We start from the raw sequence: 52,787 nt of genomic DNA on the forward strand, positions 1-52,787 counted from the left end.
GTACATATCATCCCCGGGAGGCCCGGGATCAGACTTTGTCTGGTCCCGGGCCTTCCGGCATTTCCGGGGTCTGTCTGTCGCCGGCACCCGACCTCCGCCACCCGTGTATCGGTGGCGGAGGTCGGGCACTGCGCGGATACTGACGAAACGGGCATGCGGAGGGGGCAGGCAGATGACATTGACGTCGGCATCCGGGATCGCGTCGCGGACTCCTGGTCCCCCGAGCGAGTTCTTGATGTGCCCACCCACGTACTTCGACGTCGCCTACCGGATCAACGACTGGATGGACCCCGGTACGCCGGTCGATCACGAGCTCGCCGGCCGCCAGTGGCAGTCGCTGGTCGACGCGTTCCGCGGGCTGGGTCACCGGGTGCACCTGATCGACCCGGTCGCCGGGCTGCCCGACATGGTGTTCGTGACCGACAGCGGGACCGTCGTCGACGGCGTCGCGCTCGGGGCCCGTTACCGCAGCGAGCACCGGGCTCCGGAAGCCGATCACGTGCTGCGGTGGTTCGAGGCGAACGGTCTGCGCCGTGCCGTCAGGCCCCGCTACATCAACGAGGGCGGTGGCGACTTCCTCGTCGTCGGAGAGATGATCTTCGCGGGCACCGGATTCCGGACCGACGAGCGGGCGCACGCCGAGGCGGAGTGGGCCTTCGGCAAGCGGGTCGTGACGCTGCGGCTCGTCGATCCGCACTACTACCACCTCAACACCGCGATGGGCGTGCTCGACGACCGCACCGTCGCGTACCTGCCGTCGGCGTTCGACGAGCGCAGCGTCACCGTGCTGCGCTCGCTGTTCCCGGATGCCGTGATCGCCACCGAAGCTGACACTCGATGGCTTGCCCTGAACCTGGTCAGCGACGGCCACAATGTGGTCATGGCGGCCCAGGCCACCGCACTCGCGGCGCAGCTGCGGGCACGCGGATACAACCCGGTCCCGGTCGACATGTCGGAGTTCCTCAAGTCGGGCGGCGGGATCAGGTGCTGCACACTCGAACTGCGCGGCTGGCGCCCCCCGGGATCGCAGCCGTGAGCAGCGACCCGGCGCCGACACCGACCGATGCCGAACTGGCGCGGGCGGACGCGCACAGTGCGCGCAACTACCATCCACTTCCGGTGGTGCTGGAGACCGCGAGCGGTGCCTGGGCGCGTGGGGTCGACGGAATCGACTATCTGGACATGCTCGCCGGCTACTCGGCACTGAACTTCGGGCATCGCCATCCGCGCCTGGTCGGCGCGGTCGAGCGGCAGCTCGGCCGGCTGACCTTGACGAGTCGTGCCTTTCAGCACTCGGTGTTCGCGGACTTCTGTGAGGCGGTCAGCGGCCTGTGCGGCAAAGATGCGGTGCTGCCGATGAACACGGGCGCCGAGGCGGTCGAGACGGCCCTCAAACTCGCGCGCCGCTGGGGGTACGACGTGAAGGGCGTCGAGCCGGATCGCGCCGAGATCATCACCTTCGACGGCAACTTCCACGGCCGGACCATCGCGATCGTCGGGTTCTCGACGGACCCGGACGCGCACGACGGCTTCGGTCCGTACCCGCCGGGATTCCGCACGGTCCCGTACGGTGACATCGCGGCGGTGGCGGCGGCGGTCACCGCGAACACCGTTGCGATTCTGCTCGAACCGATCCAGGGCGAGGCCGGTGTTCTGGTACCGCCCGACGGATTCCTGGCGGCGGTGCGAGCGCTGTGCGACGAGCACGGGATCCTGATGCTGGCCGACGAGATCCAGAGCGGTCTGGGTCGGACCGGAGAGACGTTCGCCTGCGATCACGAGCAGGTCGTGCCCGACGTCTACATTCTCGGAAAGGCGTTGGGGGGCGGGATTCTTCCGGTATCGGTCGTCGCCGCCGACTGGTCGGTGATGGGTGTCATCGGACCCGGCCAACACGGCAGCACCTTCGGTGGAAACCCGCTCGCCTGCGTGGTCGGCACCGAGGTGGTGCGCATGCTCGAGAGCGGGGAGTTCCAGAGGCGCAGTAGGGAACTGGGGGAGTACATGCACTCGTTGCTCGCCGCACTCCCCGTGGCAGCCGTGGCGCAGGTCCGCGGCCGCGGTCTGTGGGCCGGAGTGGAACTGGCGGCCGGTCAACCGTCGGCCCGGATCATCTGTGAACGTTTGCTGGCCCGCCGGGTGCTGGCCAAGGATGCGCACGAGGGAACCATTCGGCTGGCGCCGCCGCTGGTGATCGAACGGGGCGAGATCGCCTGGGCCGTAGAGCAGTTGGCGGACTCCCTGCGAGAGGAGCGGTAGCAAGGAGGCCCGCACCCTGAGAGTAGGGTGCGGGCCTCGTGTGCCGGTGTCCGGCTACTTGCCGCGCGGGTGGTGCCCGTCACTTGCCACGCGGGCGGCGCCCGTCACTTGCCACGCGGGCGGCGCCCGTCACTTGCCACGCGGGCGGCGCCCGTCACTTGCCACGCGGGCGGCGCCCGTCACTTGCCACGCGGGCGGCGCCCGTCACTTGCCACGGATGGCGTCGAACACCTTCGGGTCGACCAAAGTCGAGGTGTCACCCAGATCCCGCCCCTCCGCGATGTCCCGCAACAACCGCCGCATGATCTTCCCGGACCGAGTCTTCGGCAACTCCGGAACGACGGTGATCTGCCGGGGCTTGGCGATCGGGGAGATCTCCGTCGACACCTGCGCCCGCAACTCCGCGATCAAGGTGTCACCGGTGTTCTCCGCGCCCTCCCGCAGGATCACGAACGCCACGATCCCCTGACCGGTGGTCTCGTCCGCGGCACCCACGACCGCCGCCTCCGCAACCGCCTGATGCCCGACCAACGCCGACTCCACCTCCGAGGTGGAGATCCGGTGCCCGGACACGTTCATCACGTCGTCGACCCGACCGAGGACCCACAGCGCCCCGTCCTCGTCGTACTTCGCGCCGTCCCCGGCGAAATACCAACCCTCCTCCGCATACCGGGACCAGTAGGTGTCGCGGTAGCGGTCCATGTCACCCCAGATGCCGCGCAGCATCGACGGCCACGGCTCGTCGAGCACCAGGTAACCGCTGCCCCCCGCACCGAGCGGGCGGGCCTCGTCGTCGACGATCCTCGCCGAGATCCCCGGCAACGGCGCCATCGCCGAGCCGGGCTTCGTCGCCGTGATCCCCGGCAGCGGCGAGATCATGATCGCCCCGGTCTCGGTCTGCCACCAGGTGTCGACGATCGGTGCGGTGCCGGCGCCGATGACGTCGCGGAACCACCGCCACGCCTCCGGGTTGATCGGCTCACCCACACTGCCGAGGAGCCGGATCGAGGACAGGTCGTGCGCGTCGGGGATCTCCCGACCCCACTTCATGAACGTCCGCACCAACGTCGGCGCCGTGTAATAGATGGACACACCGTACTTTTCGATGATCTCGAAGTGCCGGTGCTCGGTCGGCGAGTTCGGTGTGCCCTCGTACACGACCTGCGTCACACCGTTGCTCAGCGGCCCGTACACGATGTACGAGTGCCCGGTCACCCACCCGATGTCGGCGGTGCACCAGTACACGTCCTCACCCGGCTTGTGGTCGAAGACGTTGTGGTGCGTGTACGACGCCTGCGTCAAATACCCGCCGGAGGTGTGGATGATGCCCTTCGGCTTCCCGGTGGTGCCGGAGGTGTACAGGATGAACAGCGGATGCTCGGCGTCGAACGCCTGCGCGGTGTGCTCGGGCGAGGCCTTGTCCACCGTCTCGTGCCACCACAGGTCCCGGCCGCCGGTCCAGTCGACGTCGATGCCGGTCCGCTTGACCACCAGCACGTGCTCGACCGATTCCGCTCCGTCGACGGCCTCGTCGACGGCCGCCTTGAGCGGGGCCGCCTGCCCGCGCCGCCACTGACCGTCCGTCGTGACCACCAGCTTCGCGGCGGCGTCGTCGATCCGCGAACGCAACGCGGACGCGGAGAACCCACCGAACACCACCGAATGCGTCAACCCCAACCGCGCGCACGCGAGCATCGCGACGATCGCCTCCGGGATCATCGGCATGTAGATCGCGACCCGGTCCCCGGCCACCAGACCGAGGTCGGTGAAGGTGTTCGCCGCCCTGGACACTTCGGCGAGCAGGTCGTTGTAGGTGATCGCCCGCGAGTCACCCGGTTCGCCCTCGAACGCGATCGCGACGCGGTCGCCGTTGCCGGCGAGCACGTGCCGGTCGACACAGTTGTAGGCGACGTTCAGGGTGCCGCCGACGAACCACTTCGCGACCGGGGCGTCGGACCAGTCCAGCACCTGCGTCCACTCGGTGGCCCAGTCCAGACGGCGGGCCTGGGTGTCCCAGAACGCGAGCCGATCCGTGTCCGCGGCCGCCTGCAGTTCCGGACCCGCGTTCGCGGCCGCCGCGAACGCGGGGCTCGGCGGATAGATCTCGGACCCGGTGGCGTTGGTGTCGGCCGTGCTCGTCATATCGCCCTTACCCTCTTCTCGGTGTGGTGAAGCATTCTTCGGCGCAGTTGTGAGGGTAGTCACATGACGTTTCGGGCGCATCGTTGCACCCCCTTGCAACGCTTCGTACTGCGACGATCGGTCGTTCTCGAGCGACGGACGGTCACTCGATGGGACGAGTGGCCGAAACCGACAAGACGTACGCGGAATCGGGATGGTTTCGTGAGCCCATGCATCAGCATCTGAACGTGGTCACCCTTGGTGTCGCCGACGTCACGCGGGCGCACGGCTTCTACGTTGACGGCCTGGGCTGGCGGCCGACGCTCCACGTCCCCGGCGAGGTCCTGTTCCTCCAGGTCGGCGGTGGCGTGGTGCTCGCGCTGTGGTCGCTCGACGAGATGGTCCGCGAGGCCGGGCCGACCGCACCGCCGGCCGGCGAGTTGGGCCGGGCACCGATCACCCTCGGGCACAACGTGGCCAGCGAGTCGGAGGTGGACGCGGTGCTGGCGGCCGCCGAGCGTGCGGGTGGGCAGGTGCTGGTCGCCGGCGCGCGCCGGGCCTGGGGCGGGTACAGCGGCTACTTCGTCGACCCCGACGGCTACCGGTGGGAGATCGCGCACAATCCCGGTCTCGTCGTGCATGCCGACGGCACGGTCACGTTCGGGGACGCGGACACCACCGGCCCGGGGGCCGGTTAGTACCGGCTCCTCCGTGCCTGCCCGGGAACCGTCACCGGGTAGCGTTGACCGACGTGACCGACCCCCTTCAGCCACTGGTGGACCTGCCCGGCGTGCGGGATGCCGCGGATCGGGCCCGTGACGCGCTCGGAGAGGTGCATCGGCACAAGACCAACCGCCGCGGGTGGCCGACCACCGCGGCCGAGGCCGCCGTGCGGGCGGCGCGGGCATCGGCGTCGATCGACGGCGGTAGCACCGAACTGCCCGGCGTCGGCGAGGTCGGCGACCCGGTGCTGACCGGCGCCCTCCGGGTCGCCCAGGCCCTCGACGGTGACGCGCTCCAGATCACGGTCTCGACTTGGCAACGAGCCCCGCTGCAGGCGTTGGCGCGCCTGCATCTGCTGGCCGCCGCCGGTCTGGTCGAGGACGAGACCGGTCTGGGTCGGCCGCGAACCGCGCCCGGTGTCGCCGAGCGCCTGGACCTGCTCGCTCAGCTGGTCACCGGGGGAACCGCGGTGCCGGCGCCGGTGCTGGCCGCGGTGGTGCACGGGGAGCTGCTCGCTCTCGAACCGTTCGGTACGGCCGACGGTGTCGTCGCGCGCGCGGCGTCCCGTCTCGTCGCCGTCTCTACGGGACTCGACCCGCACAATCTCGGGGTGCCGGAGGTGAGTTGGCTGCGTCGGCAGCAGGCTTACCGATCCGCGGCGGCCGGCTTCGCGTCCGGCACGGTCGAGGGCGTCGGTGGCTGGGTGATCCTGTGCTGCGGTGCCCTCGAGGCGGGTGCCCGCGAGGCCCTGTCCATCGCGGAGGCCGCCGCGAGCTGACCGCGAGTCCGTGGCTCGAGTGGAATCTCCTGCGGTGCAACGACTCAACGCTACGCAGGAACCAGGCCCGAACACGTGAAACGGGCGGTGCCGCCGACTGCTGTCGACTTCACCGCCCGCTAGCACGGACTACCCGGTTACCAAGCGTGCAAAATGGTCTGTGATCCGGCCTCGGCGTGGGCTCGTGTACCGCCGGTTCGCCTCTGCAACTCGTGCAAGGTTCTCGCCGACGTGTGCTCGAGTCACGCAGGCCCACAACGACTCTGCCCTTATAGTGGCTTGCGCTCCGCGTGGGTGCCTGGTGTCCGTGCTGGGACTTGCGGGTGGGGAGACCGCCTCTTCTCTTCCGATTCGATCCTGGCCTGCCGTTCGTCCGTAACTCCTTTGTACCCTGTGACCGGGCGCACATCAAGGGATATCGGTGCTGGATCGATCCCAGTCTTTCGGGGCGCGTCAGCGCTTCCGTCGTAATACGGCGTAGGTCAGCGCGCCCGCCAGAACGGCCGCGAGACCGACCGCGGCCGACGTCGCGCCCGCGGTCCTCGAGGTCGAGGGAAGCCGCGCGCGCAGCGGGACGGGGTTCGAGAAAGTCAATATGGCCCAACCTTTTTCGGCCGCCTCCTTGCGGAGCGTCCGGTCCGGGTTGACGGCGGTCGGGTGTCCGACCTCCGCGAGCATCGGCAGATCGGTGGACGAGTCGGAGTAGGCGAAGCACCGGTCGAGGTCGTAGTCGTACGTCGCGGCGAGTTCACGGACGACGCCGGCTTTCTGTTCGCCGTAACAGTAGAAGTCGAGTCCGCCGGTGAACTTCCCGTCCACCACCGTCATCCGGGTGGCGGCCGAGTGGTCGGCTCCGAGCAGGCGGGCGATCGGTGTCACGACCTCCTCGCCGGAGGCCGACACGACGACGACGTCGTGTCCGCGCGCCTTGTGGTCGGCGATCAGATCGGCGGCCTCCGCGAACACCAGTGGGTCGACGATGTCGTGGAGTGTTTCGGCAACGATGGCCCGGACCTGGTCGACGTCCCAGCCGGCGCACATGTTCGTCAGGTGCGTGCGCATCCGCTCCATCTGGTCGTGGTCGGCGCCGGAGAAGAGGAAGAGGAACTGTGCGTAGCTGCTCTTGAGCACCGACCGCCGGTTGATCAGGCCCTGGTCGAAGAAGGGCTTGCTGAACGCCAGGGTGCTGGACTTTGCGATGATGGTCTTGTCGAGGTCGAAGAAGGCGGCCACCCGCCGATCCTCCGAAGCGCCGTGCGCGTTCGCCGTCACGGATACAGACTAGTGGGCCCGGATGTGAGGCGGGCATTTGCGGACCGCGCATCCCGAGCGGGGCGAGCCACGAGGCGGACATGCGGCCCCTGAACTTGCGGTTTTGCCGGACTCGGGGTGTAGTATCAAAGTCACCTGGACGTGATCTAGGTGTGTTCAGTCCGACCCCCCGGGACTGAACTCCGAAGACCCCCGCCTCCTCCCCCCCTGGCGGGGGTCTTCTTCTGTGCCGGACACGGAACTGGCTGTCCGTCCGAGACTTTCGGTGTCCGGTTCCTCCGCGTTCGGGTGATGTGTACCGATATCTGTCCACAGGGTTCGGAGTTGTCCACAGAACGTGGAGCACCCCTTTCGTCCGGCCCGACCTCCCCGCACGCTCGGTGGATGGACACGATCACGAACGGCTCACCGTCATCTGTGCTCGTTCTGACGAGCAGTACGGACCTGGCGGTCGGGATCCGGCGGGCGGCCGCCGCCGCCGACCGTCCCGTTCTCGAACTCGCGACCCCGGGGCCCCGGAGACAGTGGACCGGCGCGGCCCACATCGTCCTCGACGCGGACTTCGCCCGCGACTGCGTGGCCGCGAACCTGCCGCGCCGCGACCGGGTCCACCTGGTGTGTGCGGCCGCGCCGGGCCTGCCGGAGTGGCGCGCGGCGGCCGCGGTCGGAGCCGAGTCGGTGCTCACCCTCCCGGCCGGCGAGGCGGACCTGGTCGCCGCGCTGGCCCGCCGCGCGGGCGAGGCGTCCGGGGGCGGGCCCGTGATCGCCGTCGTGGGAGGTCACGGCGGCGCCGGGGCGTCGACACTGGCCGCCGCACTTGCGCTGACCGGGCCGGCCCGTCACCCCGGCCGACGCTCACTGCTCGTCGACTGTGACCGCCGCGGCGGCGGACTGGACCTCCTGGTCGGTGCCGAGCGTCGACCCGGCCTGCGCTGGAGCTCGCTCGTCATCGAGGGCGGGACGGTCTCGGCCGACGCCCTGCACGACGCACTGCCGCCGATCGGCGACGCGGGTGCCGTCCTCTCGTGTGGTCGCGGCACCGACGCGGCCGCGCCGTCGCCGGCGGCGCTGACGGCGGTCGTCGAGTCCGGCCGCGCGGCGGGGGATGCCGTTATCTGCGACCTGCCGCGGCGGTCCGGGGACCTCACCGCGGCCGCCCTCGGGCTCGCCGAGCTGGTGGTTGTGGTGGTTCGCGCCCAGGTTCGTGCCGTCGCCGCCGCCGAGACCCTGATCGCCGCCGTGCGGGACGATCACCCCAATGTCGTTGCGGTGGTGCGTGGCCCGGCGCCGGGAGGTCTGCGCGGATCGGACGTCACCGACCTGACCGGGCTGCCGGTGCTGGCGACCCTGCGCCCGGAACCGGGGCTGGACGTCGCGCTCGAGCGGGGCGGATTGCGGCTCGGCCGGCGGTCGCCCCTGCGCCGCGCCGCGACCGCGGTCCTCGACGTCGTCCAGTCCGGTGGGGTGGCGTCGTGAGTGCCCTGGTCTCCGACGAGCTGCTGGACCGGGTGCGGGGACGGCTCGCGCAGACGTCCGAGACACCGACGCCCGCGGCGGTGGCGGCGGCGATCCGGGCGGAGTCGTCCGGTGTGCTCGGCGACACGGACCTGCTCGCCGCGCTGCGCACCCTCCAGACCGAGCTGACGGGCGCCGGAGTCCTCGAACCGCTTCTCGGACAACCGGATGTCTCGGACGTCCTCGTCACCGCGCCCGATGCGGTGTGGGTGGATCGCGGTCACGGACTCGAACGCGCCGACGTCGAGTTCCCGGACGAGGCTGCCGTGCGGCGTCTCGCCCAGCGGCTCGCGCTGGCCGCCGGACGGCGCCTCGACGATGCCCAGCCGTGGGTGGACGGGAAGCTTCCCGGCACTCCCGGCACGGACTTCGGGGTGCGCCTGCACGCGGTCCTCGCCCCGGTCGCGCAGGCCGGAACGTGCCTGTCGTTGCGGGTGCTGCGCCCCGCCACGCAGGGGCTGGACGCGTTGCTGGCCTCGGGCACGCTCACCGAGGAGTCGCACGGGCTGCTCCGGCGAATCGTCGACCGCAGGCTGGCGTTCCTGGTGGTCGGCGGCACCGGCGCCGGGAAGACCACCTTGCTCGCCGCCCTGCTCGCGACGGTGCCGGCGCGGGAACGGATCGTGTGCGTCGAGGATGCCGCCGAACTCGCCCCGCCCCATCCCCACGTGGTCCGGCTCGTGTCGAGGTCCGCGAATGTCGAAGGCGTGGGGGAGATCTCGGTTCGGCACCTGGTCCGGCAGGCGCTCCGGATGCGACCGGACCGGATCGTCGTCGGCGAGGTCCGGGGCGCGGAGGTCGTCGACCTGCTCACCGCGCTGAACACGGGGCACGACGGCGGCGCCGGAACGGTGCACGCCAATTCACCCGAGGAGGTCCCCGCGCGATTGGAGGCGCTCGCCGCGCTCGGCGGAATGGATCGCGCCGCCCTGCACAGTCAGCTCGCCGCCGCGGTCCAGGTGGTGCTGCACTGCCACCGCGCGTCCGACGGCAGCCGCGCGCTCGCCGAGATCGCCGTGCTCGAACGGAATCCGGCCGGCGAGGTCGTGGTGGTGCCCGCGTGGACGCCGCACGAAGGGTGGGGACCGGGCGCGGACCGGCTCCGCTTCTGGCTGAAAGGCTCGCGGCGGTGAGCGCCGCGGTGCTCGCCGCGGCGCTGGCACTGCTGGTCGCGCCCACGACGTCTGCGCGCGGGCGTTTGCGCCGCCGGCCCGCCCCCGGCCGGTCTCGGCCCGGGGCCGCGGTGGTGCGCCGCGGATCCCTGCCCGCCGCGGTCGCCGGGGCGATCGTGGTCGCCGCGGTGGCCGGGCCCGCGGCGGGGATCGCGACGGCGCTGGTCGCACTCACCACCCGGCTCCGGCTGCGACACGCACGCCGGTCGCGCCGTCGTGACCGCGAGCAGCGTGCCCTGCTGGCCGGACTCGAGATCGCGGTGGCCGAACTGCGTGTCGGAACCCACCCCGCCGCGGCCTGCGCCGCCGCCGCTGAGGAGTCGAAAGGCGCTGCTGCTGAGGCATTCCGGGGGGCCGCGGCGACGGCTCGACTCGGCGGCAGTGCGGCGCGGGGACTGGTCGCGGGCCGGGGCGGCGGTGGTGCGGACACTGCGGCCGTCCTGCCGGACCTCGAGCGGGTGGCCGGGCCCTGGCGGATCGCGGAGGAACACGGAATCGCGCTCGCCGAGTTGCTCGACGCCGCGCGATCGGATCTGCTGGGCCGCATCCGTTTCCGCGGCCGGGTCGAGGCCGGGATGGCGGGTGCGCGGGCCACCGCTGCGGTGCTCGCCGGACTGCCGCTGCTCGGTGTCGCGCTCGGTCAGATGATGGGCGCGGCGCCGGTGGCCGTCCTGCTGTCCGGAGGGCTCGGCGGGGTGCTCCTCGTGATCGGAACCGCGTTCGGGTGCGCCGGGCTGCTGTGGACGGACCGGATCACCGGGAAGGTGACCGCGTGAGCGCGGCGGCCGCGGCCGCGCTCGCCGTCGCGCTGCTCGTCGCACCCGGTGCCTCGTCGGCGGGGGCGCGGTTGACGACCTCGTCCGCGCCGGCCGCGCCCGAGCACCGGCGGCCGGTGGCAGCGCCGGACCCGTTGGCGGGAGCGGGAAGCTACGACCTGTTCGCCGCGTGCCTGCGGGCGGGCCTGTCGGTGCCTGCGACGGCAGGCGCGGTCGCGGAACGGGCGCCGCAACCGCTCGCCGGTGCGTTGAGGCGGGCGGCGAATCTCCTCGCGCTCGGGGCGGAACCCGATGCGGCCTGGCGGGAGGCGGATGTGCACCCGGACACGGAGATCCTGGGGCGGGCGGCGCGACGATCCGCGCGGTCGGGCACCGCGATGGCAGACGCGATGGCCGCACTCGCGGCCGGGCAGCGCGCCGAGGTCGAGGACCGCGGAGCCGCGGCGGCCGAGCGTGCCGGTGTGCTGATCAGCGGCCCCCTCGGGTTGTGCTTCCTGCCCGCGTTCCTGTGCCTGGGCATCGCGCCGGTCGTGATCGGACTCGCGACCCGGGTGCTCGGGCAGGGCCTGCTGTGATCGCACCAGAATGTCGCCGCGGAACGTCCGCGGCGCGGAGAGAGGGGGAACATGATGTCGGACAGGGGAATACGATCGGCGCTGCGCTCGGGTGTCCGGGAGGTGCGGCGCCGCCTGGTCGTCGCGGCGGTCACGGACGACGGCATGTCGACGGCCGAGTACGCGATCGGCACGATCGCCGCGGCGGCGTTCGGAGCGGTGCTGTACTCGATCGTCACCGGCGACAGCATCGTCTCGGCGCTCACCGGGATCATCGAGAAGGCGCTGAACACGTCGGTGTAGGACGGCAGCCGGGGCCCGGCCGCGCTCCGGTCGGGGACGACCGGGGTGCGGTCACCGTCGAAGCCGCGATCGCGTTGGCGTCGCTGGCGATCGTCGTGATGCTCTGTGTCGCAGCGGTACTCGCGGTGACCGCACAGGTGCGGTGTGTCGACGCGGCCCGCGAGGCCGCGCGACTGGTGGCCCGCGGCGACCGGGAGGACGCGGTGGCGGCCGCCCGCCGGGTGGCCCCGTCTGGTGCCCGGATCGACCTGCGTGAGGACGGTGGGCACGTCACCGCCCGGGTCACCGTCGGTGCCGCCCTGCTGCCGGCGCTCGAGGTGTCGGCGGAGGCGATCGCGGCGGTGGAGGACGCCGGATCGGACGAGGAGGAGTGATGATGCGCACCGGACCCGCCGCGGCGACCGGGGACGATCGGGGATCCGCGACCGTGACGGCGTGCTTCGCGATGCTGGCGTTGATCACGCTGGTGCTGACGGTCGGTCATCTCGGCGCGGCGGTCGTCGCCCGGCATCGCGCCCAGGCGGCCGCGGATCTGGGCGCGTTGGCGGCCGCCTCGTCCGCGGACCGCGGGGCCGACGGCGCGTGCGCGGCGGCCGGCGAGATCACCGGGCGCATGGGGGCACGGGTGAGCGAGTGCCGATTCGACGGCTGGGACGTACTCCTGACCGTGACCGTGCCGGTCGCCGTGGGCTCGGGCGCGGCCGTCGCGGCCGCCCGTGCCGGTCCGGCCGAGGGCTGATCCGTCGCCTCGTTCACCTGTGGTCACATGCGCAACACGCAGCGAACGCCGCGCAGGGTCGTGTGAGCGCAATGGCAGGATTCCCTGATGTGACCATCATGGATCGATCCGCGCCGCGAGTGCGTTCGTGGCTGCTCGCGGACATCACGGAGGAGCCCGCCGGGCACCAGGGACCGTTCCGGTCACCGCCGCAGAAGGAGGAGCACAAGCACGCCTGGTGGAAGGTGATGTGCCTGACCGGTGTGGACTACTTCTCCACCCTCGGCTACCAGCCGGGCATCGCCGCGCTCGCGGCGGGCGTGCTGTCGCCGCTGGCCACGCTGGTGCTGGTCGCACTGACCCTCTGCGGCGCCCTGCCGGTGTACCGCCGGGTCGCGGCGGAGAGCCCCCGCGGTGAGGGCTCGATCGCGATGCTCGCGAAGTTGCTGCCGAAGTGGGGCGGCAAGATCTTCGTCCTGGTGCTGCTCGGCTTCGCCGCCACCGACTTCATCATCACGATGACCCTCTCCGCCGCCGACGGCGCCGCCCACGTCGTGGAGAACCCCTTCGCGCCGAGCTTCCTGGCCGGGCAGAACATGCTGGTGACCCTCGTCCTGCTGGCGCTGCTCGCGGCGGTGTTCCTCAAGGGGTTCTCCGAGGCCATCGGCATCGCGGTCATGCTGGTCGCGGTGTTCCTGGCCCTCAACCTGGTGGTCGTCGTCGCCGGGTTCTGGCACATCGCGACGGCCCCGTCGGTGGTCACCGACTGGACCCAGGCCCTGACCGCCCAGCACGGCAGTCCGTGGGCAATGATCGCGATCTCGCTGCTCGTCTTCCCGAAACTCGCGCTCGGCCTCTCCGGATTCGAGACCGGCGTCGCGGTGATGCCCCAGATCACCGGAGACCCGACGGACACCGCGTCGTCGCCGCGGGGACGGATCCGCGGCGCCCGGAAACTGCTGACCACGTCGGCGTTGATCATGAGCGGTTTCCTGATCGTCACGAGTTTCCTGACCATCGTGCTGATCCCCGAACCGGAGTTCGAGGCGGGCGGCCAGGCGAACGGGCGGGCGCTGGCGTACCTCGCGCACGAGTACCTCGGCAACGGCTTCGGCACCGTCTACGACGTCAGCACCATCGCGATCCTCTGGTTCGCGGGCGCCTCCGCGATGGCGGGGCTGTTGAACCTGGTGCCGCGGTACCTGCCCCGGTTCGGGATGGCGCCGGACTGGGCGCGTGCGGTGCGACCTCTGGTCCTGGTGTTCGCGACGATCGCGGTCGGCATCACCTGGTATTTCGACGCCAGCGTCGACGCCCAGGGCGCCGCCTACGCGACCGGTGTCCTGGTGCTGATCACCTCCGCGGCCGTCGCCGTGACGATCTCGGCCCGCCGGCGGCGACAGCACCGCAAGTCCGTCGCGTTCGCGGTGGTGTCGGCGATCTTCCTCTACACGACCGTGGTCAACGTCTTCGAACGCCCCGAGGGCGTGCAGGTCGCGGCACTGTTCATCATCGCGATCCTGGTGGTGTCGTTCGCGTCCCGGATCAGTCGGGCGTTCGAGTTGCGGGCCGACTCGGTCACCTACGACGAGACCGCGCAGCGGTTCATCGAGGACGCCGCGCGCGGCACGATCCGGATCGTCACCCACGACGTCGAGCGGCGCGGCACCGCCGACTACCGGATCAAGGCCGCCGAGCAGCGGGCCGAGAGCCACATCCCCGACCCGGACCCGATCCTGTTCCTCGAGGTGAACATCAAGGACTCGTCGGAGTTCGCGACCAAACTGCGCGTCCACGGACGACAGCGCGACGAGCACCGGATCCTGTGGGTCAACAGTGCCGCGATCCCCAACACGATCGCCGCGATCCTGCTCGACATCCGGGACCGGACCGGGGCGATCCCGCACGTGTACTTCGAATGGACGGAGGGCAACCCGGTCACGAACCTGCTGCGGTTCCTGTTCATCGGCCAGGGCGAGGTGGCGCCGGTCACCCGCGAGGTGCTGCGCCGCGCCGAACCGGACGTCGCACGCCGACCGCACGTCCACGTCGGGTAGGCGGCATGCGCGTAGACGGCCGCGAGATCCCGGTCCACGGTAGCCTGCTCCAACCTCTGCGGCGCCGCACCAGCGACCAGCTGCGGGTGGCGTTGTCGGGCCTGTCCGTGGTCGCCGTGGTCGTGGTCTCGTACGTGACGCGGGGGCGCTGGGAGTCGCTGGAGACGTCGATCTCGAACCTGATCGGGGTGGCGTCGCCGGAACTCTCGAACCTCGTCTACTCGCTGTACGGGGTCGCGATCCTGGCCCTGCCGTTCGCGATCCTCGTCGGCATCGTGTTCGGTCGCCGCTGGAAGCTGTTCGCCGGGTACGCGGTCGCCGCGTTGGGCGCCGGGGTGGCGCTGTCGATCACCGGCAACGGAATCGCCGCCCCGCAATGGCACCTGGACCTCAGTGCCCACCTCGACACCTTTCTCTCCCAGTTCCTCGACGACTCGCGATGGATCGCGATGCTCGCCGCGGTGCTGACGGTGTGCGGGCCGTGGCTGCCGCCCCGCTGGCGCCGGCTCTGGTGGGTCCTGCTGCTGGCGTTCGTGCCGATCCATCTGTTCGTCAGCGCGGTCGTGCCGGCCCGCGCGATGCTCGGACTCACCGCCGGCTGGTTCGTCGGGGCCCTCGTGGTGTTGTTCGTGGGCACCCCGGCACTGGAGGTGCCGGTCGATCTCGCCGTGCGGGTGTTGGGCCGGCGCGGACGTGACGTGCGCGAGCTGACGGTCCTCAGCCCGGCCGGACCGGGACCCCTGGTGCTCGCCGCGCGGTGCCGGCTCGACCCGGGCGCCAGTCGGGTCGGCCCGTTCCCCGCCAGGTCCGCGGACGATCCCCGTGCGGAACCGTCCGAGCCCGAATCGGATTCGCCCGCCGAGGAGGTCCTCGTCCTCGACCTGTTCGGACAGCACCAGCGCACCGAGGGCGTCGTGCGGCAGGCCGGGCGGTGGCTGACCCTCCGTAGCTCCGAGACGCCGGCGCCGTTCGCGTCGCTGCGCCGCGCCGTCGAGCACCGGGCCCTGATGGCGACGGCGTTCGCCGGGCTGGGGCTGGCCGCCACCGTACCGGTCGCGGTGTCCGCGCTGGACCGCGGGTGGATGATGTACGCGCACACCGACTCCCGCGGCGGCACCCTCGACCGGCACGACCCCACCCAGCTCGCAGCGGCGTGGGAGGGGCTGCGGCGCCTGCACGCCCACCAGATGTCCCACGGAGACCTGCGGCCCGAGAACATCCGCACCCGCGACGGTGCGGTGCTGTTCGACGGATTCGCGCGTTCCGAGGTCGGGGCGTCGGACACGTTGCTGCTCTCGGATGTCGCGCAGCTGCTGCTGGTGACCGCGGACGTGTACGGAGTGGAGGAGGCGGTGGCCGCCGCCGTCCACGCGGTCGGCGCCGACCGCGTGATCGAGGCGTCCGGCCGGCTGACCCGCACCGCGACGTCCAGCCGGATCCGGAAGGCGGTCGACGACCCGGCCGCCCTGATGGCGGCGACCCGCGCCGAGGTCCGCACCCAGACGGACACCGAGGTGATCCGCGACGAACAGGTCACCCGGTTCTCGCGGAACCAGTTCATCCAGCTGGTCCTGCTGATCGGTCTCGTCTACGTCGCCTACCCGTTCGTCAGTCAGGTCCCGACGTTCGTGACCGAGATGGCGTCGGTGAACTGGTTGTGGGTGCTGCTCGGGCTGGCGGTGTCGGGACTGACGTACCTCGGGGCCGCCGCGGCGCTGTGGGCGTGCGCGACGGAGTCGGTGAACTTCCGGCACCTGACGATCATGCAGTTCGCGAACACCTTCGCCGCGACCACGACGCCGGCCGGTGTGGGGGGACTGGCCCTGAGCACGCGGTTCCTGCAGCACAACGGGCTCGGCGGGGTCCGGGCCACCGCCGCGGTCGCGCTGCAGCAGACGGTGCAGGTCGTCACGCACGTCGGACTGCTGATCGTGTTCAGCGTCGCGGCGGGCAAGAGTGCGGATCTGTCCCACTTCATCCCCAGTGCGACGGTCATCTACCTGGTCGTCGGGCTGCTGCTCGGGGGGATCGGCGCGTTCATGGTCGTGCCGACGCTGCGCCGCTGGCTCCGCGACGACCTGCGACCCCAGATCGCCGACGTCAGCGTCGAACTCTTCGACCTGGCCCGCGATCCCGGCCGCTTCCTGATCATCGTCGGGGGCTGTGCGGGAACGACACTCGGCGCGGCGCTGGCCCTGTGGGCGAGCGTCGAGGCGTTCGGCGGCGACGTCGCGTTCGTGACCGTCACGATCGTGACGATGATCGGCGGCACCCTCGCGTCGGCCGCCCCGACCCCCGGCGGTGTCGGCGCCGTCGAGGCCGCCCTGATCGGTGGTCTCGCCGCGTTCGGTGTCCCCACCGGGGTCGCGGTGCCCGCCGTCCTGCTGTACCGGGTGCTGACCTGCTGGCTGCCGGTGTTCATCGGCTGGCCCACCCTGCGCTGGCTGCAGCGCAACGACCTCGTCTGACCGTGCCCGCACCCGCAGAGGGGTGTCAGCGGGGGAGGGCGTCGAGGACGGCGGTGAGCAGCAGCACCGCGGCGTCCTTGTCGAGGGGGTTGTTTCCGTTGCCGCACTTGGGCGACTGCACGCAGGAGGGGCACCCGGAGACGCACTCGCAGGCGCCGATCGCGTCGCGGGTCGCGGTCAGCCAGGGCTGCAGCTGTGCGTGCCCGCGGTCGGCGAATCCGGCGCCGCCGGGGTGTCCGTCGTAGACGAACACGGTCGGCAGGCCGGTGTCGGCGTGCAGTGCGGTCGACACCCCGCCGATGTCGCCGCGGTCGCACGTCGCGACGAGGGGCAGCAGGCCGATCGCGGCGTGCTCGGCGGCGTGCAGCGCACCGGGGAACCGGTCGGCGGGGATGCCCACCGACTCGAGGAGTTCGGGTGTCGCGGTGTACATCACGGCCCGGGTCGGCAGCGTCTGCTCGGGCATGTCGAGCTCGACGGCGTCGAGGACCTCGCCCGACGGCAGCCGCCTCAGGTACCCGACGACCTGGTGCGTGACCTCGACCTCGACGAGAGCGACGGTCACCGGTCCGTGGTCGCGCCGGTCGATCACGGCGGTGACCGCGATGTCGGTGGTCTCGCGGGCGGAGGTGGTCCATTCGGGGGTCTCGGCGTGCACGAGGGCCAACCCCTCGTCGAGGTCGAGGGTGTCGACGACGAACGACTCGCCCTGGTGCAGGTAGACCGCGCCCGGGTGGGTGGTGGCCGGTGCGCGTCCGCCGTCGACGGTGCCGAGGAGTCGGCCCGATTCGGCATCGACGATCGCCACCTGTAGTCCGATGCCGCCCCGGATGTCCACCGACGCATGGGGATTGGAGCCGGCAGTGACGAACCATCCGTGGGCCCGGCGGCGGATCAGGCCCTGCGCCGAGAGGTCGGTGAGCAGGTCCAGGGCGCCGAACTCCGCGACCTCCGCGTCGCTGAGTGGCAGTTCCATTGCCGCGCACAACAGTTGAGGTCCCAACACGTGCGGGTTCGACGGGTCGGTGACGGTGGCCTCGACCGGTTTGTCGAGGAGGGCCCCCGGGTGGTGCACGAGGTACGTGTCGAGCGGGTCGTCGCGGGCGACGAGGACGACGAGCGACCCCTGACCACGGCGTCCCGACCGGCCGGCCTGCTGCCAGAACGAGGCGACCGTGCCTGGGAATCCGGCGACCACGACCGCGTCGAGTCCGGCGATGTCGACACCGAGTTCGAGGGCGTTGGTCGTGGCGGCGCCGAGCAGCGTCCCGTCGGCGAGCGACTGTTCGAGGTCGCGGCGGTCCTCGGCGAGGTAGCCGGCGCGGTAGGCGGCGACCCGGTCGGCGAGGTCGACGTCGACCTCGGCGAGCAGACGTTTGGCGCCCATCGCGGTCAGTTCGGCGCCGCGGCGGGAACGCACGAACGTCAGGGTGCGGGCGCCCTCGACGACGAGGTCGGCCATGATCCGCGCGGACTCGCTGCCGGCGGCGCGCCGCACCGGGGCGCCGTTCTCCCCGGTGACGTCGGCCAGCAACGGCGGCTCCCACAGCGCGACGGTCCGCGGGCCGTGCGGGGAGCCGTCGTCGACGACCTCCTCGCACGGCGCCCCGATCAGCCGGGACGCCGCGGCGCCGGGGTCGGACGTGGTGGCGCTGGCCAGCACGAACACCGGGTCGGCGGCGTAGCGACGGGCGATGCGGCGCAGCCGCCGCAGCACCAGCGCCACGTTCGATCCGAAGACGCCGCGGTAGGAGTGGCACTCGTCGATCACCACGTACCGCAGCCGACGGAAGAAGTGGGCCCAGCGTTGATGTGACCGGAGCATGCCGACGTGCAGCATGTCGGGGTTGGTGAACACCCACCGCGAATTGGCCCGTACCCACTGCCGGACCTCGTTCGGCGTGTCGCCGTCGAAGGCGTTCGGGTAGACGTCCGCGAGTTCCTCGGCGGCATCGCAGAGCGCGACCGCGGCGCGGATCTGGTCGGCGCCGAGGGCCTTGGTCGGAGCCAGGTACAACGCCGTGGCCTGCGGGTCCTCGGCGAGCGTGGTCAGCACCGGCAGCTGGTAGGCGAGCGACTTGCCGGACGCGGTCCCGGTCGCCACGACGACGTGCCTGCCGTGCGCGGCGTGGGTCGCGGCACGCGCCTGGTGGGTCCACGGCATCGGAATGCCGTTCTCGCGCAACCCCTCGACCACCGCGGGGTGCGCCCATTCGGGCCAGCGGTCGTATCGGGATTCGCGCGCGGGCAACTCGGTGACGTGGGTCAGTGGTTTCTCGTCGGCCGGCGTGCCGGCGAGGACGCGACCGAGGAGTTGACGTCCGTAGCTCGCCGGCTGGGTCACGGGCTGGTCTCCGACTTCGTGTGTTGGCCAGGTCACAGTCTCCGACCTGGGCTTTTGATGCTACTCGAGGGCCCGATTCGGCCGTGAACCGAGGCTCGCCGAGGGGTGTGCACCGGCTCTGAACTGGGGTTACCGATCGGTAGAAGGCAACAAGATCATTTCTTTATGGATTTTCGACTGTTGCACTCGGAGGAAGCGTGGTTGACTAACACGCGGTCGCAGCTTCTGTGTTCGTGTACGCGCTCGCAGGACTATGTTGCGAGCGCGGTGCTCGATGCTTTTCCTGAGGGGGAAATCAGCGGTACAGCGGTCGGAACCGGCCCGGTGGGCTGTGAGCGCCGTCCGCCGCATCCGGTGTTAGAAAGAGAAGGAAAAGCATGGCACAGGGCACTGTGAAGTGGTTCAACGCGGAGAAGGGCTTCGGCTTCATCGCTCCCGAGGATGGCTCCGCTGACGTCTTCGTCCACTACTCCGAGATCCAGGGCAGCGGCTTCCGCACCCTCGAGGAGAACCAGCGCGTCGAGTTCGAGGTCGGCCAGGGCACCAAGGGCCCCCAGGCCACCGGCGTTCGCGCCATCTGATTCCACCAGCCACGCTGGTACGAATCTCTCGTCCCCCGTCACCGTAGGTGGCGGGGGACGAGCCGTGTCGGCGCCCGGCGCGACCGCGCCGCGCCGATCCGTTCGCTGCAACACTCCGCCGGACGGGGTTACTGTCCGAGATGTGAACCAGTTGTCCTTCTTCTCCGCGGAGACGGCGTCGCCGGAGGTGTCCGACCTCGACGGGCTGCTGGCAGGACCCGGGCAGATCGTCGCGACCGCGGACCGCGCCCGGGTGTCCGTCGTCGTCGACGCCCGGTGGCGCGCCGACGCGATCGCCGAGATGATCGAGGACATCGGCCTGGTCGCCGAGGTGACGACCTCCGACGAGGGCAGCCCGCTCGTGCGGACCGCGTCGGTGCCGGAGCTGGCGGTGGTCGCGGTGCGGTGGACCCGCGGGGCGGTCAAGTCCGTACCGCACGGCTGGGTGCCCGGGCCGCGCGCGTTGCGGGCCTGGGCACTGGCCTCGGGCCGCGCCGACCACGACGGCGACCGGTTCGTGTTCGGCCTCGACCCGCACGCCCCCGACACCCACCCGGTGCTCGCGCAGTCGCTGATGCGCGCGGGGATCGCGCCTACGCTGTTCGGTACCCGCGGCGGGTCGCCCGGCTTGCGGATCGTCGGGCATCGACGGCTGTTGCACCTGGTCGAGAGCATCGGCGAACCCCCCGCCGGGGTGGAGGCCGCCGCGGCGTGGCCCCGGGTGTAGAACGGTCGACGTGGAACTGATCTGCGAGGATTGGTCCGCGGTGTGTCACCCTAGTAGCCGGGTGATCGCCGAATACGAGTCGAGGAAGGTGCAGTCGGGACGTGGCAGCTCGAGATAAGGACACGGCGGGGGACACCACCACCGCTGCCGGCCAGACACGCCGGCTCGTGATCGTCGAGTCGCCGACGAAGGCGCGCAAGATCGCCCCCTACCTGGGCAAGAACTACGTGGTCGAGGCGTCCGTCGGGCACATCCGGGACCTGCCGCGCGGCGCGGCGGACGTGCCCGCCAAGTACAAGGGTGAGCCGTGGGCGCGCCTCGGGGTGAACGTCGACCACGACTTCGAGCCGCTGTACGTCGTCAGCCCCGACAAGAAGTCGAAGGTCACCGAGCTCAAGGGACTGCTCAAGGACGCCGACGAACTGTTCCTCGCCACCGACCCGGACCGTGAGGGCGAGGCCATCGCCTGGCACCTGCTCGAGACGCTGAAGCCGAAGATCCCGGTCCGCCGGATGGTCTTCCACGAGATCACCAAGCCGGCGATCCTCGCCGCGGCCGAGGACACCCGCGACCTGGACCAGGACCTGGTCGACGCGCAGGAGACCCGCCGCATCCTCGACCGCCTCTACGGCTACGAGGTCAGCCCGGTGCTGTGGAAGAAGGTCATGCCGAGGCTGTCGGCAGGCCGCGTCCAGTCGGTGGCCACGCGCGTCATCGTGCAGCGCGAACGGGAGCGGATGGCGTTCCGCTCCGCCGAGTACTGGGACATCTCGGCGACCCTCGACGCCGGCGCCGCCGCCAGCCCGCGCACCTTCGGGGCCCGGCTCGTCGCCGTCGACGGCAACCGGGTCGCGACCGGCCGCGACTTCGGGGCGGACGGCGCGCTCAAGTCGACCGGTGTGACCGTGCTCGACGAAGCGGCCGCGCGGCGGCTCGTCGACGCGCTGCACGGCGTCGACCTGACCGTCGCGTCCGCGGAGGACAAGCCGTACACCCGCAAGCCGTACGCGCCGTTCATGACCTCCACGCTGCAGCAGGAGGCCGCGCGCAAGCTGCGTTTCTCGTCCGAGCGGACCATGCGGACCGCGCAGCGGCTGTACGAGAACGGCCACATCACCTACATGCGTACCGACTCGACGACGCTGTCCGAGTCGGCGATCTCCGCCGCCCGCGCGCAGGCCACCGAGCTGTACGGCGCCGAGTACGTCAGCCCGACCCCGCGCCAGTACACCCGCAAGGTCAAGAACGCGCAGGAGGCGCACGAGGCGATCCGCCCCGCCGGGGACGTCTTCGCGACCCCCGGTCAGCTGCACAACCAGCTCGGCACCGACGAGTTCAAGCTGTACGAGCTGATCTGGCAGCGCACCGTCGCCTCGCAGATGCAGGACGCCCGCGGCACCACGCTCACGCTGCGGATCACCGGTACGGCCCGCTCCGGTGAGGAGGCGACCTTCTCGGCGTCCGGCCGGACCATCACGTTCCCCGGCTTCCTCAAGGCGTACGTCGAGTCCGTCGACGAGGAGGCAGGCGGCCAGTCCGACGACGCCGAGTCGCGGCTGCCGGTTCTCACCCAGGGGCAGGGGGTCACGGCGACCAAGCTGGACCCGGACGGGCACACCACCAACCCGCCCGCCCGGTTCACCGAGGCCAGCCTGATCAAGACGCTCGAGGACCTCGGCATCGGCCGGCCGTCGACGTACGCGTCGATCATCAAGACCATCCTCGACCGCGGCTACGTGTACAAGCGCGGCAGTGCGCTGGTGCCCTCGTGGGTGGCGTTCGCGGTCATCGGCCTGCTCGAGACGCACTTCGGCCGGCTCGTCGACTTCGACTTCACCGCCGCGATGGAGGACGACCTCGACGAGATCGCCGGGGGACGCGAGCAACGCGGAAACTGGTTGTCCACCTTCTACTTCGGTGGCGGGGAGGGTCCCGAGGGCTCGGTCGCGCGGGCCGGCGGCCTGAAGAAGATGGTCGGCGAGAACCTCGAAGACATCGACGCCCGCGAGGTCAACTCGATCCGCCTGTTCGACGACGCCGAGGGCCGCGAGGTGCACGTGCGGGTGGGGCGGTTCGGGCCCTACCTCGAGCGGATGGTCGTCAACCCCGACGACCCGGACGGGGACCCGGTCTCGCAGCGCGCGAACCTGCCCGACGACCTGCCGCCGGACGAGCTCACCCCGGACTACGCGGAGAAGCTGTTCGCCACCCCGCAGGACGGCCGCAGGCTCGGTGTCGATCCGCTGACCGGCCACGAGATCGTCGCCAAGGAAGGACGATTCGGCCCGTACGTCACCGAACTCCTGCCCGAACCGGAGCAGCCCGAGCCCACGCCGGAACCGGACATCGTGCCGGTGCCGCAGGACGGTGCCGTCGCGACGAAGGCCCCGGCGAAGAAGGCCCCCGCGAAGAAGGCGGCCAAGAAGGTCGCCGGACCGAAGCCGCGGACCGGGTCGCTGCTCAAGTCGATGGACATCGCGACGGTGACGCTCGAGGACGCGCTGCGGCTGCTGTCGCTGCCGCGCGTGGTCGGCGTCGACCCGGAGTCCAAGGAAGAGATCACCGCGCAGAACGGCCGCTACGGCCCGTACCTGAAGAAGGGCACCGACTCCCGGTCGCTGGCGACCGAGGAGCAGATGTTCACCGTCACCCTCGAGGAGGCGCTGAAGATCTACGCCGAACCCAAGCGCCGTGGGCGGCAGGGTGCCGCGCAGCCGCCGCTGCGGGAGCTCGGCAACGATCCGGTGACCGAGAAGCCGATGGTGATCAAGGACGGCCGGTTCGGGCCGTACGTCACCGACGGCGAGACCAACGCCAGCCTGCGCAAGGGCGACGAGGTCGCGACGATCACCGACGAGCGGGCCGCGGAACTGTTGGCGGACAGGCGTGCTCGTGGCCCGGTGAAGAAGAAGGCGGCCGCGAAGAAGGCGCCGGCCAAGAAGGCACCGGCGAAGAAGGCGGCCGCCAAGAAGGCGCCGGCGAAGAAGGCCGCCGCCAAGAAGGCGCCCGCGACGAAGCCGGCCGCCGAGGACTGAGGGACGCCGGGGGCACCGTGTATCGGGAACTGCCGGTCGCGCTGCCGGGCACCGTCGCGTGGGCGGTGGACCGGGTCGGCGCGGACGGTGCGTTCGTGCTGCCGGACGGGTGCATGGACCTGATCTGGCACGACGGGGGATTTCTCGTCGCGGGCCCGGACACCCGGGCGCACCGCACCACCGCCGCCGGGCCGCGGGCGATCGGTCTGCGGTTCGCGCCGGGGCTCGGTCCGCGGATCCTGGGTGTCGCGGCGAACGAGGTGCGCGACACCAGGATTCCGTTGGGGGACGTGTGGCCGGCCGCGGACGTGCGCCGATTGTCGGGCGCCGCGGCTCGCGATCCGCTCGGCGCGCTGGCCGCCGCCGTTCGGCGCCGTCTCGACTCGGCCGAACTGCCTGCCGAGACGGCGATCGCGGTCCGGCTCGCAGCCGGGGCGACGGTCGCCGACGCCGCTGCCGACGTCGGCTGGAGCCCACGGACGCTCCACCGGAAGTCGTTGGCCGCGTTCGGATACGGACCCAAGACGCTGGCTCGGGTGCTGCGCTTCGACCGGGCGGTGTCGGCGGCGCGGGCCGGGGTCGCGTTCGCGCGGGTAGCCGTCGACGCCGGGTATGCGGACCAGGCCCACCTCGCCCGTGAGGTGCGGGCGCTGGCCGGAATCCGGTTGAGCGACCTGGTCTCTCAGCCGGGTAGCGCCGCGAAGAGGTCGACGTTGTTGCCGTCCGGGTCGGCCACCGTCGCATAACGCTGGCCCCAGAACGCGTCGAACGGCGCGAGTGTCGACGTCCCGCCGACGGTGAGCAGTTCGGCGTAGGTCTCGTCCACACCGTCCGGGGTCCCGCAGTCGAAGGCCAGCGACGGCCCACCGCCGCTGGTGTCGTGCACGTAGTCGGGGTCGAACGACCGGATCGTGTCGACGGTGTCGAGCGCGAGGCGCAGGCCGCCGGGCAACGCCACCTCCACGTGCGGCTGCCCCGCGGCTTCGGCGGGCAGGTCCAGTCCGAGGCGGCGGTAGAAGTCGAAGGTGCGGGTCAGGTCCGCGGAGACGAGACCGATCAGGTCGAGGCGTGGCGTCATGGTGGCGACGGTACGGGCCCGCAGGGCCCTCGTCTTGTACGTTTCGGACGCCGGCGAGCGCCGACACGACCGCGTCGACCCGGTCGATCACCCCTCCGGCCACAGCGCGCCGGGTGCCGACACCGCGGTACGTCCCCGCTGCCGGCCGCGCGCGGCTCGGTCGGACGCCCGATCGGGGCGTGATTGACAGACCGCCCTTGCCTGGCCGACAGTGGTGCCGGTCACAGTCGTTCCCGCCCGTGCCCGTCGGCCGAACTCCCGGTCGAGAGGAGCGTTTGCGATGGTCGAGTCGTCAGCCGTGCCCGGTGTCCGAGAGTTGCCGCCGATCCGGCCCGGTGACACCGGGCTGCCGCTCCTCGGCCGGGCACTGGACTACGCCCGCGATCCGATGGCGCTGTTCCGGCGCCAGTGGGAGCACTACGGTCCGGTCGCCCCGATCCGGATTCTCGGCAGCACCCGCGTGATGCTCCTGGGCCCCGACGCGTGCGAGGCGGCGCTGCGCAACCGGGGCAAGGCGTTCGTCAGCGGTCCCGCCTGGACCCGGGTGGTGGGGCCGTTCTTCCGGCGCGGCCTGATGTTCCTCGACTTCGACGAGCACCTGCTGCACCGGCGGATCATGCAGCACGCCTTCACCCGCCGTCGTCTCGAGAGCTACTCGGCCGCGATGCATCCCGCGATCGAGACCACCCTGGCGCGGTGGGAACCCGGCCGGTCGTTCCGGGCGTACCCGGCGCTGAAGAAGCTGACCCTCGCCATCGCGACCGACACCTTCATGGGCGGTGCCCCGGACACCACGCCCGACGAGATGGACCGGATCAACCGGGCCTTCGTCGACTGCGTCCAGTCCGCCGGCGCGATCGTGCACGCCGACCTGCCGTTCACCCGGTGGCACCGCGCCCACCGTGGTCGCCGCACGCTCGACCGGTTCCTGCGCCACTACCTGCCCGAGCGTCGGGCGACCCGCACCGACGACCTGTTCTCGGTGCTCTGCCACATCGAGAGCGAGGACGGGGAACGGTTCAGCGACGACGACGTCGTCAACCACATGATCTTCCTGCTGATGGCCGCGCACGACACCTCCACGATCACCCTGTCGACGATGCTGCAGTACCTCGGTCAGCACCCGGAGTGGCAGCAGCGGTGCCGCCGCGAGTCGCTCGCCCTCGGACCGCGGCCCGACCTCCGCGAACTGGAGGATCTGACCTCCCTCGACCTGGCGATGAAGGAGTGCCTGCGGCTGCGTGCGCCGGTCCCGGTCGTGGTGCGGCGCACCGTCGCCGACACCGAGGTGCTCGGCACCCGGATCCCTGCGGACACCGATGTCGTGGTCACGCCGCAGTTCTCGCACATGATGCCCGAGTACTGGACCGACCCGCTCGCCTTCGATCCGGACCGCTTCGCCGCGGACCGCCGCGAGGACCGCTCCCACCCCTACGCCTGGGAGCCCTTCGGCGGGGGTGTCCACAAGTGCCTCGGGATGTACTTCGCCGGCGGCGAGGTGAAGGCGGTCATGCACCACCTGCTGCGTGGGCACCAGTGGCGGGTCGACCCCGGCTACGTCGCCCCGATCAACAACCACTCGCTGCCGTTTCCCTCCGACGGGCAACCGATCGACCTGGACCGCCGCTGAATCGTCCGGTGTCCGCGCCGGAGGTTAGGCTCTGGCGCATGGCGGGAGTGTTCGATCGGCTGGTCGGCCAGCAGGATGTCGAGGTCGAACTGATCGCGGCCGCGAACGCCGCCCGCGGCGGCGCCGAGGCGGCAGGGTCGCTGATGACCCATTCCTGGCTGTTCACCGGGCCACCCGGGTCGGGGCGGTCGGTCGGCGCGCTGTGCTTCGCGGCCGCGTTGCAGTGCACCAGCGACGGCGAACCGGGCTGTGGGCACTGTCATGCGTGCACCACCGTCCTCGCCGGCACCCACGGTGACGTGCGCCGGGTCGTCCCCGAGGGGCTGAGCATCAGCGTCAAGGAGATGCGCGAGATCGTCCAGACGGCCGCGCGCCGCCCGAGCACCGGCCGCTGGCAGGTGATGATCATCGAGGACGCGGACCGGCTCACCGAGGGCGCTGCGAACGCGCTGTTGAAGGTCGTCGAGGAGCCGCCGGAACGCACGGTGTTCCTGCTGTGCGCGCCGTCCGTGGACCCGGAGGACATCTCGGTGACGCTCCGGTCGCGCTGCAGGCACGTCGGCCTCGTCACCCCGTCCGTCGAGTCGATCGCCGCGGTGCTGCGCGAGACCGACGGCATCGACGCGCAGACCGCCCTCGACGCGGCCAGGATCAGCGGCGGCCACGTCGGACGCGCCCGCCGGCTCGCCACCGACGACGCGGCTCGCCGCCGCCGCGACCAGGGGCTGGCGCTCGCGTCGGCCGCGACCCGGTGGTCGACGCGGTACTCGGTCGCGGAGGAACTCGTGCGGGAACTCGAGGCCGAGGCGAAGGAACTCAACGCCGAGATCAACGAGCGCGAGACCGAGGAGCTGCGCACCGCGCTCGGTGCCGGCGGCACCGGCAAGGGCGCGGCCGGCGCGCTGCGCGGATCGGCGGGGGTCCTCAAGGAACTCGAACGGCGGCAGAAGTCCCGCGAGACCCGGATGAAGCGCGACGGACTCGACCGCGCGCTGATCGACCTGGCCGGGCTGTACCGCGACGCCCTCGCGACCGCGCTCGGTTCCGCGGCCACCCTGAACCACCCCGACCGCGCGGACCAGGTCGAGAAGATGGCGGCCATCGGCAGCCCGGCGGCGCTGCTGCGGTGCATCGAGGCGGTCCTCGACTGCCGCGAGGCGCTCGACACCAACGTCAAACCGCAGTTCGCGGTCGCCGCGATGATGGCGAGACTGGGTGCCGAGCTGGGCTGACGGACCCCGTTTTCGCAATCCGGTGATGACCCGCTAGACTTCCGCTTGCTCGACCACGGTCGGGCGCGCTGCCTTAGCTCAGTCGGTAGAGCATTTCACTCGTAATGAAAAGGTCGAGAGTTCGATTCTCTCAGGCAGCTCAGCGGAACCCCAGGTGAGAGCATTGTTCACCTGGGGTTTTCTGTTGTCCGGAGGGAGCGGCTGCCGCACCGCACCATCCGTGATGCCCTACTCCCCGCACCGAGACCGCCGGAATCCGCCGGACGCCGATCCCGTGATCTCGGTGCGGGTGGGCACCGTGCCCTGCCGCGTACGGATGGCCGTCGGCACCGGCGGAGGATCACCTGGTTCGGATGAGGTGGTCGGCGCGCGAACGGCCATAGCGTGGCTGCTGTCCGTCGGTTGCCGCGTCAGATGGGGGCTGTCAATGTCGGGAAATGAAGCGTTCGGTGCTGCGAAGGTGACAGCCGACTATGCCCGGGTCGTGGGCAGCGCCGCGTACCTGTGGGGTTGGTCGCTGGTGAACATGCACAACCGGCACACCTTGATGGCGCAGTTGCCGGAACCGGGCCTGCTCGCCGGGATCGTGCCGGCAGGTCCGCCGGGGACGATCGGGATGCTGCACGACTACATCCGTCCCGAGGAGAGGGTGGTCGCCTGCCCGAATCAGGATGTGGCGTACGGCTTCGGCGTCCTGGATGCCGAGCGCGGGCCGTCGGTCGTGCAGGTTCCGGATTTCGGGGACCGGTTCTGGGTGTACCAGGTGGTGAACCAGCGCACCGATTCGTTCGTCGAGCTCGGCAAGATGTACGGGACCGCGCCCGGTTTCTACCTGCTCGCACACACCTCGTGGGACGGGGACGTGCCCGAGGGCATCACGGGGGTGTTCCGGTACGACACCCGGATCGGCGTGGTGATTCCGCGGGTGTTCATGGACGACACCGCCGAGGATCGTGCGGCGATCGCTCCGCTGGTCGGCCGCATCAGTGTGTACCCGCTGTCGGACTACGACGGACAGGTCAAGGTCCGGGACTGGACGAATGTCCCGTCCTTCGGCAAGGCCGGCACGACCGGCGATCAGGGCGAAACCCAGTGGGTCGACCCGGAGAAGTACTTCGACGTGCTCGGACAGGTGCTCGACGAGGTGCCGCCCCTGGCCGGCGAAGAAGCCATGTACGGCTGGTTCCGCTCGATCCTCGCTGCCGCGGCCGGTGACGTCGCGGTGGCGACGGCGCTGAAGCAGTCGGCGATCGACACCGACGCGGTCGTGCGCGAGATGTTCGAGTTCCGCAACATCGGGCTTCCGGTCGCGCACAACTGGACCACGCAGCGCAACGGCGCCGCGTTCGGCACCGACTACCTGTCGCGTACCGCGATGGGCAAGTCGAACATCTTTGTCAACACCCCGAACGAAACCGCGTACTACTACCAGGATCTCGACGTCACGGGTGCCCGGCTGCACGGATCGAACACGTACTCCGTGACGTTCCCGGCCGGTCTTCTGCCGCCCGTGCAGGGGTTCTGGTCACTCACGGTGTACAACAAGCATCACTTCTTCCATGCCAACGACCTGGATCGGTTCTCGCTCGGGACCAAGAACCAGAACCTGACCTTCGGCGACGACGGCTCCCTGACGCTGACCGTGGGCGGCCCCGCACCGACCGACGCGAAGCTGCTGGCGAACTGGTTGCCGGCGCCCGGCGAGGAGTTCACGATCTACCTGCGCGCGTACTGGCCTGATCAGGCGATTCTCGATGGGTCGTGGGCACCCCCGGCGGTCGCGCGGGTGGAGTGACGACCGCGCTGTCGGCCACCTGACCTGGTGCCGATGGTCCCGCTGCCTTCGCGGTTTTCCCGCTGACCGACGCCGCCCCTGGTTAGCCTGCGGGCATGAAGATGGCGATGGTGGCGGTGGTCGGTGTCGGGGTGGTTCTGACGGCGGGGTGCGGGGGTTCGGACTCGTCGTCCGAACCTGCCGTCACGACGACGCCGGCGACGGTGCCGACCGTGTACCGGCTGGGGCAGGACGTCGACAACGGCGGGATCGTCGTCAACGTGCAGCAGATCCGGACCGAGTCGGCGATCGAGGCGCGTGACGCCGGCGGCGGGTACGTCGACCGCGCGGCACCGGACGGGCAGAAGTTCGTCGTCCTCGACTCCCGCGTCACCAACCACACGCAGTCGGGCATCGACCTGACCTGCGGGCCGACGATCGGCAACCGCTTCGTCGACGCGCAGAACCGGCAGTTCGACGCGCTCGCCGGGCTCGACACCGTGCAGGGCAACCGTGCGTGCGGCGACGCGGTGCCACCCGGATCGGACGGGCAGGTCCAGTGGGTGTTCGCGGTGCCTGCCGACTCCGTCCCCAAGGCGTTCGGCTTCTACAACACCGCCACCCAGCAGCCGGCCGACGTCAAGGTCGTCGACCTGTCCGCGAGCTGACGCGGTCACGCCCGCGGCGGCTGTGGACAACCGCGGCGAGCGACCGGGGAAAACCGTTCGGGGACGCATGTGTCCAACCTCGGAGTCCGGGAGTTGTCCACAGGTGTGGAATGCGCGTTGTCCCTGGCAGGGGGATGTCACCGGTGTGGTCCTCGATCTCGTCCACAGGTTGTCCACAACCGGACGGGCGTTGTGCATGAGGGTTGTCCACAGTTGTGCACAGGCCGCTGTGGACAGCCCTATCGGGTGATGTTCTCGAGGATCACGCGGTGCACGTGGTGGGCCTTCTCGGTGCCGCGGAACTCGGCCTCGAAGGTGTCGGGGCCGGCGGTCATCGCGACACTGCTCGACGAGAAGAACTCGCCTGCCCACGACTTGTTGCTCAGCAGCGACACCGAACGGATGTTGTGGTACGGGATGGACGTGATCGCGGTGCGTTTGCCGACGAAGCTGCGGTCCTGGATCACCACGCGCAGGTTCGTCAGGCCCACGAACCCGGTGCCGGCGCCCGTGCAGTCGTAGACCACGACGACGACCTCACCCGGCAGCAGGTCCTGCTGGACCTGCTGCAGCTGTTCGGACTTGTCGAAGATCGGCTCGGTCATGGGGTCCTCTTCTCGATGGGGTGGGCTTCTGTTCGCGGTGGTCCGCGGGTGCCGCCGCACGGAATCCGTGGCCGTGGCGAAATCCAACCACCGCTTCCGTCCGCGACGCGCGACCGCCACGGAGCGTCGTGACGACTTTCGGGCTACGTTCTCGATACGAATGTTCCCGGACGAAAGGGACGCACGCGATGACCGATTCCGACGCCGACCCGAATCGGCCGCCGTACCCGCCGCCGGGCCCTCCGCAGCAGCCCGGCCCACCGCAGCCTGGCTTCTCGCCGCCCGGTTATCCGCAACAGGGTTATCCGCAACAGGGTTATCCACAACAGGGTTATCCACCGCAGGGCTACCCGCCGCCCGGCTATCCGCCGCCGCAGTACGGCCCGCCTCCGGTGCCGGTGTATCCGTACGCGTCGTGGTGGGCGCGCGTCGCCGCCTACGTCCTGGACGGCGTCGCGATCCCGCTCCTCGGCTACGTCATCGCCGGGATCGGCGCGTACATCGCGTTCAAGGACGCCACCGACACGACCACCACCTACCGGGGCGACTACTACTACGAGTCGAGCACCGAACTGACCGGTGTCAACGGCGCCGGAATCGCGTTGATGGTGGCCGGGATCCTGCTCGCGCTCGCACTGGTCGTCTGGAACATGGTGTTCCGGCAGGGGCGGACAGGGCAGTCGGTCGCCAAGTCCTGGATGGACATCGCGGTGGTGCGGGAGGTCGACGGTCGTCCGCTCGGGGCGGGCATGGGGTTCGTGCGGTGGCTGCTGCTCGTCGTGCTCGGCGAACTCTGCTTCCTGAACTTCCTCTGGCCGCTGTGGGATCCGCGCAAACGGTGCTGGCACGACATGATCGTCCAGTCGGTGGTGATCCGCACCGCATGACCGGATCGACCGCCGCCGCGCGTCGAACCCGTCCGCAGCGACTGGCCGGGCCGGTCGCGGTCGGGGCGGTCGCGCTGGCCGGCGCCGCGACGCTGCACCTGCGCGACCCGCACCGACCCGGCGCGTACGGGCTGTGTCCGTTCCACGCGCTGACCGGGCTGTGGTGTCCGGGCTGCGGCGGGCTCCGGGCGATCCACGATCTCACCGACGGGGACGTGGTCGCGTCGCTGTCGAGCAACCTGTTCGTCGCACCCCTGGCGTTCGTGCTCGTCGTCGCCTGGCTGGCGTGGGTGCGGCGCCGGTGGCGGGATCCGGCGACCGGGCGCCCCGGCGGCGCCGACGGGAGGATGATCGTGTTGACGCGGCCGTTCACCACCGCGGTGCTGGTCGCGCTGGCCGTCTTCACGGTGCTGCGCAACACCCCGTGGGGTGCGGCGCTCGCACCGGTCTGAGCGGCTCGATCCGTATCGGAGGTATCTGATGGCCATGCAGATCTTCTCGCTCGTCCTGATGATCGGAGTGCTCGTGATGCTGATCCCGGTGGCTCGTCGGGTGTTCCGCAAGCACGACGAATAGTCCACGGGGAGAGCGCTTTCGCGCCGGACTCGACAGCCGTGCGCTGACGGGTCATGCTCAGGCATGGCCGAATCGCTGAGGGACCGGGTCCGCGAGAAGCTGCTGCGGCAGATCGCCGAGGACGGCGGTGCGCCGTCGGGGGGCGCCGAGGACGACGACCCTCGGCTGGTTGCCCTCGACGATGATCTCGCCGCCCTCGACCGGGCTCCCGACGGCGATCCGGTGATCGAACACCTGGCGGCGAAGTACTGGGTTCCCTGACCGGCACCCCGGCACGGGCCAACTTCTTCGCAAGGCGTATAAATACATCTTGTGTCTAAGTTGCATTCGGCGTCCGAACACGTCTATCGGGAGGTCAAGGAACGGATCCTGTCCGCCGACCTCCCCGGCGGGGAGCTGATCAGCGAGGGTGAGATCGCCACCGCGATGGGGACCAGCCGGACCCCGGTGCGGGAGGCGTTCCTGCGACTCGAGGCCGAAGGCTGGATGCGGCTCTACCCCAAGCGTGGCGCGCTGATCGTGCCGGTCGCCGACGGCGAGGCCGAGCACGTGATCTCCGCGCGCCGTCTCGTCGAGGCCGACGCGGCACGGGCCGCGGTCGCGGTCGCCGCCGTCCGGTCCGGCCTCGTGCAGGCGCTGCGCGCCAACCTCGACGACCAGCGCGCCGCGGCCGCCGCCGGGGACGTCGCCGTGTTCAGCGGCCTCGACGCCGACTTCCACGGGCTGATCGTGCGGGCCGGCGGCAACCCGCTGCTCGTCGCGTTCTACACCGGTCTGCGCGAACGCCAGCGCCGGATGACCGCGCATTCGCTCGCGCGGGACCCGCTGCAGCTCTCGTCGATCATCGACGATCACGCCCGGCTCGCCGACCTGATCGAGGCCGGGGACGCCGACGGGTACGACGCGGCCGTGCACGTGCACATGCGGCAGGTGCACCGGCTGGCCCTGCCCGGCACCACGATCGGGGGCGGCCGGTGAGCGTCCGACTCGACACCCGGACCGCCCTGCCCGCACCCACCCGGCGGATCGCGCCGTGGGCGCTGGTGTCGGCGGCGATGTTCGCGGTCGCGTGGGGCGGCAACGAGTTCACCCCGCTGCTGGTGATGTACCGACTCGACCACGGCTACTCGCCGGTGGTCGTCGACAGCTTTCTGTTCGCGTACGTGCTCGGTATCGTGCCCGCGCTGTTGATCGGTGGTCCGCTGTCGGACCGGCTGGGCCGGCGACCGGTGATGCTGCCCGCCCCGTTCGTGGCGGCGGCCGGGTCGCTGGTGCTCGCCGTCGGCGCCGACAACGCAGCGCTGCTCGTGTCCGGCCGCATCCTCAGCGGAGTCGGCCTGGGTCTGGGCATGGCGGTCGGCGGCAGCTGGCTCAAGGAACTCTCGGTGGCGCCGTGGGACGACGAGGCGGGTGCCGGTGCCGGAGCGCGCCGGGCCGCGATGAGCCTGACCGCCGGGTTCGGGATCGGTGCCGGCCTCGCCGGGGTTCTCGCGCAATGGGCGCCGTGGCCGAGCGGTCTCTCGTACCTGCTGCACATCGCCCTCGCACTCGGCGCCGGCGCCGCGCTGACGGCGGCGCCCGAGTCGCGACCGGCGACCCCGCGGCACCGGCGGGCTCCCCTCGCGGAGGATCTGCGGATCCCCGCCGCCGGGCACCGGCGGTTCTGGCTGGTCGTGGCGCCGGTCGCACCCTGGGTGTTCGGCGCGGCGAGCTGCGCGTACGCGGTGATGCCGGCACTGATGGCCGACCACAGCGGCGGCCGGCCGGTGGCGTTCTCCGCACTCCTGTGCGTGGTCGCGTTGACGTGCGGCTTCGCGATCCAGGCGCTGGGGCGCCGGATCGACACCCCGCGCAGCGCCCGCGCCGTGATCGTGGCGCTGACGATCCTGGTGGCAGGCATGGTCGTCGGCGCCGTCGCGGCCGACCGGCTGACCGTGCCGCTGGCGCTGCTCGCCGCCGTCGTCCTCGGCAGCGGCTACGGCATGGCACTGGTCTCGGGGCTGCAGGAGATCCAGCGCATCGCTCGGCCCGACGACCTGGCCGGTCTGACCGCGGTGTTCTACTCGCTGACCTACATCGGTTTCGCGGTGCCCGCGGTGTTGGCGCTCGTCGTGCAGACCTGGCCCGCGGCGGTGGGGTACCCGACGCTGTTCCTGGTCGGCGCGGTGGTGGCCGCGGCGTCGTTGGTGGTGGTGTCGGCCAACAGCCGGCAGCCCGGACGCTGACCGCGTCCGGGCGGCCGGCGGCGTCCCGCGTCAGTGGGCAGGCGCCGGGACCGGGACGCGGAACACTCCGAGGTCGACTCCGCTCGGGCCGGCGCTCACGCCGGGTACCGCCAGCGGGCCGATGCCTGCACCGCCGACGTTCGCGGTGAAACTGTCGGCGTGAGCGGACGCGGCGCTGCCGGCGGTGAGGACGAACGCGGCGGCGACGAGTGCGGTGGCCGCGCGGCTCAGGGGCTTCGTGGGGGACATCGTGGTGCCTCTCGGTTCGGGGGCCTGGGACGGGTGGGTTCCGTGGCCGGCGGCCCACGGCGGCGCCGGCCACGGGGAGCCCGTGTGCGGGTGGGTCACCCGGCGATCAGCACTGGACGATCCCGCCGAACGGGAGGCAGAACGAGGCGCCGCCGTTGCCCACGTTCGTGTTCTGGCTGTTGCCGTTACCGAACTGAACTCCGCCGACACCGGCGTTGAACCAGCCGCCGGCACCGCCGGGCCCGGCGGACGCGACGCCGGCGCCGGCGCCGAGGGCCGCGGCCGAGAGGGCGAGAGCCACTACCGTGCGCTTGATCGTGTTCGACATGTCAATCTCCTTGGTGGAAGGTGGTTTTGCTGACATGTCGAGCATCGCGGGAGTGCCCCGTCCGGGCCCATTCCCCATAGGGGGGAATGTCGTCACCCACCTCCGTCGCGCGAACCGGGTGGTGTGTTCGGAGCCCGCCGCATCGTGGCGTGAACGTGACCGGCGGGTGCCCGCAGCGGCGTACCGTAGCGGCAGGGGACCGGAGTAGAGAGTGACGCCGCGATGTCGCCCGCAGTCAAGGACAGGGTCGGGAACCTGCCCCATGAGCTGACCAGCTTCGTGGGTCGTCGGCACGAGTTGGCTGAGGCGAAACGTCTGCTCTCGGCTTCGCGGCTGCTGACGCTGACCGGGATCGGCGGCGTCGGGAAGACCCGGCTCGCGCTGCGGCTCGCACAGGACTCGCGGCGGGCCTTCCCCGACGGGGTGTGGCTCGTCGAACTCGGACTGCTGTCGTCTCCGGACATGGTCGCGGACACGGTGTCGTCGGCGCTCGGGGTGCGGGAGATGTTGCCGCAGCAGCAGCCGACCTCCCTGGCCGACTATCTGGCCGACCGGCACCTGTTGCTGATCCTCGACAACTGCGAGCACCTGGTGGACGCGGTGGCGGTCTTCGCCGGGTCGCTGCTGCGCGTGTGCCGGGAGCTGCGCATCCTCGCGACCAGCCGGGAGCCGCTCGGTGTGGCGGGTGAGGCGGTGCTGCGGGTGCCGCCGCTCGGCGTCCCCGATCCCGACCGGCCGTCGCGGGCCGAGGGCGCAGCCCGCTCCGAGGCGGTGGCGCTGTTCGAGGAGCGAGCCGTCGCGGCCGTGCCCGGCTTCGGGGTGACCGACGACAACCGCACCGCGGTGACGCGCATCTGCCAGCGCCTCGACGGATTGCCGCTGCCGATCGAACTCGCCGCGGCGCGCCTGCGGGCGATGTCGCCCGAGCAGATCCTGCAGCGGCTCACCGACCGGTACCGGCTGCTCAGCGTCAGCAGCCGGGGTGCGCCGAGCCGGCAGCAGACGCTGCGCACGTGCATCGACTGGAGCCACGAACTGTGCACGCCGTGCGAGCGGGAGATGTGGGGCCGGCTGTCGGTGTTCTCCGGCTGGTTCGAGCTCGACGCCGCCGAGGCGATCTGCGTGAACGACCTCGACGCCCACGAGATGGTCGACATCGTCGCCTCGTTGGTGGACAAGTCGATCCTGAACCGGGACGAGATCGACGGGGCGGTCGGCTACCGGATGCTCGAGACGCTCCGGGACTACGGGCGCGAGCGGCTGCACCACAGCGAGGAGGGTGCCCGGCTGTCGCGTCGGCACCGGGACTGGTACGAGTCGCTGGTGGCGCGGGCCGAGGCGGAGTGGCTCGGGCCGAATCAGCTCGGGTGGCTGGCCCGGCTGCACCGGGAGCGGCCGAACATGCGGGCGGCGATGCGCTATTGCCTCGCGGACACCGCGGAGGCCGAGTCGGGGTTGCGGATCGCGACCGCGATGGGCACCTACGCCCTGGCCCGCGGTCAGATCAGGGAGGGCAGACACTGGCTCGACCTGGCACTCGACCACCAGGGTTCGGTGCCGACCGAGGCGAGGGCCAGAGCCCTCTGCAACGACATCATCCTGGCCTGCAACGAGGCGGATGTGGCCGCCGGGTGGTCCCGGGTCGCGGAGGCGTACGACGTGGTCGCCGAGCTCGGGGATCCGCGGCTCGTGGCGCTGGTCGAGCACGCGGAGGGATACCTGTGCGTGTTCACCGGGGACCTGCCGCGGGCGCTGGACCTGTTCCGGCGTGCACTCCGGACCTTCACGGCGGACGAGGACCCGCTCGCGTACGTGTCGTCGTTGCTCGGGATCGCGTTGGCGCACGCGGTGAGCGGCGACCTCGAGGGGGCCGCGGCATCGCAGGAGGCGGCGCTGGCGGTCACCCAGGCCCGTGGGGAGACCCTGTACCAGTCCTATGCGTTGTGCATCCTGGGGCTGGCGCTGGTGCCGACCGACCACGGTCGGGCCCGGACCCTGCTCGAAGCGGGCCTGCGGCTGGACCGGGCGGCGGACAACATTGTCGGGGCGTCGATTTCGGTGGAGGCGCTGGCGTGGATCGCCGAGATGGACGACGATCCCGGCCGGGCCGCGGTCCTGCTCGGTGCGGCCCAGACGCTGTGGCACACGGTCGGCAGCGCCGGGGTCACCGTGCCCGCGCTGCACGGGTTCCACGAGCGGTGTGAGGAGCGGACGCGGCGTGCGCTCGGGGAGCGAGCCTGTGCGGCCGCGATCCGGCGTGGCGCCGAGTTCAGCTACGAGGAGGCCCTCGCCTGTGCCCTGGGCGAACGTCCCGTCGCGGAGGTGCCGCAGGCCGGCGTCCTGACCCGGCGGGAGCGCCAGGTCGCCGACCTGGTCGCCCAGGGCTTGACCAACCGGGCGATCGCGGAGACCCTGGTGATCTCGCGGCGCACCGCGGAGGGGCACGTCGAGCACGTGCTGACCAAACTGGGGTTCAACTCGCGCAGTCAGATCGCCGCGTGGGTGGCCGAGCAGAAGGCCTCCGAATCGTCCTGACCTGCTGGTATGCGGGTCGGGACGGATGTTGGCCGGTCCGAACCAGGCACCCGAGCAGCGGAAAAACAGGTATGCAACCGGGTAGTTCGACCGTGGTCCGCGCGCGCGAAGACGGCGATGGTGTTGTACGACAGTTCCAGCGCTCACAGCGAGGTTCGTCCGATGTTCGAAGATCCGCGACCGCCGATCGACGGCGCATTGATGATTCGTCGCTGCGAGGCGTGCACGATCCTCCTCGCCCCGGACACGTCCGCGTGCCCCGACTGTGGAGACACCAGCTTGACCTGGGTGCCGTCGTGCGGGGTCGGGTCGATCGTGTCGTGCACGGTCGTCGACTGTGCACCGCACCCCGGGGCGTGCACGGGGTTCATCCCATGCACGATCGCGATCGTCGAACTCGACGACGGCCCGTGGACGTATGCGTGGATCGAGGGACAGCCCCCGGACCGCGGCGCGGAGCCGGTGCGGGTCCGGTTCGCGCACGAGGAGCCGGGCGAGCGGTACCCGTTCTTCGTGCGCTGCGCCGCCTGACGGCCCGCCGACCGGGTCAGAGCGACGGCAGGGTGGTCTCGCGCAGCCAGGCGTCCCACAGCGATCGCAGCGACCGGTCGGTGAAGTGCGCGGCGAGGTCGGTGAACTCCTCGGTGGTGACGGTGCCGTGCCGGTGTTTCGCGGTCCACTGGCGGAGCAGGTCGAAGAAGTTGTCGTCGCCGAGTTCGCCGCGCAGCGCGTGCAGAGTCAACGCACCCCGCTTGTAGACGCGGTCGTCGAACATCAGCGACGGACCCGGGTCGCCGAGCACCAGGTCGTAGGGCAGTCCGGCCTGGGTGCGGTGCACCTGGTCGGCGATCTCCTGGGCGGACGGTCCTCCGGAGCTCTCCGACCACAGCCACTCCGCGTAACAGGCGAAGCCCTCGTGCAGCCAGATGTCGCGCCACGACCCCAGGGTCAGGCTGTTGCCGAACCACTGGTGCGCGAGTTCGTGCGCGACGAGTCGTTCCGAGCCGCGTCTGCCGTCGCAGTGATTCGCCCCGAACACCGAGATGCCCTGCGCCTCAATGGGGATCTCGAGGTCGTCGTCGGTGACGACGACGGTGTACTCGGCGAAGGGGTACGGCCCGAACAGCCGGATGAAGGTCTCCATCATCTCCGGCTGGCGGGCGAAGTCGTGGTCGAACCTGGTGCGCAGGCGCTGAGGGAGGACCGCGTTCATCGGGACCGGGGCGCTGTCGGAGACCCGGCGCCGCTCGTAGGGCCCGATCTGGATCGTCGCGAGGTAGCTGGCCATCGGTTCGCTCTGCTCGTACACCCAGGTGGTGTGGCTGGCACGAATCTGCTTGCGCACCAACGCCCCGTTCGCGACCACGTGGTACGGCGAGTCGGTGGTGACCGAGATCTGGTAGCTCGCCTTCGAGCTCGGGTGGTCGTCGCAGGGGAACCAGGACGCGGCGCCGTTCGGCTGGCTCGCGACGATCGCGCCCTCGGTCAGTTCCTCCCATCCGACCTCGCCCCAGGGGCCGCGCACCGGTTTCGGGGTGCCCGCGTACTGCACCGTCACCGACAGGGCGCCGCCGGTCGGGATCTTCTGGGACGGGGTGACGGTCAGCTTGCCGCGCTGATGGGTGTACTTGGCCGCGCGGGCCCCGTTCACCGACACCTTCGACACGGCCAGGGCCTGCGACAGGTCGAAGCTGAACCGCGGCCGGATCCCGGTGGTGGCGGCCGTGATCGTGGCCTTCCCCGACAGGCGGTTGCTCGCGACCTTGTACGTCAGGTCCAGCTCGTACCGCGACACCCGGTAGCCGCGGTTGCCGACCTGGGGGAGGTACGGGTCGATCGGCGCCTCGTAGAACTTGCCGCCGGTGCCGACGGCGGTGCGCTGCTTCACGTCAGGCTCCCGTCCACGGGCCGATCGGGTTGCCCTGCCACCGGGTGTGGGGCGGCACCACGTCGCCGCGCATCACCAGCGAGGCCGGTCCGACGGTGGCGCCGTCGCCGATCCCGGACGCGGGCAGCGCGACGCAGTGCGGGCCGAGGGTGGCGCCGGCGCCGAGGGTGACGGTGTCCATGGCCATGATCCGATCATGGAACAGGTGGGTCTGCACCACGCAGCCCCGTTCGACGGTGGCGCCGTCGCCGAGGGTCACGAGGTCGGCCTCGGGGAGCCAATACGATTCGCACCACACGCCGCGGCCGATCGTCGCGCCCATGCCGCGCAGCCACACGTTCAGGACGGCGGTGCCGGTGGCGGCGCGGGCGAACCACGGCGCGGCGACGGTCTCGACGAACGCGTCCGACACCTCGTTGCGCCACACGAACGAGCTCCACAGCGGGTGCTCGGTGCGGCCGATCCGCCCGACGGTCACCCACTTCGCCACGACCGTGACCAGCCCGGCGACGGCGCCGGCGATCAGCAGCAGGATCCCGCTCAGCAGCGCAGCGGCCCAGAACCCGACGTCCAGCGCGATCGCCTGCAGACCGAACAGGACCGCGAGCCCGATCCCGAACGTCACCATCACCGGCAGCAGCCGGCAGGTTTCGACGGCGCCGCGCGCGATCTTCAGCCGCGTCGGAGGCGCGAAGGTCCGTTCGGCGTCGCCGTCGCTCGCCGAGCGGCGCAGCCGCACCGGCGGGCTGCCGAGCCACGACGATCCCGATTTCGCCTTGCTCGGTGCCGCGGACAGCACCGCGACGAGTCCGTTCTTCGGCACCCGACGCCCCGGCCCGGCCATCCCGGAGTTGCCGAGGAACGCGCGTTTGCCGACCTTCGCCTCCTGGATGTGCAGCCAGCCGCCGCCGAGTTCGTAGGACGCGACCATCGTGTCGTCGGCGAGGAACGCGCCGTCGGCGACGGTGGTGAACTTCGGCAGCAGCAGCACCGTCGACGCCTCGACGTTCTTGCCGATCCGCGCGCCGAGCAGGCGCAGCCACATCGGGGTGAGCAGGCCCGCGTAGAGCGGAAACAGGAAGGTGCGCGCCGAGTCCAGGAGACGTTCGGTGGCCCACACCTGCCAGCCGACGCGGCTGCGCACCGGGTGGTAGCCCTCGGTGAGGCCGATCCCGAGCGCCCGGACCGCGACCACGGTCAGCGCCGCGAACACCAGCAGCGCCAGCAGGGTCGCGACCGGAAGCCAGGCCAGCGCGCGGGGGATCGCGGTGCCGAGATCGGGTGCGGCGTGGACGCCCCAGCCGATCAGCGCAATGCCTGCGGCGAGCGCGAGCAGTGGCAGCGACGCGATCACCAGGGAGGTGAGGCCGTAGACCGGCACCCACTGGGTGGCGCGGCGGGGACGCTCCGCGGGCCACGGGTGCACGGCCTTGCCGACCTTGACGGCGGGCGACCCGGCCCAGCTCTGCCCCGCCTTGACCCGGCCGATCACGGCGGAGCCCGGCGCCACCTCCGCGTTCTTGCCGATCCGTGCCCCGGGCAGCAGGGTCGAGCGGGCACCGACCGCGGCGCCTGCTCCGATCCGGATGCCGCCGACGTGGACGACGTCACCGTCGATCCAGTGCCCGGACAGGTCGACCTCGGGTTCGACGGAACAGCCGTCACCGAGTTCGAGCATCCCGGTGACCGGGGGCAGGGTGTGCAGGTCGACGCCGCGTCCGACCCTCGCGCCGAGTGCGCGGGCGTAGTAGATCATCCACGGCGCCCCGGACAGGTTCGCGGCGCCGCTGGCCTCGGTCAGCCGGTGCGCCAACCACAGGCGCAGGTGTTCGGGTCCGCCGCGCGGATAGGTGCCCGGTTGCAGTCCGCGCAGCAGCAGCCGGCAGCCGGTGACCGCGATGCCCATCCGGCCGAGCGGCGTGATGAACAGCAGCACCGCGACCAGCACCCACCACCACGACAGCGTCGGTGCCCACGGCACGTCGGCGAACCAGGCGAGCACGTTGTTCAGCACCGCGAGCCACGTCACCCACTGCAGGCCGGTCAGCGTCGTCAGCGGAACGGTCCACAGGATCTGCCGCCACTGCGCGGAACGGGGCGTCGGTTCGACGTGCCGCGGTGCGGCGACCTCGGCCGGCGCGAGGCTGTCGAGGTGCTCGGCGAGCGAGCCGAGCCGCGGGTGGTCGTAGAGTTCGGCGACCGTGACCTCGGGGAACCGCTCCCGCAGCGCGGTCACCAGCTGCGCGGCCGCGAGGGACCCGCCGCCGGCCGCGAAGAAGTCGTCGTCGCCGCCGGTGATCTGGGCACCGAGGATCGACGACCACAGCCCGGCGACCCAGGCGGCGGTGCCGGCGAGCCCGGCGGCCGCACCCGCGTCCTCGGCGGAGGTCCCGGGCAGCGGCCACGGCAGCGCCGCGCGGTCCACCTTCCCGGACGTCCGGGTCGGCAGCTCGGACACGAGCGCGAGCCGCGGCACCAGCGCGGCGGGCAGCTGGTCGGCGAGGTGCGCGCGGGCGGCCGCGAGGTCGAAGTCGGGGTCGGTGCTGGCCAGGTAGCCGACCAGGATCGCGTGGCCGGAGGCGGTCGTGCGGACCGCCGCCGCGGCGCCGGCGACTCCGGGCAGGTTCTGCAGGGCGTTGTCGACCTCGCCGAGTTCGATGCGGCGGCCGCCGATCTTGACCTGGTCGTCGGCGCGGCCCTGGAACAGCAGGCCGTCGGGCTCGAGCCGGACCAGGTCGCCGCTGCGATAGGCGCGGTCCCAGCCGAGGGACGGCATCGGCGCGTACTTCTCGGCGTCCTTCGCCGGGTCGAGGTACCGGGCGAGGCCGACACCGCCGATGACCAGTTCACCGACCTCGCCGATCGCGACGGGGGTGCCGTCGCCGTCGACGACGGCCAGGTCCCAGCCGTCCAGCGGCAGGCCGATGCTGACCGGCGCGTCGCCGTCCATCTCCGCGGCGCACGCGACGACGGTCGCCTCGGTGGGGCCGTAGGTGTTCCACACCTCCCGGCCCTCGACGGCGAGGCGTTCGGCGAGTTCGGGCGGGCAGGCCTCGCCGCCGAAGATCAGCAGCCGCACCTCCTCCAGCGCCTCGGCCGGCCACAGCGCGGCGAGGGTCGGGACGGTGGAGACGACGGTGACGGCCCGCGACACCAGCCACGGGCCGAGGTCCATGCCGCTGCGTACCAGCGCGCGCGGCGCGGGTACCAGGCACGCCCCGTTCCGCCAGGCCAGCCACATCTCCTCGCAGGACGCGTCGAACGCGACCGAGAGCCCGGCCAGGACCCGGTCGCCGGGTCCGATCGGGTTGTCCGGCAGGAACATTCGGGCCTCGGCGTCGACGAAAGCGGCGGCGCTGCGGTGGCTGACGGCGACGCCCTTCGGGGTCCCGGTCGAGCCGGAGGTGAAGATGATCCAGGCGTCGTCGTCGACGGTCGGCGGCCGGGGCACGTTCTCCCGGGCCGGCGCCGTCCCGGCCTGCACCCCGCGTCCGGTCAGGATCGCCGCGACCTGCGCCTCCCCGAACACCAGCTCGGCGCGTTCGTCGGGGTCGTCGGCGTCGACGGGCACGTATGCGGCGCCGGCCGCGAGGACGGACAGGATCGCGGTGTACAGCGAGTGCGACCCGGACGGCATCCGGATGCCCACCCGGTCCCCGCCGCCGACCCCGAGGTCGCCGAGCCACTGCGCCCCGCGCTCGACCTCGTCCAGCAGCTCCGCGTAGGTGAGGGTGGTGTCACCGTCGTCGATGGCGGGTGCGTCCGGGTGCGCCTGTGCGGTGGCGGTCAGGACGTCGAGGAGGGTGCGCGGCGCGGGGGCGAAGGGCGACCGCAGGTAGGCGGCCGGGATCCGCTGGGAGCGGTCGGACGGTGACTGCAGGTGCAACGCCTGGGATTCCTGTCTCGAGTCGGCTGACGGTGTGCAGAGTTCTCTCACGTCAAGTTTGCGAGACGGTGAACGGAAACCCGGCCACGACATGGGTCACCTTACGCCGACCCTCCGGCCGACACGGTGGACCCGTCCGAGGGCCGTCCGGTCCGTGTCGCGAGGCGCGCCCTCACCCGCGCGGGGTGAGGCGGGGAGGCCGCGGCTGCCCGCACAGTGGGACCGAGTCGGGTGGGTTCACGACCGACGTCACGACGAGGGAAGGGGCAGGGTCCAGATGCTGATCCCCGGCACACAGCGCCGCACACTGGCCGAACTCGACGACCGCCTGGACCTGGCGGCCGGTGATCGGGCCGCCAAGCGGTCCGCATTCTGGATCATGCTGACCCTGGCCGCGGTGATCGCGGTGGCGGGGATCTGCGGGAATTCCACCGCGACGGTGATCGGCGCGATGATCGTCGCACCGCTGGCGACACCGATTCTCGGCATCGGGCTGGGAATCGCGACCGGGCGAGCGGGACTGGTCGGGCGGAGTGTCACGGTCGTCGCACTGGGGGTGGTGCTCGTCGTGGCCCTCGGAGTCGTGTTCGCCCAGGTCCTCCCCGACGCCCCGGACGTTCTCACGAACTCCCAGGTCCTCGGGAGGACATCGCCGAATCTGTCCGATCTGGCCGCCGCGCTCGCCACCGGAATGGTCGGTGCCGTGGCGGTGGCGCGACGCGACGTCGGTGACGTCCTGCCCGGGGTGGCGATCGCGATCTCCCTCGTCCCGCCGCTGGCGGTGGTGGGGGTGTGCCTGGGTTCGGGCGAGCCGTCGCTCGCGCTGGGTGCGTTCGTGTTGTTCCTGTCGAATGCCGTCGCGCTGGTCATCACGGCGACCGTCGTCCTGGTCTCCGCCGGCTACGCCGCGGAGGCCGGGACCGGCTCGGGCCGTCGGGGAGCGTACGTGACCCTGGCGGTGATCCTGTTTCTCGTCGCGATTCCGATGGTGCTCAACACGCTCTCGTCGCTGTGGGTGAAGCAGATCAACGACGCCGCGCAGCATTGGCTCGACGGCACCCCCGGCGCCTACGTCACCGGGGTCACCTGGAACGGTGACGTCGCCACGGTCAGCGTGCTCGGGCCCGTCGACCTGCCGCCGGTCGAGGAACTGCAGGACGCCGTCGACTCCCTCGTCCCGATGGATCCCGGGCTTCGGGTCGTGCACACGGTCGGTACCCGCATCGAGACCGGGTAGGTCCCGACCCGGGGGGGAGCCGGACCCACGCTCGTAACCCACCCGGGCCGGCAGCGGGCGTTCAGGCCGATCGCCGCGACCGACCGAGCCGCGGCCGGTGCGGGCGCATCGGTGGATAGACGAGGGTGAGCGTGGACAGCAGGGTGAAGTAGCTGCGCAGCACCCGGAAGCCGAGGTATGCGGGGATGTACCGGACCGCGCGGGGGCGCCAGATCAGGCAGACGGCGATCGTGACGAACAGGGTCATCCCCAGCAGGGTCGCCACCACGGGCTGCCAGCGCATCGTGGTGAAGGTCGCGTGGAAGAAGGCCTCGGCGAGGGCCGCGAACAGCAGGAGGGGGCCCAGCATCGCGCGACGGGCGGCATTGACGAGCTGGAACGGCAGGACGAAGGTGCCGGTCATGGACCGCCGGTCGAAGAGGATGGCCCGGTTGCGCGCGGTGAGGTGGTAGATGCTGCGGAACCAGCGGGTGCGCTGCTCGCGCAGGTGGGCGTACGACGCCGGGGTTTCGCTGTGGTACACCGCGGCCGGGTCGGCGATGCAGTGGTATCCGGCGGCGGTCAGCCGCATGCAGATGTCGGTGTCCTCGCCGTTCATGCCCTGGACCATGCCGCCGACCTCGGTCAGCAGGCTGCGCCGGTAGAGGGTGAACATCCCGGGGACTCCCAGCACCCCCTGGTAGCCGTCGAGGGAGACCTGGAAGAAGCCGTGCCGCAACAGCACCTCGACGAGCCGCACCTTGTCGATCCACGTCTTCTCCTCGGCGGGCAGCGGTATCCCCCCGACGGAGCCGACCCTCGGGTCGGCGAAGTGCGTCATGGCGGTCTGCAGGCATCCGGGTCCGATGACGGTGTCGGCGTCGATGCGGGCGACGAACTCCTCGGTGATGGCGTCGATCCCCATGTTCAACGCGATCGCCTTGCCCGGGGTCGGGCAGTCGAGCACCACCCCGGTGATGTTGACGCACTCGTCGATCGCCTCCTGGGCCACCGCGTGGGTGGTGTCGGACGACGCGTTGTCGACGACGTAGATGCGGATCCGGCCGGAGTAGGTGGCGGCCGCCTCGTCGACCGAGGCGATGGTGGCGCCGATGCTGTGCGCCTCGTTGTGTGCGGGCACCAGGATCGCGACCGGCGGTGCGTGCCCGGAGCCCGCATTGCGGGACCTGGTCAGCATTCGCATACCGAACCAGGCGGTCGAGAACGCGAACAGTTGCTGGACGAGGAACACACCGGCTCCGATTCCGCCGAGGACGGCCCAGTCCTTGAGTGTGTCGACGAGGGGGGCGAAGTACCGCAGGACCACCGCCGTGCCGAGGATCGACGCGGCCAGGCAGCCGAACAGTTTGACGAGTTCGATTGCGGGCGTGTGCGGGTTGGTCGGCAGCGGTCCCTGGTCGGGCAGATGCGCCTGCCGCAGGATCGTGTGCGGAAAGATGGCCAGCGCGGCGAGGCCGGAGAGCATCTGCAGCCCGAATGTCGAGATCGAGACGAGGCCCGAGTCGTGCAGGAACCAGGCGCCGGTGTCGACGACGACGCAGAACGCGAGGAACTTGCCGAGCAGGGACACGCCGATGAAGGCGCGTCGCCACCGATTCGAATAGGCGAACGCGGCGTACGTGACGAAGAAGACCACGAGGAACATGCGCAGCGGGAACACGACGTTGCCTCGGCCGTGCGAGAACAGGACCATGTCCCGCGGAAGGTCCGAGAATCCGGCGTGCACGAGCAACGTCCGCAAGCACATGACGATGATGCCGAGGGCGGCGAAGGTCACCAGGAAGCCGTTGACCGCGCTGGCCGGCCGGTCGACCGCGTAGCCGCGGGGCGCGCTGTCGACGGACCGAAAGTGGTCGGCGATGGCCTCGGCCGTGGGCGGTTCCGCGACGCCGGTCATCGCGGGAGGTCTTTGCGGACCGGCGGCGTCGGTACGACCGAGCCGTCCGGGTTGACCACGAAACTCCCCTGCGTCGTGATGACCTGCGCCGACTCGTTGCCGAAGTCGGGCAGTCGGGTGTCCCCGGGGTCGCCGACCGGGTCGATCACCAGTCCGGCGGCTGCGCCGGGACCGGTCGCCGTCTCCACCAGGAGGCCGTTGTCGAAGGCCGGGACGTCCAGCGCCGTGGCGCCCTGCCCCGCCACGATCCGGCCGTCCCGGATCGTCACGGGCGGAGTGACCCGACCGCTCTGGCCGACCAGGACGAACGGTTGTCCCGGCGCGGGATCGGTACCCCACAGGATCGGTGGGGAATAGTGTGCGGGAACGAATTCCGTCAGGACCACGGTGATCGCGTTGAGTTGCCGGATCGGGTCCGCGGTGGCCGCGTCCGGGACGTACACCGCGAATCCCGGCGCGAGTTGCCGGGGCAGTGCGGTGAACCCGGCGCCGGAGGCGTCGCCGAGCAGCAGTGCGGAGTCCGCGCGCAACTGGATCGGATAGCTCGTCACCCGGACGTTGCAGCCGCCGAGGTCGCGGTCGCGTTCGACCGTCAGCGTCAGTGTGTTCTCGATCAGCTGGTCGGCGGGCGGCAGCGGGACGGTGACGATGCCGGCGGTGGGGTTGAGGCGCGCGCTGGCGACGAGCCGACCGTTGAGCTCCGCGTTCAGGATCCACGTGAGGTCGTCCGGCGACGCCGGCAACGTGAAGGCGACCCGTGCCGCCTGCGGGAGGCGCCCGCCCGGCAGGTCGGCCAGGGAGTAGGCGACCCGCCACCGCCTGGTCTCGGTGATCTGACCGGTGGACATGTCCGCACCCAGCGACTCGAACGACACCTGGTCCCCGACCGCGGTCGGTGCGGCGCTCAGCGTGCGGGGATCGGCTTCGGCCGAATCGGCCACGGCGACAACCGGTTCGGTGAGGAAGCTCGAGAGGAGGTTCGCGTCCGGTTCGACGATTCCCGTCACCGGGACGCCGTCGACGTGGCCGACGACGACCCCGGAGGTCGCGGCGTCGCCCGGATCCCACCCGGTCTGCGCGGTCAGTGCTCCGGCGGGTCCGACGAGCACCGAGTTCCGCAGGTCGCCCTCGGGTGCGGTGTCCGCATGGACCACGTCGTGCCCCGCCCGGGTCAGGGCCATGCCGAGTTGCAGTGCGGTCGTGCGCCATTGGTCGCCGCGGTCGGCGAGCACCACCGTCACCCTGCGGTCCCACGACGCCACCGCGTCGCGGACCGTGTGGACTGGCTGGTCGAGCGCCGCCTCGAGAACGCTGCTCGGGTCGAGGTGCACCTGCATGCCCGCCGAGTGGTCTGGTGTGCAGGTCTCGTCGTGGCGGGTGCCCTCGGCGCGGACCTGGACCCGTACCTGGCCGTCGGCGGCCAACTGCTCGGGCACGTCGACGAACGTGTCCAGGTCGTTCTCGCCGGTGGCCAGCTGGCTCTTCGAGACCTGCTGCCCGTCGATGCTCACGATCAGGAACACCGTGCTGTCGTCGGCCACCTGTGTGGTGCCGGCCAGGTGCAGCCGTGTCCGGTCTCGGGTCGAATCGGCGGGCAGGGTCACCAGGTAGCTGGTCGACGGCGAGTCGTCGGTCAGCCAGACCCCGTCGGCGTGCCCGGAGCCGGCCAGGGTCTTGACGAAGTGCCGCTCGGGGGGCACCTCCAGGCTGGTGTCGTCGACGTCCTCGGTGAACCAGGTCGGGCGCACGATCACGAATCCCAGGAGCAGCGCCACCGCGACACCCAGAATCACCCACGCCGAGCGAGGAACGGTGCGGCCGTGTTCACCGGCGAAGTACCGCGCCTGTGGCTGCGTCCCCTCCGGCTCGGGTGGGGTCGGGCCTGGCGTGTCCGGACCTTCGGCATCTCCGTTCATCCGCGCTGACCTCCGCCGGTCGTCCGTTCGTTCTCACCCGCGAACCAGATGGACGGGGGTGTCGCGATCACTGTGTTCACACTGTGGTCCCGGATCCGTCAGTGGACGGTGTGCTGCTCGTAGGCGACCCTGCGGCCCTCGTTCCAGAAGGACGTGCACGGGATCCGCGCGACATCGACCCGGTCGGCGTACTTCTGCGCGATGTCGACCGACTCCCCGAGCAGGCCCGTCGCGAGTCTCGTCGGATCCAGCCCGAGGCCCAGCAGTCGATCGTTGCGGACGGCGAGATCGTTCGCGTCGGCTTCGGCCCGCGGGTTCGGCAACCGGTGCACGGTCGCCCCGGTGGTGGTCGCGATCAGGTCGGCCAGGTCCGCGACCCGATGCGTCTCGGTGACCTGGTTCATCACCCGTACCCGCCCCGACACGTCGGACGCCGATTCGACCGCCAGTCGAATGCACCGGACCGTGTCGCGGATGTTGATGAAGGCCCGGGTCTGTCCGCCGGTCCCGTGCACGGTCAGCGGATACCCGATGGCGGCCTGCACGAGGAATCGATTGAGCACCGTGCCGTAGTCGCCGTCGTAGTCGAACCGGTTGATCAACCGCTCGTCGAGAGCGGTTTCCTCGGTCTGCGTTCCCCACACGATCCCCTGGTGCAGGTCCGTGATCCGGACACCGTCGTTGCGGCAGTAGAACTGGAAGAGCAGCTGGTCCAGCGACTTGGTCAGGTGGTAGACGCTGCCGGGCTGTGTCGGGTAGAGGATGTCGCGGCTGTGCGTGTCGCCGACGCGGTCGACGTAGCTCACCGTCAGATACCCCTCGGGAAGGTCCACCGGTACGGACTCGTATCCGTACACGCCCATCGTGCCGAGGTGCACGACGTGAGTGTCGAGGCCCAGCTGGACCACCGCGGCGAGCAGGTTGTGCGTTCCGTTGAGGTTGTTGTCGATCGTGTATCGCTTGTGCGCAGGCGATTTCATCGAGTACGGGGCCGCGCGTTGTTCGGCGAAGTGGACGATCGCATCGGGGCGCACGGTCGCCAGCAGGTCCACCAGCCGGTCGTAGTCGTGTGCGAGATCGAGTTCGACGACGGCGATGTCACGTCCGGTCACCTCGCGCCACGCCTGCACCCGCTCGGCGAGGGAGCGGATCGGCGTCAACGACCGGACCCCGAGCTCCTCGTCGGTCCGGCGCCGTACGAAGTTGTCCACGACCGTCACGTCGTGGCCGTGTGCCGACAGGTGCAGTGCACTCGGCCAGCCGCAGAACCCGTCACCGCCGAGGACCAGTGTGCGCATGGATGCGTCCCTTTCGTCCGGAAGTTTCGGATGCTGGCGAACGTATGCGGCGCGGACGCATGACCACCTCATCCCCCGGGGGTGAGATGGGTTACGTGTTTCCGTCGAATCGTGTTTCGCGCGTGCGCGTTCCGGCGTCACCCTCGCGCCGGTCGCGAAGAAAGCAGAACGGGGTGTGGTTCCGGCCGGAACCACACCCCGTGCACCGCACGGTCAGGGCGTCACGATCGCGAAGTCCGGGTCGGGAGCGTCCAGGTATCCGACGAGCTCGGCCAGCACGGAGGCATCGCCCTCGACGGTGACACTGCCGTCGGTGACCATCGCACCGACGTCCGCGCCGCCGAGCAGAGCGGCGTGCAGATCCCGGTTCGTCAGCGCGAACGTCGCGTCGGGGGCGGGCACGTCACCGTCGACGTCGAAGTGCACCAGGAGCCCGTTCCGGAGCTGGGTCCGGTGCAGGATGGCGGCGTCGGTGACCTTCCAGTCGATCGTGATGTTCGCCGACCACGCCTTCGGGCCGTCGATGCGCAGCGCGATCGCGTCGAACAGCTGCTCGACGCTGAGTGCGCCGGCGATGTCGGGGGAGGCGGTGGCGGTCGGCGTGCCGACCGGGCCGTTGCGCAGCTCGTAGGCGCCCATCAGGAAGAAGTTCCGCCAGGTCCCGTTCTCCGAGCCGTAGCCGAGCTGTTCGAGCGTGTCCGCCTGCAGCGCCTGGGCCTCGGCGTTGCCCGGGTCGGCGAAGATCACGTAGTTGAGCACCTGTGCGACCCACCGGAAGTCACCGGCGGCGAACGACTCCCGGGCCTTCTCCAGGACGGCATCCGCGCCGCCCATGAACTCGACGTGCCGCTTGGCCGACTCGGCCGGCGTGTGCTGCCACAGCGTCGCCGGGTTGCCGTCGAACCACCCCATGTAGCGCTGGTAGATCGCCTTGACGTTGTGGCTGACCGACCCGTAGTAGCCGTGGGTGTGCCACGCCTGCTCGACCGCCGGAGGCAGCTGGATCTCCTCGGCGATCTCGATCCCGGTGGCGCCCTTGTTGAGCGCCCGCAGGGTCTGGTCGTGCAGGTACCCGTAGAGGTCGCGCTGGACGGACAGGAACTCGGTCAGCCGCTCGGTGCCCCACGTCGGCCAGTGGTGGGACGCGAACAGCACATCGGAGCCGGCCGCGTACCGGTTGATCGACTCGGTCAGGTACTTCGACCACACGTGCGGGTCACGGACCAGTGCGCCGCGCAGGGTCAGCAGGTTGTGCAGGGTGTGCGTCGCGTTCTCGGCCATGCAGAGTGCCCGGCGGTCCGGGAAGTGGAAGTTCATCTCCGAGGGCGCCTCGGTGCCCGGGGTGAGCTGGAACTCGATCCGCACGCCGTCGACGACCTCGGTCTGACCGGTGTGATCGACGTCGAGTGTCGGATTGATCAGGGTGGGCGTCCCGGTCGATGTCGTCGGGCCGAGCCCGGCGCCGACCGCCCCGAGCGGTCCGCGTGGCAGCGCCGCCCCGTACATGTAGGCGGCGCGCCGGGCCATCGCGGTGCCCGCGTACACGTTCTCCGACACCGCGTGCTCGACGAAGCCGGCCGGTGCGAGGACCGGGCAGCGGCCCGCGTCCACGTCCTCCTGCGTGGTCACGCCCTTCACGCCACCGAAATGATCGATGTGACAGTGCGAATAGATCACACCGGTCACCGGGCGATCCCCCCGGTGCTCGCGATACAACGCCAGCCCGGCGGCGGCGGTTTCCGCGGAGATCAGCGGATCGATCACGATCACGCCGGTGTCGCCCTCGACCAGGGTCATGTTCGACAGATCCAGCCCGCGGATCTGGTAGATGCCGTCGGCGACCTCGTACAGACCCTGCATCGCGCACAGCTTCGACTGCCGCCACAGGCTCGGGTGCACGGTCGGCGGGCAGTCCTCGTCGAGAAACGCGTAGCCGTCGCTGTCCCAGACCACGTCCCCGGACTCGTTCGTCACGACTCCGGGCTCGAGTGCGGCGATGAACCCCCGCTTCGCGTCCTCGAAATCCTGGACGTCCCCGAACGGGAGCGCCTTGGCCGACTCCGAGTTTCTGCTGATCACGCTCGCCGTGACCTCACCTTGGCTGGACATGGAGCCCCTTCCCTCGCGAATGCGCTGCCGGGTACCGGCTCCGCACCCGGAGAGTGCGGTCGTCCCGGCACCATCGTCGGGTCGATCCGACCCACCGTCGGGTCGACCCGCGGCGAGCATGTCACCGACGACAACCGGTCCACCTCACCCTCGCTGGATGAGATCGTCACACCGTTCGTCTCCCGCCGAGGAAGCTCGGAGCGGCGGTGATCAGACCATGTCGGTTCCGCGCGTCGTCTTCCCGGCAGGCGGGGGATCGATGCCGAGCTTGTCGGCGAACAGCCGACGCTGGGTCATCCACCCGGCGACACTCAGCGCGATCCACGCGGCCGTCGCGACGACCTGCTGCCATGCCGACGTCGGATTGTGGAGGAAGCCGAGAGCATCGGTGGTCCGGCCCAGCCCGTCGAGGATCATGCTCGCGCCACCGATCGACGTGAGCCACAGCAGGGCTCGTGCGCGGAACTTGTCGGCGAGGAAGGCCGCCGCGACCGCGAACGCGACGATGACGATGCCGCTCAGCGCCCAGTTGTTCTCGCCGGGCTGGAGGACGTCGGCGGCTCGCGCTCCGACCATCGCGCCCGCCAGGCCGCCGATGAAGAACGTGGAGAACTTGAAGACCAACGTCGTGACCACCCACGCGGTGACCGCCCCGATCAGGGCGAACAGGAACAGGGCCGACACCGACGGATTGAACAGGTCGGCGATCAGCCAGCCGAGCCCGAATCCGACCGCGAGCACAGCCAGATGCAGCGACCGGATGCCGTAGAAGCAGAGCAGTGCGCCCACCAGTAGGACGACGATGCCGTTCATGTGCTCTCCTCGGTCGACGACGCGGCAGTGTCATCGTCGGGCTCCACAACCCGAGCCCGCTTCACCCGGCCCGGGTGAAGCGCCGCGTTTCGTCCGGATGCGCACGTGACTCCACGCCGACCGGGCACCGGCATCCGGCACGTCCGGGGCGCTCTCGTGTGCGGGCACCGGACGGCCCCGGTGTCGGTGCTCGTGTCAGCCGGTCGACACCGGGGCCGTCGTTGCCTCGCCCTACTTCTTCGGGACCCGGACGATCAGTGCGTCACCCTGCCCGCCACCACCACACAGGGCCGCGGCACCGACACCACCGCCACGACGGCCCAGCTCCAGCGCCAGGTGCAGCGCGATCCGCGCACCCGACATCCCCAGCGGGTGACCGAGCGCGATCGCGCCGCCGTTGACGTTCACCCTCTCCGGGTCGATGCCCAGCTCCCGGGCCGACACGATGCCGACCGCGGCGAACGCCTCGTTGATCTCGACCAGGTCCAGGTCCTTCGGGTCGATGCCCTCCCGCGCACACGCCTTCGCGATCGCGTTCGCCGGCTGCGACTGC

Annotated in this window: 43 protein-coding genes, 1 tRNA gene and 1 pseudogene; 30 read left to right on the forward strand and 15 right to left on the reverse strand. The window is 71.0% G+C overall.

What is annotated here, in order from left to right; all coding sequences use genetic code 11:
• Positions 1–235 precede the first annotated feature (235 nt).
• Together ddaH and rocD are read left to right on the forward strand one after the other, a co-directional pair.
• Positions 236–1,036: a dimethylargininase gene (gene ddaH / locus ABD951_RS02035; protein WP_345341544.1), complete on the forward strand. Its 801-nt coding sequence runs from the start codon at positions 236–238 to the stop codon at positions 1,034–1,036.
• Positions 1,033–2,259 (forward strand): ornithine--oxo-acid transaminase, encoded by a 1,227-nt coding sequence (gene rocD / locus ABD951_RS02040; protein ID WP_345341546.1) that lies wholly within the window; start codon positions 1,033–1,035, stop codon positions 2,257–2,259. The genes ddaH and rocD overlap by 4 nt, the downstream gene beginning before the upstream one ends.
• Before the next feature lie 204 nt (positions 2,260–2,463).
• Here the strand turns inward: rocD and acs are convergent, their stop codons facing one another.
• Complete coding sequence (gene acs / locus ABD951_RS02045) at positions 2,464–4,401, reverse strand: acetate--CoA ligase (protein ID WP_345341548.1); 1,938 nt, start codon at positions 4,399–4,401, stop codon at positions 2,464–2,466.
• 209 nt (positions 4,402–4,610) lie between these two features.
• On the opposite strand from acs, the gene ABD951_RS02050 reads away from it, so the two are divergent.
• Together ABD951_RS02050 and ABD951_RS02055 are read left to right on the forward strand one after the other, a co-directional pair.
• Positions 4,611–5,078 carry a VOC family protein gene (locus tag ABD951_RS02050; protein ID WP_345341550.1) on the forward strand — a complete coding sequence of 156 codons (468 nt, stop codon included), beginning with the start codon at positions 4,611–4,613 and terminating at the stop codon, positions 5,076–5,078.
• Positions 5,079–5,131: 53 nt separating this feature from the next.
• A complete protein-coding gene (locus ABD951_RS02055) occupies positions 5,132–5,881 on the forward strand; it encodes a Fic family protein (RefSeq protein ID WP_345341552.1) in 750 nt (249 codons plus the stop codon).
• A 453-nt stretch (positions 5,882–6,334) separates the two neighbouring features.
• Here the strand turns inward: ABD951_RS02055 and ABD951_RS02060 are convergent, their stop codons facing one another.
• Positions 6,335–7,153: an HAD-IB family hydrolase gene (locus ABD951_RS02060; RefSeq protein ID WP_345341554.1), complete on the reverse strand. Its 819-nt coding sequence runs from the start codon at positions 7,151–7,153 to the stop codon at positions 6,335–6,337.
• Between the two features lie 384 nt (positions 7,154–7,537).
• On the opposite strand from ABD951_RS02060, the gene ssd reads away from it, so the two are divergent.
• The 9 genes from ssd (at position 7,538) to ABD951_RS02105 (ending at position 16,716) form a co-directional block, all read left to right on the forward strand.
• Positions 7,538–8,629, forward strand: a complete 1,092-nt coding sequence (gene ssd / locus ABD951_RS02065; protein ID WP_345341556.1) for a septum site-determining protein Ssd — start codon at positions 7,538–7,540, stop codon at positions 8,627–8,629.
• Positions 8,626–9,801, forward strand: a complete 1,176-nt coding sequence (locus tag ABD951_RS02070) for a TadA family conjugal transfer-associated ATPase (protein ID WP_345341558.1) — start codon at positions 8,626–8,628, stop codon at positions 9,799–9,801. The genes ssd and ABD951_RS02070 overlap by 4 nt, the downstream gene beginning before the upstream one ends.
• A complete protein-coding gene (locus tag ABD951_RS02075) occupies positions 9,798–10,616 on the forward strand; it encodes a type II secretion system F family protein (protein WP_345341559.1) in 819 nt (272 codons plus the stop codon). The genes ABD951_RS02070 and ABD951_RS02075 overlap by 4 nt, the downstream gene beginning before the upstream one ends.
• Positions 10,613–11,191 carry a type II secretion system F family protein gene (locus ABD951_RS02080; protein WP_345341561.1) on the forward strand — a complete coding sequence of 193 codons (579 nt, stop codon included), beginning with the start codon at positions 10,613–10,615 and terminating at the stop codon, positions 11,189–11,191. The genes ABD951_RS02075 and ABD951_RS02080 overlap by 4 nt, the downstream gene beginning before the upstream one ends.
• A 54-nt stretch (positions 11,192–11,245) precedes the next feature.
• Entirely contained in the window at positions 11,246–11,473 is a 228-nt protein-coding gene (locus ABD951_RS02085) for a DUF4244 domain-containing protein (protein WP_345341683.1), read from the forward strand.
• Between the two features lie 68 nt (positions 11,474–11,541).
• Complete coding sequence (locus ABD951_RS02090) at positions 11,542–11,847, forward strand: TadE family type IV pilus minor pilin (RefSeq protein ID WP_345341685.1); 306 nt, start codon at positions 11,542–11,544, stop codon at positions 11,845–11,847.
• A gap of 2 nt (positions 11,848–11,849) precedes the next feature.
• Positions 11,850–12,212, forward strand: a complete 363-nt coding sequence (locus ABD951_RS02095; protein ID WP_345341687.1) for an Rv3654c family TadE-like protein — start codon at positions 11,850–11,852, stop codon at positions 12,210–12,212.
• A 98-nt stretch (positions 12,213–12,310) separates the two neighbouring features.
• Entirely contained in the window at positions 12,311–14,248 is a 1,938-nt protein-coding gene (locus ABD951_RS02100) for an APC family permease (RefSeq protein ID WP_345341563.1), read from the forward strand.
• A 5-nt stretch (positions 14,249–14,253) separates the two neighbouring features.
• Positions 14,254–16,716, forward strand: a complete 2,463-nt coding sequence (locus ABD951_RS02105) for a lysylphosphatidylglycerol synthase domain-containing protein (RefSeq protein ID WP_345341565.1) — start codon at positions 14,254–14,256, stop codon at positions 16,714–16,716.
• A 25-nt stretch (positions 16,717–16,741) separates the two neighbouring features.
• On the opposite strand, the gene ABD951_RS02110 is transcribed toward ABD951_RS02105, so the two are convergent.
• A complete protein-coding gene (locus ABD951_RS02110) occupies positions 16,742–19,060 on the reverse strand; it encodes a DEAD/DEAH box helicase (protein WP_345341567.1) in 2,319 nt (772 codons plus the stop codon).
• A 377-nt stretch (positions 19,061–19,437) separates the two neighbouring features.
• Between ABD951_RS02110 and ABD951_RS02115 the strand changes: the two genes are divergently transcribed.
• The 4 genes from ABD951_RS02115 to ABD951_RS02130 all read left to right on the forward strand — a co-directional run bounded on the left by ABD951_RS02115 (position 19,438) and on the right by ABD951_RS02130 (position 24,149).
• Positions 19,438–19,641 (forward strand): cold-shock protein, encoded by a 204-nt coding sequence (locus tag ABD951_RS02115; protein WP_005515803.1) that lies wholly within the window; start codon positions 19,438–19,440, stop codon positions 19,639–19,641.
• Positions 19,642–19,783: 142 nt separating this feature from the next.
• A complete protein-coding gene (locus ABD951_RS02120) occupies positions 19,784–20,368 on the forward strand; it encodes a hypothetical protein (RefSeq protein WP_345341633.1) in 585 nt (194 codons plus the stop codon).
• A gap of 101 nt (positions 20,369–20,469) precedes the next feature.
• On the forward strand, positions 20,470–23,403 hold the full coding sequence (topA, locus tag ABD951_RS02125) for a type I DNA topoisomerase (RefSeq protein ID WP_345341635.1): 2,934 nt from the start codon (positions 20,470–20,472) through the stop codon (positions 23,401–23,403).
• Positions 23,404–23,420: 17 nt separating this feature from the next.
• Positions 23,421–24,149 carry a helix-turn-helix domain-containing protein gene (locus ABD951_RS02130; RefSeq protein ID WP_345341637.1) on the forward strand — a complete coding sequence of 243 codons (729 nt, stop codon included), beginning with the start codon at positions 23,421–23,423 and terminating at the stop codon, positions 24,147–24,149.
• Here the strand turns inward: ABD951_RS02130 and ABD951_RS02135 are convergent.
• On the reverse strand, positions 24,086–24,481 hold the full coding sequence (locus ABD951_RS02135; protein ID WP_345341639.1) for a VOC family protein: 396 nt from the start codon (positions 24,479–24,481) through the stop codon (positions 24,086–24,088). The genes ABD951_RS02130 and ABD951_RS02135 overlap by 64 nt on opposite strands.
• A 280-nt stretch (positions 24,482–24,761) precedes the next feature.
• Between ABD951_RS02135 and ABD951_RS02140 the strand changes: the two genes are divergently transcribed.
• From ABD951_RS02140 to ABD951_RS02160, 5 genes are all read left to right on the forward strand, one after another.
• A complete protein-coding gene (locus ABD951_RS02140; RefSeq protein WP_345341641.1) occupies positions 24,762–26,111 on the forward strand; it encodes a cytochrome P450 in 1,350 nt (449 codons plus the stop codon).
• 38 nt (positions 26,112–26,149) lie between these two features.
• A complete protein-coding gene (locus tag ABD951_RS02145) occupies positions 26,150–27,343 on the forward strand; it encodes a DNA polymerase III subunit delta' (RefSeq protein WP_345341643.1) in 1,194 nt (397 codons plus the stop codon).
• Between the two features lie 67 nt (positions 27,344–27,410).
• A tRNA-Thr gene (locus ABD951_RS02150) sits at positions 27,411–27,483 on the forward strand.
• Positions 27,484–27,803: 320 nt separating this feature from the next.
• Positions 27,804–29,138, forward strand: a complete 1,335-nt coding sequence (locus ABD951_RS02155) for a DUF1214 domain-containing protein (RefSeq protein ID WP_345341645.1) — start codon at positions 27,804–27,806, stop codon at positions 29,136–29,138.
• A 95-nt stretch (positions 29,139–29,233) separates the two neighbouring features.
• Complete coding sequence (locus ABD951_RS02160) at positions 29,234–29,785, forward strand: hypothetical protein (RefSeq protein ID WP_345341647.1); 552 nt, start codon at positions 29,234–29,236, stop codon at positions 29,783–29,785.
• Between the two features lie 239 nt (positions 29,786–30,024).
• On the opposite strand, the gene ABD951_RS02165 is transcribed toward ABD951_RS02160, so the two are convergent.
• Positions 30,025–30,390: a hypothetical protein gene (locus ABD951_RS02165; RefSeq protein ID WP_345341649.1), complete on the reverse strand. Its 366-nt coding sequence runs from the start codon at positions 30,388–30,390 to the stop codon at positions 30,025–30,027.
• Between the two features lie 188 nt (positions 30,391–30,578).
• Here ABD951_RS02165 and ABD951_RS02170 point away from each other — a divergent pair, with 188 nt between their 5' ends.
• The 5 genes from ABD951_RS02170 to ABD951_RS02190 all read left to right on the forward strand — a co-directional run bounded on the left by ABD951_RS02170 (position 30,579) and on the right by ABD951_RS02190 (position 34,078).
• Positions 30,579–31,277, forward strand: a complete 699-nt coding sequence (locus ABD951_RS02170) for an RDD family protein (RefSeq protein WP_345341651.1) — start codon at positions 30,579–30,581, stop codon at positions 31,275–31,277.
• The gene (locus tag ABD951_RS02175; protein WP_345341653.1) at positions 31,274–31,729 is read left to right on the forward strand and encodes a DUF2752 domain-containing protein; all 456 of its coding nucleotides are present in this window, start codon (positions 31,274–31,276) and stop codon (positions 31,727–31,729) included. The genes ABD951_RS02170 and ABD951_RS02175 overlap by 4 nt, the downstream gene beginning before the upstream one ends.
• Positions 31,730–31,916: 187 nt before the next feature.
• On the forward strand, positions 31,917–32,114 hold the full coding sequence (locus ABD951_RS02180; RefSeq protein WP_345341655.1) for a hypothetical protein: 198 nt from the start codon (positions 31,917–31,919) through the stop codon (positions 32,112–32,114).
• Positions 32,115–32,165: 51 nt separating this feature from the next.
• Positions 32,166–32,831, forward strand: a complete 666-nt coding sequence (locus ABD951_RS02185; protein ID WP_345341657.1) for a GntR family transcriptional regulator — start codon at positions 32,166–32,168, stop codon at positions 32,829–32,831.
• A gap of 77 nt (positions 32,832–32,908) precedes the next feature.
• Positions 32,909–34,078 carry an MFS transporter gene (locus tag ABD951_RS02190; RefSeq protein ID WP_425569755.1) on the forward strand — a complete coding sequence of 390 codons (1,170 nt, stop codon included), beginning with the start codon at positions 32,909–32,911 and terminating at the stop codon, positions 34,076–34,078.
• A 30-nt stretch (positions 34,079–34,108) separates the two neighbouring features.
• Here the strand turns inward: ABD951_RS02190 and ABD951_RS02195 are convergent, their stop codons facing one another.
• Both ABD951_RS02195 and ABD951_RS02200 read right to left on the reverse strand, forming a co-directional pair.
• Entirely contained in the window at positions 34,109–34,327 is a 219-nt protein-coding gene (locus ABD951_RS02195; protein WP_345341659.1) for a hypothetical protein, read from the reverse strand.
• Between the two features lie 106 nt (positions 34,328–34,433).
• Positions 34,434–34,655, reverse strand: a complete 222-nt coding sequence (locus tag ABD951_RS02200) for a hypothetical protein (RefSeq protein ID WP_345341661.1) — start codon at positions 34,653–34,655, stop codon at positions 34,434–34,436.
• Positions 34,656–34,877: 222 nt separating this feature from the next.
• On the opposite strand from ABD951_RS02200, the gene ABD951_RS02205 reads away from it, so the two are divergent.
• Together ABD951_RS02205 and ABD951_RS02210 are read left to right on the forward strand one after the other, a co-directional pair.
• Complete coding sequence (locus ABD951_RS02205) at positions 34,878–37,190, forward strand: ATP-binding protein (protein ID WP_345341663.1); 2,313 nt, start codon at positions 34,878–34,880, stop codon at positions 37,188–37,190.
• 162 nt (positions 37,191–37,352) lie between these two features.
• Positions 37,353–37,721 (forward strand): Zn-ribbon domain-containing OB-fold protein, encoded by a 369-nt coding sequence (locus ABD951_RS02210; RefSeq protein ID WP_345341665.1) that lies wholly within the window; start codon positions 37,353–37,355, stop codon positions 37,719–37,721.
• A 16-nt stretch (positions 37,722–37,737) separates the two neighbouring features.
• Here the strand turns inward: ABD951_RS02210 and ABD951_RS02215 are convergent, their stop codons facing one another.
• Together ABD951_RS02215 and ABD951_RS02220 are read right to left on the reverse strand one after the other, a co-directional pair.
• Positions 37,738–39,078 carry a M1 family metallopeptidase gene (locus tag ABD951_RS02215; protein ID WP_345341667.1) on the reverse strand — a complete coding sequence of 447 codons (1,341 nt, stop codon included), beginning with the start codon at positions 39,076–39,078 and terminating at the stop codon, positions 37,738–37,740.
• Between the two features lies 1 nt (position 39,079).
• On the reverse strand, positions 39,080–42,964 hold the full coding sequence (locus ABD951_RS02220; RefSeq protein ID WP_345341669.1) for a Pls/PosA family non-ribosomal peptide synthetase: 3,885 nt from the start codon (positions 42,962–42,964) through the stop codon (positions 39,080–39,082).
• 277 nt (positions 42,965–43,241) lie between these two features.
• Here ABD951_RS02220 and ABD951_RS02225 point away from each other — a divergent pair, with 277 nt between their 5' ends.
• Positions 43,242–44,201, forward strand: coding sequence for a TIGR00341 family protein (locus ABD951_RS02225; RefSeq protein WP_345341671.1), 960 nt, complete (start codon positions 43,242–43,244; stop codon positions 44,199–44,201).
• Between the two features lie 61 nt (positions 44,202–44,262).
• Here the strand turns inward: ABD951_RS02225 and ABD951_RS02230 are convergent, their stop codons facing one another.
• From ABD951_RS02230 to ABD951_RS02255, 6 genes and pseudogenes are all read right to left on the reverse strand, one after another.
• Entirely contained in the window at positions 44,263–46,098 is a 1,836-nt protein-coding gene (locus tag ABD951_RS02230; RefSeq protein WP_345341673.1) for a glycosyltransferase family 2 protein, read from the reverse strand.
• The gene (locus ABD951_RS02235) at positions 46,095–48,014 is read right to left on the reverse strand and encodes a hypothetical protein (protein WP_345341675.1); all 1,920 of its coding nucleotides are present in this window, start codon (positions 48,012–48,014) and stop codon (positions 46,095–46,097) included. Before ABD951_RS02235 ends, ABD951_RS02230 begins: the two co-directional genes overlap by 4 nt.
• Before the next feature lie 98 nt (positions 48,015–48,112).
• Positions 48,113–49,312 (reverse strand): NAD-dependent epimerase/dehydratase family protein, encoded by a 1,200-nt coding sequence (locus tag ABD951_RS02240; protein ID WP_345341677.1) that lies wholly within the window; start codon positions 49,310–49,312, stop codon positions 48,113–48,115.
• Between the two features lie 213 nt (positions 49,313–49,525).
• Entirely contained in the window at positions 49,526–51,421 is a 1,896-nt protein-coding gene (locus ABD951_RS02245; RefSeq protein ID WP_345341679.1) for an alkyl/aryl-sulfatase, read from the reverse strand.
• 210 nt (positions 51,422–51,631) lie between these two features.
• Positions 51,632–52,234: a TM7S3/TM198-like domain-containing protein gene (locus ABD951_RS02250; RefSeq protein WP_345341681.1), complete on the reverse strand. Its 603-nt coding sequence runs from the start codon at positions 52,232–52,234 to the stop codon at positions 51,632–51,634.
• Positions 52,235–52,465: 231 nt separating this feature from the next.
• Positions 52,466–52,787: pseudogene (locus ABD951_RS02255) on the reverse strand (acetyl-CoA C-acyltransferase); the annotation flags it as partial.

Source organism: Rhodococcus olei (assembly GCF_039540555.1).
In the GTDB taxonomy this organism is placed as follows: domain Bacteria; phylum Actinomycetota; class Actinomycetes; order Mycobacteriales; family Mycobacteriaceae; genus Rhodococcus_G; species Rhodococcus_G olei.

Excerpts from the sequence above, each read along its gene's own strand:
- ABD951_RS02175 (WP_345341653.1), top strand. The coding sequence starts at position 31,274 with ATGACCGGATCGACCGCCGCCGCGCGTCGAACCCGTCCGCAGCGACTG.
- ABD951_RS02145 (WP_345341643.1), top strand. The coding sequence starts at position 26,150 with ATGGCGGGAGTGTTCGATCGGCTGGTCGGCCAGCAGGATGTCGAGGTC.
- ABD951_RS02050 (WP_345341550.1), top strand. The coding sequence starts at position 4,611 with ATGCATCAGCATCTGAACGTGGTCACCCTTGGTGTCGCCGACGTCACG.
- ABD951_RS02160 (WP_345341647.1), top strand. The coding sequence starts at position 29,234 with ATGAAGATGGCGATGGTGGCGGTGGTCGGTGTCGGGGTGGTTCTGACG.
- ABD951_RS02250 (WP_345341681.1), bottom strand. The coding sequence starts at position 52,234 with ATGAACGGCATCGTCGTCCTACTGGTGGGCGCACTGCTCTGCTTCTAC.
- ABD951_RS02230 (WP_345341673.1), bottom strand. The coding sequence starts at position 46,098 with ATGACCGGCGTCGCGGAACCGCCCACGGCCGAGGCCATCGCCGACCAC.
- acs (WP_345341548.1), bottom strand. The coding sequence starts at position 4,401 with ATGACGAGCACGGCCGACACCAACGCCACCGGGTCCGAGATCTATCCG.
- ABD951_RS02210 (WP_345341665.1), top strand. The coding sequence starts at position 37,353 with ATGTTCGAAGATCCGCGACCGCCGATCGACGGCGCATTGATGATTCGT.
- ddaH (WP_345341544.1), top strand. The coding sequence starts at position 236 with ATGTGCCCACCCACGTACTTCGACGTCGCCTACCGGATCAACGACTGG.
- ABD951_RS02165 (WP_345341649.1), bottom strand. The coding sequence starts at position 30,390 with ATGACCGAGCCGATCTTCGACAAGTCCGAACAGCTGCAGCAGGTCCAG.
- ABD951_RS02180 (WP_345341655.1), top strand. The coding sequence starts at position 31,917 with ATGGCCGAATCGCTGAGGGACCGGGTCCGCGAGAAGCTGCTGCGGCAG.
- ABD951_RS02105 (WP_345341565.1), top strand. The coding sequence starts at position 14,254 with ATGCGCGTAGACGGCCGCGAGATCCCGGTCCACGGTAGCCTGCTCCAA.
- ABD951_RS02095 (WP_345341687.1), top strand. The coding sequence starts at position 11,850 with ATGCGCACCGGACCCGCCGCGGCGACCGGGGACGATCGGGGATCCGCG.
- ABD951_RS02200 (WP_345341661.1), bottom strand. The coding sequence starts at position 34,655 with ATGTCGAACACGATCAAGCGCACGGTAGTGGCTCTCGCCCTCTCGGCC.
- ABD951_RS02195 (WP_345341659.1), bottom strand. The coding sequence starts at position 34,327 with ATGTCCCCCACGAAGCCCCTGAGCCGCGCGGCCACCGCACTCGTCGCC.
- ABD951_RS02100 (WP_345341563.1), top strand. The coding sequence starts at position 12,311 with ATGGATCGATCCGCGCCGCGAGTGCGTTCGTGGCTGCTCGCGGACATC.
- ABD951_RS02170 (WP_345341651.1), top strand. The coding sequence starts at position 30,579 with ATGACCGATTCCGACGCCGACCCGAATCGGCCGCCGTACCCGCCGCCG.
- ABD951_RS02115 (WP_005515803.1), top strand. The coding sequence starts at position 19,438 with ATGGCACAGGGCACTGTGAAGTGGTTCAACGCGGAGAAGGGCTTCGGC.
- ABD951_RS02205 (WP_345341663.1), top strand. The coding sequence starts at position 34,878 with ATGTCGCCCGCAGTCAAGGACAGGGTCGGGAACCTGCCCCATGAGCTG.
- ssd (WP_345341556.1), top strand. The coding sequence starts at position 7,538 with ATGGACACGATCACGAACGGCTCACCGTCATCTGTGCTCGTTCTGACG.
- ABD951_RS02240 (WP_345341677.1), bottom strand. The coding sequence starts at position 49,312 with ATGCGCACACTGGTCCTCGGCGGTGACGGGTTCTGCGGCTGGCCGAGT.
- ABD951_RS02225 (WP_345341671.1), top strand. The coding sequence starts at position 43,242 with ATGCTGATCCCCGGCACACAGCGCCGCACACTGGCCGAACTCGACGAC.
- ABD951_RS02085 (WP_345341683.1), top strand. The coding sequence starts at position 11,246 with ATGTCGGACAGGGGAATACGATCGGCGCTGCGCTCGGGTGTCCGGGAG.
- ABD951_RS02140 (WP_345341641.1), top strand. The coding sequence starts at position 24,762 with ATGGTCGAGTCGTCAGCCGTGCCCGGTGTCCGAGAGTTGCCGCCGATC.
- ABD951_RS02245 (WP_345341679.1), bottom strand. The coding sequence starts at position 51,421 with ATGTCCAGCCAAGGTGAGGTCACGGCGAGCGTGATCAGCAGAAACTCG.
- ABD951_RS02135 (WP_345341639.1), bottom strand. The coding sequence starts at position 24,481 with ATGACGCCACGCCTCGACCTGATCGGTCTCGTCTCCGCGGACCTGACC.
- ABD951_RS02190 (WP_425569755.1), top strand. The coding sequence starts at position 32,909 with ATGTTCGCGGTCGCGTGGGGCGGCAACGAGTTCACCCCGCTGCTGGTG.
- ABD951_RS02235 (WP_345341675.1), bottom strand. The coding sequence starts at position 48,014 with ATGAACGGAGATGCCGAAGGTCCGGACACGCCAGGCCCGACCCCACCC.